The 42,157-nt window shown below is 42.0% G+C and carries 33 protein-coding genes, 1 tRNA gene, 1 other RNA gene and 2 pseudogenes (1 of these 37 cut by a window edge); 10 read left to right on the top strand and 27 right to left on the bottom strand.

Going from position 1 to position 42,157, the window contains the following annotated elements:
• Positions 1–995 (bottom strand): Rib/alpha-like domain-containing protein (locus ABID27_RS02270; RefSeq protein WP_354279922.1); only part of this gene is annotated, 995 nt, incomplete at its 3' end.
• Positions 996–1,240: 245 nt separating this feature from the next.
• On the opposite strand from ABID27_RS02270, the gene ABID27_RS02265 reads away from it, so the two are divergent.
• Positions 1,241–2,770 carry a helix-turn-helix domain-containing protein gene (locus ABID27_RS02265; RefSeq protein ID WP_354279920.1) on the top strand — a complete coding sequence of 510 codons (1,530 nt, stop codon included), beginning with the start codon at positions 1,241–1,243 and terminating at the stop codon, positions 2,768–2,770.
• Positions 2,771–3,248: 478 nt separating this feature from the next.
• Here ABID27_RS02265 and lepA read toward each other — a convergent pair whose 3' ends face one another.
• The 9 genes and pseudogenes from lepA to pcrA all read right to left on the bottom strand — a co-directional run bounded on the left by lepA (position 3,249) and on the right by pcrA (position 17,093).
• Positions 3,249–5,081, bottom strand: coding sequence for a translation elongation factor 4 (gene lepA / locus ABID27_RS02260; protein ID WP_354279918.1), 1,833 nt, complete (start codon positions 5,079–5,081; stop codon positions 3,249–3,251).
• 68 nt (positions 5,082–5,149) lie between these two features.
• Complete coding sequence (locus ABID27_RS02255; protein ID WP_354279916.1) at positions 5,150–5,380, bottom strand: hypothetical protein; 231 nt, start codon at positions 5,378–5,380, stop codon at positions 5,150–5,152.
• A 51-nt stretch (positions 5,381–5,431) separates the two neighbouring features.
• Entirely contained in the window at positions 5,432–5,650 is a 219-nt protein-coding gene (locus tag ABID27_RS02250; RefSeq protein WP_354279914.1) for a hypothetical protein, read from the bottom strand.
• A 27-nt stretch (positions 5,651–5,677) separates the two neighbouring features.
• On the bottom strand, positions 5,678–6,061 hold the full coding sequence (locus ABID27_RS02245; protein WP_354279912.1) for a hypothetical protein: 384 nt from the start codon (positions 6,059–6,061) through the stop codon (positions 5,678–5,680).
• 19 nt (positions 6,062–6,080) lie between these two features.
• Complete coding sequence (addA, locus tag ABID27_RS02240; RefSeq protein WP_354279910.1) at positions 6,081–9,671, bottom strand: helicase-exonuclease AddAB subunit AddA; 3,591 nt, start codon at positions 9,669–9,671, stop codon at positions 6,081–6,083.
• Complete coding sequence (gene rexB / locus ABID27_RS02235) at positions 9,668–12,907, bottom strand: ATP-dependent nuclease subunit B (RefSeq protein WP_354279908.1); 3,240 nt, start codon at positions 12,905–12,907, stop codon at positions 9,668–9,670. Before rexB ends, addA begins: the two co-directional genes overlap by 4 nt.
• A gap of 71 nt (positions 12,908–12,978) precedes the next feature.
• Positions 12,979–13,347, bottom strand: coding sequence for an OsmC family protein (locus ABID27_RS02230; RefSeq protein ID WP_354279906.1), 369 nt, complete (start codon positions 13,345–13,347; stop codon positions 12,979–12,981).
• Positions 13,348–13,434: 87 nt separating this feature from the next.
• Positions 13,435–14,721, bottom strand: a pseudogene (locus tag ABID27_RS02225) (O-acetylhomoserine aminocarboxypropyltransferase/cysteine synthase family protein).
• Between the two features lie 89 nt (positions 14,722–14,810).
• Positions 14,811–17,093: a DNA helicase PcrA gene (gene pcrA, locus ABID27_RS02220; RefSeq protein WP_253363167.1), complete on the bottom strand. Its 2,283-nt coding sequence runs from the start codon at positions 17,091–17,093 to the stop codon at positions 14,811–14,813.
• 117 nt (positions 17,094–17,210) lie between these two features.
• Between pcrA and ABID27_RS02215 the strand changes: the two genes are divergently transcribed.
• Positions 17,211–18,572 carry an Nramp family divalent metal transporter gene (locus tag ABID27_RS02215; protein ID WP_253363165.1) on the top strand — a complete coding sequence of 454 codons (1,362 nt, stop codon included), beginning with the start codon at positions 17,211–17,213 and terminating at the stop codon, positions 18,570–18,572.
• A 54-nt stretch (positions 18,573–18,626) separates the two neighbouring features.
• Here ABID27_RS02215 and pyk read toward each other — a convergent pair whose 3' ends face one another.
• The 3 genes from pyk to ABID27_RS02200 form a co-directional block, all read right to left on the bottom strand.
• The gene (pyk, locus tag ABID27_RS02210) at positions 18,627–20,132 is read right to left on the bottom strand and encodes a pyruvate kinase (protein ID WP_253363163.1); all 1,506 of its coding nucleotides are present in this window, start codon (positions 20,130–20,132) and stop codon (positions 18,627–18,629) included.
• A gap of 51 nt (positions 20,133–20,183) precedes the next feature.
• On the bottom strand, positions 20,184–21,203 hold the full coding sequence (gene pfkA / locus ABID27_RS02205) for a 6-phosphofructokinase (protein WP_253363161.1): 1,020 nt from the start codon (positions 21,201–21,203) through the stop codon (positions 20,184–20,186).
• A gap of 81 nt (positions 21,204–21,284) precedes the next feature.
• A complete protein-coding gene (locus tag ABID27_RS02200; RefSeq protein ID WP_253363159.1) occupies positions 21,285–24,383 on the bottom strand; it encodes a DNA polymerase III subunit alpha in 3,099 nt (1,032 codons plus the stop codon).
• A gap of 128 nt (positions 24,384–24,511) precedes the next feature.
• Between ABID27_RS02200 and ABID27_RS02195 the strand changes: the two genes are divergently transcribed.
• From ABID27_RS02195 to ABID27_RS02185, 3 genes are read left to right on the top strand one after another with little or no spacing between them, the layout of a single operon-like run.
• Positions 24,512–24,877 carry a GntR family transcriptional regulator gene (locus ABID27_RS02195; RefSeq protein WP_253363152.1) on the top strand — a complete coding sequence of 122 codons (366 nt, stop codon included), beginning with the start codon at positions 24,512–24,514 and terminating at the stop codon, positions 24,875–24,877.
• Between the two features lies 1 nt (position 24,878).
• Positions 24,879–25,586 (top strand): ABC transporter ATP-binding protein, encoded by a 708-nt coding sequence (locus ABID27_RS02190; RefSeq protein WP_354279902.1) that lies wholly within the window; start codon positions 24,879–24,881, stop codon positions 25,584–25,586.
• A gap of 18 nt (positions 25,587–25,604) precedes the next feature.
• Entirely contained in the window at positions 25,605–26,417 is an 813-nt protein-coding gene (locus tag ABID27_RS02185; protein WP_354279900.1) for a hypothetical protein, read from the top strand.
• 322 nt (positions 26,418–26,739) lie between these two features.
• Here the strand turns inward: ABID27_RS02185 and ABID27_RS02180 are convergent.
• A tRNA-Ser gene (locus ABID27_RS02180) sits at positions 26,740–26,827 on the bottom strand.
• Positions 26,827–27,174: a transfer-messenger RNA gene (ssrA, locus tag ABID27_RS02175) on the bottom strand. The genes ABID27_RS02180 and ssrA overlap by 1 nt, the downstream gene beginning before the upstream one ends.
• A gap of 107 nt (positions 27,175–27,281) precedes the next feature.
• On the opposite strand from ssrA, the gene ABID27_RS02170 reads away from it, so the two are divergent.
• Positions 27,282–27,875 carry a TVP38/TMEM64 family protein gene (locus ABID27_RS02170; protein WP_253363146.1) on the top strand — a complete coding sequence of 198 codons (594 nt, stop codon included), beginning with the start codon at positions 27,282–27,284 and terminating at the stop codon, positions 27,873–27,875.
• 26 nt (positions 27,876–27,901) lie between these two features.
• On the opposite strand, the gene ABID27_RS02165 is transcribed toward ABID27_RS02170, so the two are convergent.
• Genes ABID27_RS02165 through dnaG form a run of 3 tightly spaced genes read right to left on the bottom strand, consistent with a single transcriptional unit; the run spans position 27,902 to position 31,182 of the window.
• Positions 27,902–28,222 (bottom strand): metal-sulfur cluster assembly factor, encoded by a 321-nt coding sequence (locus ABID27_RS02165; protein WP_222348253.1) that lies wholly within the window; start codon positions 28,220–28,222, stop codon positions 27,902–27,904.
• A gap of 54 nt (positions 28,223–28,276) precedes the next feature.
• Positions 28,277–29,395 (bottom strand): RNA polymerase sigma factor RpoD, encoded by a 1,119-nt coding sequence (gene rpoD, locus ABID27_RS02160; RefSeq protein WP_354279897.1) that lies wholly within the window; start codon positions 29,393–29,395, stop codon positions 28,277–28,279.
• A 2-nt stretch (positions 29,396–29,397) separates the two neighbouring features.
• Positions 29,398–31,182: a DNA primase gene (gene dnaG, locus ABID27_RS02155; RefSeq protein WP_354279895.1), complete on the bottom strand. Its 1,785-nt coding sequence runs from the start codon at positions 31,180–31,182 to the stop codon at positions 29,398–29,400.
• A 157-nt stretch (positions 31,183–31,339) separates the two neighbouring features.
• Here dnaG and mscL point away from each other — a divergent pair, with 157 nt between their 5' ends.
• Positions 31,340–31,705 (top strand): large conductance mechanosensitive channel protein MscL, encoded by a 366-nt coding sequence (gene mscL, locus ABID27_RS02150; protein WP_354279893.1) that lies wholly within the window; start codon positions 31,340–31,342, stop codon positions 31,703–31,705.
• An 87-nt stretch (positions 31,706–31,792) separates the two neighbouring features.
• Here the strand turns inward: mscL and galE are convergent, their stop codons facing one another.
• The 5 genes from galE to ABID27_RS02125 form a co-directional block, all read right to left on the bottom strand.
• Positions 31,793–32,809, bottom strand: coding sequence for a UDP-glucose 4-epimerase GalE (gene galE / locus ABID27_RS02145; RefSeq protein ID WP_354279891.1), 1,017 nt, complete (start codon positions 32,807–32,809; stop codon positions 31,793–31,795).
• Between the two features lie 59 nt (positions 32,810–32,868).
• Positions 32,869–33,045: a 30S ribosomal protein S21 gene (gene rpsU, locus ABID27_RS02140; protein ID WP_000048054.1), complete on the bottom strand. Its 177-nt coding sequence runs from the start codon at positions 33,043–33,045 to the stop codon at positions 32,869–32,871.
• A 325-nt stretch (positions 33,046–33,370) separates the two neighbouring features.
• Positions 33,371–34,177 carry a Fic family protein gene (locus tag ABID27_RS02135; RefSeq protein ID WP_253363141.1) on the bottom strand — a complete coding sequence of 269 codons (807 nt, stop codon included), beginning with the start codon at positions 34,175–34,177 and terminating at the stop codon, positions 33,371–33,373.
• Between the two features lie 137 nt (positions 34,178–34,314).
• Complete coding sequence (locus ABID27_RS02130) at positions 34,315–34,974, bottom strand: TIGR01906 family membrane protein (RefSeq protein ID WP_354279889.1); 660 nt, start codon at positions 34,972–34,974, stop codon at positions 34,315–34,317.
• The gene (locus tag ABID27_RS02125) at positions 34,964–35,737 is read right to left on the bottom strand and encodes a TIGR01457 family HAD-type hydrolase (protein WP_253363138.1); all 774 of its coding nucleotides are present in this window, start codon (positions 35,735–35,737) and stop codon (positions 34,964–34,966) included. The genes ABID27_RS02130 and ABID27_RS02125 overlap by 11 nt, the downstream gene beginning before the upstream one ends.
• A 107-nt stretch (positions 35,738–35,844) precedes the next feature.
• Here ABID27_RS02125 and ABID27_RS02120 point away from each other — a divergent pair.
• The 3 genes and pseudogenes from ABID27_RS02120 (at position 35,845) to ABID27_RS02110 (ending at position 38,486) form a co-directional block, all read left to right on the top strand.
• A pseudogene (locus ABID27_RS02120) lies at positions 35,845–37,154 on the top strand (hypothetical protein).
• The gene (locus ABID27_RS02115) at positions 37,151–38,230 is read left to right on the top strand and encodes a polysaccharide lyase family 8 super-sandwich domain-containing protein (protein ID WP_354279887.1); all 1,080 of its coding nucleotides are present in this window, start codon (positions 37,151–37,153) and stop codon (positions 38,228–38,230) included. The pseudogene ABID27_RS02120 and the gene ABID27_RS02115 overlap by 4 nt, the downstream one beginning before the upstream one ends.
• A gap of 34 nt (positions 38,231–38,264) precedes the next feature.
• Complete coding sequence (locus ABID27_RS02110; RefSeq protein WP_354279951.1) at positions 38,265–38,486, top strand: polysaccharide lyase beta-sandwich domain-containing protein; 222 nt, start codon at positions 38,265–38,267, stop codon at positions 38,484–38,486.
• Positions 38,487–38,645: 159 nt separating this feature from the next.
• On the opposite strand, the gene ABID27_RS02105 is transcribed toward ABID27_RS02110, so the two are convergent.
• The 4 genes in view from ABID27_RS02105 to glgP are tightly spaced (at most 59 nt apart) and all read right to left on the bottom strand, a layout consistent with a single transcriptional unit that may run on beyond the window.
• Complete coding sequence (locus ABID27_RS02105; RefSeq protein WP_253363132.1) at positions 38,646–39,389, bottom strand: acyl-ACP thioesterase domain-containing protein; 744 nt, start codon at positions 39,387–39,389, stop codon at positions 38,646–38,648.
• Positions 39,390–39,403: 14 nt separating this feature from the next.
• Positions 39,404–40,537: a radical SAM family heme chaperone HemW gene (hemW, locus tag ABID27_RS02100; RefSeq protein WP_354279884.1), complete on the bottom strand. Its 1,134-nt coding sequence runs from the start codon at positions 40,535–40,537 to the stop codon at positions 39,404–39,406.
• A 59-nt stretch (positions 40,538–40,596) separates the two neighbouring features.
• Positions 40,597–40,812 (bottom strand): hypothetical protein, encoded by a 216-nt coding sequence (locus tag ABID27_RS02095; protein ID WP_253363128.1) that lies wholly within the window; start codon positions 40,810–40,812, stop codon positions 40,597–40,599.
• 18 nt (positions 40,813–40,830) lie between these two features.
• Positions 40,831–42,157, bottom strand: partial view of a glycogen/starch/alpha-glucan family phosphorylase gene (gene glgP / locus ABID27_RS02090; protein WP_354279882.1) — the 3' portion only. Its footprint extends 938 nt past the window's final position; 1,327 of the gene's 2,265 nt are visible here — the last part of the coding sequence; its start codon lies off the right edge, out of view; its stop codon occupies positions 40,831–40,833.

The raw sequence follows: 42,157 nt of genomic DNA, 5'->3' as shown, positions 1-42,157 counted from the left end.
GTAGTTGGGACCTTAGGTGTCACTTTAACTGGAACTTCCACAGTCTCTGTGTCACCGTTTGGATAAGTGATTATCACTTCAACGGCTGGTTTATCGCCGGCTGTATCAGTACTTGGAATCTCACCAATTGTTGTAATCTTACCGCCAGCTGGAACTGTAACTTTATCTGTCACATCTTTCTCAGTGATTGGAGTGCCTTGTGGAACGGTAATACCTTCTGTTGTTGGGGTTACGCGTGTAATCGTTACTGGAACTTCCACAGTCACTGGAGTCTTATCTTGACCTGTAACAGTAACTGGAATAGTAATCTTACGTGACTCTTCACCTGGTTGCCAATCATCTACTGTTGGTGTACCTGTTAAATGTCCATCACTGTCAACTGTTAAGCCATTAACTGGATTTGGAGTAACAATAGTGGTATTTGGGTCTTTCGGAACAACAGATACTGGCTGACCTGCAACTGGAGTCTTCTCTGGAACTGTATTTTCCTTAACCTCTGGTTGTGGAGTAGCTGGTTTTGGAGCAGGAGTGTTGGTGATAAGAATTGAAGGTGAAACAAAGTCAACTTGTCCATCTTGCTTTGTATATGGCTGTCCAGTATTATCATCAATGATTACAAAGTTCACCATCGCTGTACCTGTAGCCTTAGCACCAGTAATTTCAGAAAAATTATTTTCTGGAGTTCCGTATGTTGTCCCAACTTTTACATAATTTAGTTTAGCATGGTATCCAGACTCTACAATAAGCAATGAAGTAAAATCAAAATTAGCAATATTCGCTAAATCAACACTCTTAGCTGCAGCATCATTGAGTTCTGCTTTAGAACCTGGGATACGAGTACCCGCATACACAATCGTTGCCATTGGTGCAACAAATGATGGTAGAACTGCTCCTAAAAATGCTACTGCCAGCAGGACTGAGGAAACACCGGCTTTATACTTTCTGAAGCCAAAGCGTTGCTGTTGCTTTTCTCGATTTGAATGTTCTCTAAACATATCTTCTCCTTATAATTTTTTAGTCATATGTTAATAGACAGTCTCCACTATAATAACAGTAGAGTTTCACTTTTATTATATAGGAATGGGGTAATCTATTTTTTTCAACTTTCTTTTTATTTTAGGATACCTTTTGAGAAAACTACCAAATAATGGCTTTAAACGGCATGTGTGGCTTCCTACAAATTTGCTCAAAATTAGATATTTCGATATAATAAATCCAACCTCACAATAGGAAATTATATATGATTGAGAATTATATTGAAAAGAAAATAATCCAACAGGTCACTCTAATAAACCTTCTATTAGACTTTAGAGAGATTGATCTCAAGTCTCTATTAGAAATCGCTCATATCAGTGAAAAGGACTTTTTTGCCCTACTTCCACAACTCCAGCAGACCTTTCATGATTCACTAACTATCGTCTGCAATAACGATGAAGTTACACTAACTCTTATCAAGCAAGAGCAGAAGTCTTATTTTTTCCATCAAATTTTCCAGACTTCAACCTTTTTGCAACTTCTCTTCTTTTTGATTCAGGAAGAAGAGCTTCACTTACATGATTTTACAGACAAATATTTTATATCACTTGCAACTGCCTACCGCTTGAAAAATAAATGCATCAGTTATTTGACAAAGGTTGGGTTGAATTGTGATAAAAATACCATTATCGGACCAGAATACCGCATACGTTTTCTTTTAGCGACTCTCTACTATCGCTTCGGATTTTCTCTGTACGAATTCACTGAAAGTGATCATCGAATGGTTTTTGAGCTTATCCAGAATACCAACCCTTACCTTCCCGAAGTTGCTACATCGCTGATTCCTGAAGAACAACACTTTTTCTCTTATCTCATTTTTCTCTCTTGGAAACGACAGGATTATCCTGTCTCCATTCCCTACTCAGAAGAATTTGAAATTTTGAAATTTCATCCCGTATATCCCCCTTTACGTCAGGCTTTGAAAAAAAATTTAGCGGATAAGTTTGAAAATGAACTGACTGACGGGGATATCGACTATCTTTTTTTAGCTTACGGTATCACAGACAATCCTCTTTTCAAGGGAAAATGGCGACTCGAAGTTAGTTCTGAGTTTTTTGTACCATTTTTCGCCCATACCCGTCTCAACTATCTTCTACCTAAATTTGAAGCGATTTTTGGAAAAGAAGTTACAGCTAGTTTTGATTTTCAACTGTCTATCCTGTTCTGTATGAGACGTTTTCTTTGCGATATCCACGACCTCATCCCAGACCATTATCTCTTTGAATACATTGAAAATCTTTATCCAAAACGTTTGTTTCAGATTGTAGAGAAACTCATACGGGATTGGGGAAGTCACTATGTATCTACGAAACACATTGCCAAGCACCATATTGTCTTATTGACAATTCAACTGAGCGAAATTCTAAAAAATCGTCTCAAGCCTGTCCCCCTTGTCATTGTGGCCAATAATCAAGCCAATCTCAACATGATTGCTTCCTTTATTCGGCGCAATTTTACAACCTATACCACCAAAATCCAAACTGTCAATCTGCTTTCCGAAAAATTCATCCCTGAAAATCACACAGAAAAGGCGGTTTTATTAGCAGAACAGCAATACATTCCCTTTCTTAAAGAGATTTACGGTGAAGAACAGTATCAGTATGTCACTATTTCTATCAATTTCAATGATACTCATTACAAGGCTATTTATGAAAATATTCTCGCTATCCGTGAGCGGCAATACGAAGATTATTTGGATGAGCTTTATCACAAATTACACACAAAAAAAGAGTAAGAACTACAGATAAGCCTGAGTTCTTACTCTTTTTTCTATAATTTCATTGCTACTAAGAAAGGAGCTGGGCTCAAGTCCAACTCCTAATTTTATTTGAGCTAGAATTGCAACAAGACACAGTGGTTAGGAGAAAGTCTTGCTATTTTAATAGCATAGTTTTTCCCCTGCACAGTTGACGAGGTGCTTCAGCACCCGACAACCACTGCTGATTGGTATCTTTGTTCACTTTTCAAGCTTCAAAGATAGCCTATGTTGACACGAAAATTTCTCTTCATTTCCAGCCTTAAAAGGTTCACTGAACCTTTTAAGCTGTGCGGAGGTGGGTTAAACAGGTCCGGGGACCTGTTTAAGTTGGAAATAAAACTTGTGGAGCAAGTGTCAAAAAGGTCCAGTGGACGTTTTCTGCCTGAGCTTAAAAATAAGGGAGCGAAGGGAACTCTTTGTTGATTACTATGAGTTCTTTCCCACTCCCATCTTTCTATTTCTTTTCATCATCGTCCATTGAAAGTACTGACAAGAAGGCTTCTTGTGGGACTTCAACTGAACCGATAGCCTTCATCCGTTTCTTACCAGCTTTTTGTTTTTCAAGGAGTTTACGTTTACGCGAAACGTCACCACCATAACATTTAGCCAATACGTTTTTACGGAGGGCCTTGATGTCAGAACGAGCCACGATTTTTTGACCGATAGCTGCTTGAATCGGCACTTCGAATTGTTGGCGAGGGATGATTTTCTTGAGCTTGTCAACAATCAATTTTCCACGTTCATAGGCAAATTCTTTGTGAACGATAAAGCTGAGAGCATCGACCTTGTCGCCATTGAGGAGGATATCCATCTTCACCAATTGGCTGCGGCGGTATTCTGAAATTTCATAATCAAAACTTGCATAGCCACGTGTAGAAGACTTGAGTTTGTCAAAGAAGTCAAAAACAATCTCTGCCAGTGGGATTTGATAGATGACATTGACACGATTATCATCAATGTAATCCATGGTCACAAAGTCTCCACGCTTGCGCTGTGCCAAGTCCATGACTGCTCCGACATACTCTTGTGGAACCATGATTTGCGCCTTAACATAGGGCTCTTCGATGGATTCTACACGGGTTGGGTCTGGGAATTCAGACGGATTGGCTACTTCAATCATTTCCCCATCAGTCGTGTTGACATGGTAAACTACTGACGGTGCCGTCATGATGAGGTCAATGTTAAACTCACGTTCCAAACGCTCTTGGATCACATCCATGTGAAGTAGTCCCAAGAAGCCGCAACGGAAACCAAAGCCAAGAGCTTGTGAAGTTTCTGGCTCAAATTGAAGACTGGCATCGTTGAGCTGGAGTTTTTCAAGAGCTTCACGCAGGTCGTTGTATTTATTTGACTCAATCGGATAGATACCGGCAAAAACCATTGGATTCATCTGCTTGTAGCCATGGAGAGCTTCTGTTGCAGGATTGCTAGCAAGTGTCACGGTGTCCCCAACACGCGTATCTGCCACTGTCTTGATAGAGGCTGCAATATAGCCGACATCACCCGTTGCCAAAAAGTCTCGACCGACTGCTTTTGGTGTGAAAATCCCCACCTCAGTCACATCAAAGGTCTTACCATTGGACATCATTTGAATTTTGTCGCCCGGTTTAACCATACCATTGACAATGCGGACCTGCAAGATAACGCCGCGATAAGCATCGTAGACAGAGTCGAAAATCAAGGCTTGGAGCGGTGCTTCCACATCACCTGTCGGTGCAGGTACTTTCTCCACAATCTGCTCCAAGATTTCTTCAATCCCGATACCAGCTTTGGCAGAGGTCAGAACAGCTTCTGAAGCATCTAAGCCGATAACGTCTTCGATTTCATGACGGACACGTTCTGGATCCGCTGCTGGCAGGTCAATTTTATTGATAATTGGCAAGATTTCCAAGTCATTATCCAAGGCCAAGTAAACATTTGCCAGGGTTTGAGCTTCAATTCCTTGTGCCGCATCAACGACCAAAATAGCTCCTTCACAGGCGGCCAAAGAACGAGAAACTTCATAGGTAAAGTCCACGTGTCCAGGCGTGTCAATCAGGTGGAAAATGTAGGTTTCGCCGTCATTAGCCTTGTAATTAAGCTGAACAGCATTGAGCTTGATGGTGATACCACGCTCGCGCTCCAAATCCATAGAGTCCAAGAGCTGAGCCTGCATTTCACGGCTGGAAACTGTCTCGGTCTTCTCCAAAATACGGTCAGCAAGTGTGGATTTTCCGTGGTCAATATGAGCAATAATCGAGAAGTTACGAATCTTCTCCTGTCGTTTTTTCAATTCTTCTAAGTTCATAGTCATTCCTTTTAGGGTATTACTATTTATTATACCAAAAATGCCGAGATTTTGCTCAGCATTTTTTCTTATTCAGCTTCGTTTATGCTCTCTACCTGTTCTTTTTCAATTGGTGTGGCGAGGTAATTGACACAGGCAAGGTACTCTTGCTCAGTTCCCTCGGAGTAAGCTCTTGGAATCTTCTCCAAGTAATATTGAGTTTCATTATCATATCCCAAATAATGCGCCATTTGCAATAAACGACTATAGTAAGCTGTCTGACCTTCCATTGTCACAGGTTGAGGTTGACAATTTTTCATGGTTTGGTAAGTCTCTTCAAAAGAAACATTTGACGCATCTTGCTCAATTATCTAGGATTGCTTGAAAAATTCTGCATCAGTATTCATAACTTTCCTACTTTTTAGCTTATTGCTAAACCAGTCAGCTCCTGCAAGAACCCCTACAAAAAATACTATACCAATCAACTTAGATCCTGTCGTAGCTAAAATAATAACCGTAATAATAAATACTAAGATAATCAATCCCCATGTTCTCACCTGTGAGAAAAAAGAGACGCTATGATCTTTCATATCCAAACGGTCTGCGTATTGTACAGGTCAATTCATCTTATACTGAATAGCATTCTGGGCATGCAGAGATAGTTTTTTCCCAGCCTTGTCACGGAAACGAAGTTTATAAAAAACTCCAGTTTTCATGCGAATTTTGAGGATATTTTGAATAAGTCCGCGTTTTAACTTAAATCCTTGAATTTGACTTTTAGCGATAATCTTTACATCTGACACTTCTAAAGTGTCAAATGTATCCATTTTAATAAGCGCAAAATAGTCTGGATTTTCTACCAAAACAAATATCTCAATACTCCGACCAGATTGCTGGGTCGCAACCAAGTAAGTTTGCCAATCAAATTGAAAAGCGGGATTCTCTACATTTACCTGCTGGACAAGTTGTTCCACATGTTCTTCTCTTAATACGAATGCCATCCATTCTCCTTTTTCATATCTATAATTCTAATACCTGAATCTCTTCTTCACCGAGTAAAATCAGGTATTTGTCCACTTTTTCTACTTGGTAGGCTTGTTGTAGAGCTTCGGCGTACAACTGCATTTGGCCAGCGTAGCGTGTTTTCATCTGTTCCGCTTCCTGATAGTGGTCCGTTTTGTAGTCAAAGAGCACAATGCGGTCCTCGTAACGTATAAAGCCGTCAATAATCCCACGAAGAACATAGTCTTCTTTGGAAACTGGGTCTTTTTTGAGAAGAGCAAAAGTCGCTTCTCGACGCACCTTGTCCTTATGAAGGAGAATTTCCTGTCCAAGCGGACTAGCAAAGAATGCTAGCACTTTTTCCAAGGCAATTTTTTCCTTAACAGCAGGCTCTACTTGAACTTGTGCCAAGGCCTTCTGCAAAATAGGCATGGTCATGGGAGCAACTAAAGGAATTCGTTGCATGAGCTCGTGAACAGCTGAACCGATTTGCGCACCCGTTACAGTTGCTTTTTTAGAAAAATCAGGTAGGTCAAACTTAGGAGCGATAGTCGTCTTTTCCATGATGTCCAATCCATCGTCAGCCAAGACTGGTTCGTAGAATTTCTTGATTTGGCTAGGCGTGCGAAGACTTGGTAGCTGAATGGCACTTGCGTACTTCTCATTTAGCATTTCTACCGCTTCTAATTGGGCTAATGCTAGGCTGATATCTTCTGATTGGCGATTATCCTTCATGTCATCCGCAGCAATCTTTCCTTCAACTTTCAGCTGACCAATCTGTTCTGGTGTCAAATCTTGGTCGGTGATAAAGGTTTTCTTGAAATAAAGATTTTCTCCCTCAAAAGCTTTCGCAATTCCCAGTATCCAATCCTGAAAATTGGTCATGGACTCACGAGTTGATGCTAGGAGGACACCCGCATCTCGCTTGCCATCGTACTTGTCTGCCAGCTTTTCTTGACTACCTTTTCCGACCAGATAGAGCTTCTTCTCAGCCCGCGTCATAGCGACATAGAGGAGGCGCATTTGCTCAGAAAGGTTGGCAATTTTAAGTTCTCGCTGATTGAGTTGATAGGGCAGGGTATTCATGGACACGCGCACATGAGGGAGCGGCGTCTCGAATTGATCCTTCATATCAGCCAGATACTTGATACCAATCCCATTTTCACGGCTCAAGATAACCGAACCCTTGCTTTCCATGGCGTTGAAATTCTTATCCATATTGAGCAAAAAGACATACTTGAACTCCAGTCCTTTGGACTTGTGAACCGTCATGAGCTGCACGGCATCTTGTGGCAAGGCCACTTCCACATCTGCCAAGTCGTTATCGCTGGCCAAAAGCTTGTCAATCATAGAAATAAAACGCGCCAAGCCCTTAAAACCGGTTTTTTCAAAATTATTGGCTCGTAGTCCCAGTGCATAGAGATTAGCCTGACGTTTGGCACCATTTGGCAAGGCACCGACATAATCATAGTAAAATTTCTCATTGAAAATCTTCCAAATCAAGTCATGAATGGAGCCTATCTTTGCAAAGCGGCGCCAGTCATGTAAGTCGGCTTCAAAGAGGCTAATCTTTTGATGAAGCGCAGCAAAAATGAGTTCTTGACTTGCTCCTTTTCTTTCTAAGGCAAGTCGCATCTTTTCATAGAGATTGCCTTTTTCAGCTTGTAATGCCAACCGAGCCAACTCGTCCTCGTTAAAGTGAAACATGGGAGATTTGAGCAGGGCAACGAGGGCATAGTCATTGAGAGGATTGTTGATGGTGCGCAGAGTGTCCAGCATGATCATGACTTCGACAGACTTGAGATAATTGGCCTCGCCTCCGTCAGATACGATGGGAATGCCGTGTTTTTCAAAGGTGGTTAAAATGGCATCGTTGCGTGTTCGGGATGGAACCAAGAGAGTAATATCAGAGAAAGCAACATTTTTTTCATTGACCAGATGAATGATTTCCTTGGCAACCAACTCCACTTCACCGGAAGTGATTTCCTGCTCAGCAGCATTTTCATCCACATCAGTGTCGTAAACGAGGTACTCCATTTCATTTTCAGGGAGGACAATCTTCTGACTAGGACTACCTGCTACTAGCGTATGTGTCTGGTCGTACTTGATTTGACCGACTTGTCGGTCCATGAGACGAGTAAAGATGGCATTGGTCGCATCTAAGACTTCTGACTGGCTACGGAAATTTTCCTTGAGCAAAATCAACTTCCCGGCTGCTGGATTGCTCTGATAAAGTTCAAATTTTGACTGGAAAATCTGTGGGTCAGCCTGACGAAAACGGTAGATGGACTGCTTGATATCTCCCACCATAAATCGATTCTTTCCGTTAGAAAGCAGGTCCAGCATGCGTTCCTGACTATGGTTATTGTCTTGGTATTCATCCACCATGACTTCATGGTAGCGGTCTTGGTAGGTCCTGCGAATGTCTTCATTTTCCTCCAAAATCTGAATAGCAAAATGGCTGACATCCGAGAATTCAAATGCAGATTCCTGTATTTTTCGTTGCAAGTATTGGTCTGAAAAGTCTAGAACAAAATTCTGCAAAAGTTTTAAGAGCGGAAGAGCCTGACCTTGATAGGCCAAAATGGTCTCCAAGTGCTGCAAATCCGCCAATCGAGCTTTGACCTGCTTAAAGACTGGGTATTTTACCTTGGCGACCGTCACATCGGCTCCCGATGGCAAAAGCGCACTCAAGTCTGTCATCAATTTTCCAAAGTCCTTGTCCTCGCCAAAGGCAACTGGTAGGTCACGCAGACCTGTAAAGATAGTTTGGTGCTTGGTATAAGTCGCGGTCGGTGTACCTTTTGCTGTGACTTGCTTGTAGTCTGGCGAGTCTGTTAAGTCCTGTAAGTCATTCGCTGCCTGCTCCATAGCATCAAATAATCCCTGCATGATAGCATCTGGCAAACTCTCTAGGTTGGTAAAGGTTTCATGTCCACGAAGTAATTTTTCTTGGATCCATTCCTTGGGATTGCTGGTGGATTGGCTAAAGGCATGTACTTGATAAACAACGGCTCGAAAGGCCTTGGAATCTTTGCTGTTTCCAGAGAAATTTTCAACCAGTGCTTGGAAAGTTCGACCATCTTGCCCCGCCATATAGTCTTCAAACAAATCCGCATAGACTTCATTTTTCAGCAAATCCTGTTCATTCTTATCCTGCAAAATCCGAAAATTCGGTGCCACACCAATGGTATAGCCATAACTAGTGAGCAGCTTCTGGGTAAAGGCATCCATGGTCCCAATATCTGCTGTTTCCAGGTCGAGCAGCTGGGCAGACAGATGCTGACGCAGTTGTGGATCAGTCGTTTGGGCGATGGCTTGATGTAACTTCTTCTCAATCCGTTCCTTGAGCTCACCTGCCGCCTTAACGGTAAAGGTCGAGATAAAGAGGTGCTTAATAGCAATTCCGCGCTTGATTTTATCCAAAATCCGCTCCACCACGACAAAGGTTTTTCCTGAACCAGCAGAAGCCGATACGAGGACATTGCTGCCATTTGTATAGATGGCTTCGATTTGCTCCGGTGTTCGCTTTTGTGCGGCTTGAGAAGCTAATTCCGCCTCTTGTAATTGGATGATTTCTTCCGGACTTAAAAATGCTTCAAATGTCATGCCTGACCTCCTTTCTCGTCCATTCTGGCAAACCAGTCTTCGCGTTTACCACCTTTTACCAGCTGACGGGCAAATGGCAAGTGAAGATTGGCCTCAAAGCCAGTTATGGCTTTCAGCTGATCTCCTGCGACGGACTTCCCGTCTTCCGTATAAGGGTTAATGACAAAATTCCCTGATAAAATCTTTTCTGCAGCCTGCTTGTAGAGACCTTCATTGTGAGCGAGTAGGGTCGCCATCTCCGATTCGGTAAAGGTTGTATTCTTGGTTTTGTAGTAAAACTGATTGAGTCGGTTGGTCTCTTCTTCTAAGAATAATCCACGATAAACCAAAGACTTGTAAGCCTCCATAAGCACGCTATCCGCACCTTTTGTATCCTTGAGGGAGACAATCGGATCCAGCATATGCAAATACATCGCGCCAAATATTTTTTCCGTCTGACTGTATTCAGGGTGCTGCTTGATCGCTGCAATATAGGTCATGAGCTGAGGACTAAGACCATTGTAAAAGTCAGCTAATTTGAACTCTTTCTTGCTGGATTTATAGTCTACGACCCCCAGAGCACCGTCCGATCGAATAGCATCCAAGCGGTCAATTTTCCCACGAATGTTAAGAGCTCTGCCATTTTCCAAGGTCAAAAGATTGGAATTCTCTGCTCCAAAAACAGCTTCATCCTCCAAGACATCAATGATGGAGTCATCACGAAGAACTAGAGATGTCGCACGCGCAATGTCCAAGAGCCTCTGCTCCGAAAATTGAGACTCAGCATCCTGCTGATAGAGGGCAAAAAACTCCACTTCCTGACGTGTTTCTTGAATGGCATCACTCAACTTTTCATCAAAATCCGACCGTTCATCTGTCATCACCCGCTCAAAAATTCGATGCAAGAAATTCCCATGACTACGCGCATCTGGATGAATACTTTCTTGCTCTTCAAGTCCCAATACATACCGCAAGAAATAAAGGTATTCATTCTGATAAAAGGTCGTCAAACTGGATGCAGACAATTGCAGCACTTCTCCAGCTGGATAGAGTTTGTCCAAGGTTTCTTGAGCTAATTGCACCGTTTGTAAGTCCGATGACACCGCAGGGATATGAATATTTTCCGTCTCCAATTTTTTCCGCAGATAACGCACAGCAACTGCCCAAAATGTAGCTTCTTCCTTGGTCCACTCCGCCTGAAAATCAGCCCGATTAGCTTCTATCACGCGAGACAAAAGCCCTTTGTAGTGACCTATATCCTGCGCTAACAAGGTCTTTTCTCGACCTTTTCCCAAGCGCTCCACTCCCATCTCATCCAACAGTTTCAGATAGGGAGACAAGCCATCTTCTGCTTCATTGAAAATCTGCGGACTGGACAAAACCAACTGATCCGTCGCTGAATGAATGAGCGACAACATGGTAAAATGATTTTTCTTAGTATTCTCACGGGAAGCCAGTTCAAAATGCCCGGTTTCAGCCGATTTATCATTGATGAGCTGCTTTTCTTCCTCAGTCAAGAGACTGGTATTCTTGGTCATTTTAGGGAAATTTGACTTGCTGAGTCCGATGGCGTAAATCTTTTTAGCTGTATGCGGTGCAATCAAATCATAGGATTTCACATTAACAACGTCCACCGTTGCTGGTACCACACGATACTGACTAGCCAGCATTCCTGTGCGCAAGAGTGCCAAAAACTCCGCCAAGGTCAATTTTTCGTGCCCAAAGATAGTCTTTGTCAGCTCTAAAATATGACAAAAAGCCTTCCAGACCTGCTCTTCTTTTTCCAGAGCCATCTCGTCCAGACCAGCCGTCACTGCCTGCATATTCTCCGCTAGCTGTATTTGATTTAAAAAGTTTGTAAATTTTTGCAGGAGGCTATGACCGGATTGGGCCTGCGCCTTAAACAACTCCTGCAGGGGAGTCATAATGGTCTGGCGCATCTGATTGAGACGCTCCAAGTCATACTTCTGATGCGTATTGGCTGTAAAATCCTTTGCAAACTTGGCCTGCCCTTTGACATCTGCGAAGAGGAGATACTGCTCCAATTTATCCAAGGCATCTTGGCGGAAACTGCCATACAAGCCTGACTTGAGCAGATTGAGCACATCTTCTAATCGAAAATTATAATGCTTGATACGCTCCAAAGACTCCACAAAATGCACCAAGGGATGATGGCTCATCTCCTCAGCCTTCCCTAGATAAAAGGGAATCTCATACTTATCAAAAACCTTGCCTATCTGCAATTGGTAAGCTTCCACATCGCCCAAAAGTACGAGAATATCCTTATAACGATAGCCCGTCTGCAAGTCATGACGAATGGCTCGCGCCACCTGTTCGACCTCTTCTTTTTGATTGGTCACATCCCAGATTTGCAAAACAGATAGCTCATTTTGGCTCATCTCCACACGTTGGTCCGAAAAACTAGACTGATATTCCAAGTTTTTGGCAATCTTGTCCACACTCTTCAAGCCCGATTCATCAGCTAAAAATTCAGGTTTGACTTGAAAAAGCTGGGAAAGGTGCCGTAAAAACTCGACCGGTGCCTGGTAGACATTTCCTTCTATATAGGACGATTGGTAGGACCGTTTGCTGGCATATACCCCGATCACAATCTCTTCAACTCTGGTTGCTAGACTAGAAACCAAGACTTCTTCTTCTGCCGAAAAACGGGTAAAGCCGTCAATGACCAAAGCAACATTTGCCAACTCCGCATCTAATTGTCCAGACTGAACCAAACGCGTGAAAAAGGCTAACTTACTTTCTTGGGCATAATTTTCTTTCCCGAGTGCCACTGAAAAATCCGAAAAAATACGGGTCAAATCCTGACTCTTTTCAGCCGAATCAATCCATTCCAAATCCGAAATCGTTAAATTTGCCGACTGCATTTCCTTGTACAAGGCGAGTAGCTGACCGATGAACTCCAGATCTGTTTTTAACTTGCCATAGACCTTCAAGTCCGTTTCGCCAAATTGAGACAAGACACGGTACATGAGCATGGTCAAGCCAATATCGTCCAGATTATCTGCCTGCTTGCTCTCATTTAAGACAAAATAACGCGCCATTTGCCCAAAACGTGTCACCATGATATCAAAAGAAGCCTGACCATCCAAATGCCCAAGCACCTTTCGCTCCATTTCAAAAGATAGTGAATTGGGCGCAATATAAAATACACGCCTACCCGCCCGTGCAAATTCCTGCGCCTGCTGACTTAATCGAACCGTCAAATCTTGACTCATCTCGCTATATACTAGTTTCATGCTCTCACCCTTTCTCGTCCTTCTATTATATCAAAAGAAAAAGGGATGGACACGCATCCACCCTCTTCCGATTATAAATAGGTTATTTCTAGCTGAATAGCCACATCTGTCCGCAGTAGTTTTTTCACCCGACATTGCTGATTGACATAGTCCAACAATTCTTTTTCTTGCTCATCCGTCAAGGGATCTGGAAGCGTCATTTTGAGCTGAAAAGTATCATTAGCATAGCAGCTCTCCACTTGAATCGGCATCTGCACAATTCCATGTTTCCGCTTGAAATACCCTTGAGCACACATGGTGATGCAGGAAGCCAAGGCAATATTCAGAAGGCTCATCGGTGTTTCACCATTTTCAACAGCTCCAAAAAGTTCTACAGGACTCCCGTAGCCCTCTGACACAGCATGATAAAGTTTGTCTCCTTTAATCTTCGTTTGGTACATAAGGTCCTCCCACTGTTTGACAGTCATTAAAACGTTTGACTTTATTCTACCAAAGTTTCTCCTTTTTTTCTGTCAAATTGTTTGGGACTATCCTTCCAGACTGTCCAAGGCTTGTTTCAAATCTGCGATTAAGTCATTGGCATTTTCAAGACCGATAGACAGACGGATTTGATTGTTCGTAACACCGCAAGCCAGCAAGTCCGCCTCAGGTAATTGTGCATGTGTTGTGGTTGCCGGATGGACAACTAAGGATTTGGCGTCAGCTACATTGGCAAGATTTGAGAAAATTTCCAACTGATTGATGACTTGGCAGGCTTCTGCAGCCTCTCCCTTCACATGGAAGGTAAAGATTGAGCCTGCACCTTTTGGAAAATATTTTTGGGGGAGCTCATAGTAAGGATTCGTTGGCAAACTTGGATAATTAACCACTTCTACTTGCGGGTGTTCTTCTAAAAAAGCAACAATTTTCTGAGTGTTTTCCAAGTGACGATCCACTCGCAAGGATAAGATTTCAAGACCTTGAAGCAATAAAAAGGCATTAAATGGTGATAGGCAAGCCCCCATATCACGTAATAGTTGGGTCCGAACTGCTGTCACAAATGCAGCCGGATCAATATCTCGCGTGTAACTCAGATTATGTTAGGTTGTGTCTTCTTCAACAAACTGCGAAAATTTGCCACTAGCTTCCCAGTCAAATCGACCACTATCCACGATGACACCACCGATTGATGTCCCATGACCGCCAATAAATTTGGTCGCAGAATGAACAGAAATATCAACACCATGGTCAAACACCTGAATCAAGCAGGGCGTGCCAAATGTATTATCCGCTACCAGAGGAATCTGATGCCCATGCGCAATTTCTGCCACCTTTTCCAAGTCAGGAATGTTAATCAGAGGATTTCCCAAGGTTTCAACCCAGACCAGCTTAGTCTTATCCGTGATGGCAGCTTCCACCTCATCGAGTTGGTCAATATCAACAAATGTTGCAGTAATCCCATAGCGTGGGAGGGTTTCTTTTAGAAAGTTAAAAGTACCACCATAAAGTGTCGTCGCTGCTACCACATGGTCTCCCGCATGCGTCAACGCTAAAATAGTATAGGTGATTGCAGCCATGCCAGATGCTGTCGCAAGGGCACCCACACCACCTTCCAAGGCAACTACCCGCTCCTCGAAGACAGAAACAGTAGAATTGCCGATTCGTGAATAAATATTAGCTGGCTTTCTCAAGGCAAAAATATCCTCTGCATCCTGTGCACTGTCAAATACATAGGACGTTGTTTGATAAATCGGAACAGCACGTGACTTGGTATCCTAATCAATCTGTTGACCCGCGTGTAATTGTAAGGTTTCAAAACTCCATTTTTCGCTCATTGTTGGACCTCTTTATCTAAAATTTTTTCTTATATTCTACTCCTAAATATACAAGTTTTCCAATACTTATTAGATAAAAAAGCTATAGCTTAATCTTTTTTGGTAATCGGCGCAATGGACGCCAATACTTTTTTGAGTCCCATTTCTGGGAAATTGATTTTCAACTCTTGTCCTGAACCTGATCCAGAAACTTCCAGAACCGTTCCCTGACCCCATTTTTTATGGATAGCAATGTCTCCTACTGACCAATCCGTTGATGGAGCAGCGCCAGCATTTTTTCCGAAAGGCAGACTGCCACCGATAGAAGTTTGGCGAGGCTGAGCAGCGGCTTTTCTGCTTTGCAAGGCCTGTGACAGGCTCATCCCTTGGCCAAATTGACCTGATTTGCCATTGACATAAGAGGCCTTGAAGCTAGTATTAGCAGGGCGCGCCAAGCCTTGATAATCCAGCAAATCACTTGAAATCTCACGAATAAAGCGACTCGGTTGATTGTAATTAGTCCGACCGAACAGCAGACGAGAATTGGCATTTGTCAGGAAAAGCGTTTGTTCCGCACGCGTAATGCCCACATAAGCCAGACGCCGTTCTTCTTCAAGCTCGGCTTCCTCTTCGGCAGCTCGACTGAGCGGAAAGACATTTTCCTCCATCCCAATCAAGAAAACAACTGGAAATTCCAACCCCTTTGCTGCGTGCAAGGTCATCAAGGTCACCTCAGCCGCCTCTACTTCACCATCATCCGTATCCGTAATCAAAGCCAAATCATTGAGGAATAGGCTCAGCTTGTCTAAACCAGTTTCTCCCTCAAGCTCTACATCTTTTTCGTCAAAGTTTTTGGTAACAGATAGAAACTCCTGGATGTTTTCAATCCGTGCATTTGCCTCAATGGTCGCCTGCACAGCCAAGGCATTCAAATAACCCGTTTGATTCAATACCTGTTCGACCAATTCTGTGATGGTCAACTGGTCCAATTTCTCACGAAGGCCTAAAATAATATTGGCCAAATCCCAAACAGCTTGAGCGGCCTTGCCCTTGATAGGAGACAACATGATTTGCGAACAGGCATCCAAGAGAGACATTTCCTGCAAATTGGCAAAATCGCGAATCTTGTCAACCGTACCTGGTCCGACACCACGCTTGGGCTCATTGACGATCCGCTCAAATGAAATATTGTCAGCTGGATTTGCAATGATATTCAGATAAGAAATGACATCTCGAATTTCCTTACGGCTATAGAACTTGGTTCCACCCACCATGGTGTAAGGAATGTTGGACTTGAGCAAGGCTTCCTCAATCGTACGAGACTGGGCATTGGTCCGATAGAGAACCGCAAAGTCCTTGTAATTGTATTGACCTTGGGCCATTATCGCAATTTGTTGTGCAACAAATACTGCCTCAGACTGCTCATCATTGGCACGGTGGTAAACAATCTGCTCACCTTCGTTGTTCTGCGTCCATAATTTCTTAGGACGTCGATTTTTATTGCGCTCGATGACGTCATTAGCTGCCTGCAAAATCGTTTTGGTTGAACGGTAATTTTCCTCCAAAAGTACCACTTTTGCATCTGGATAATCCTTCTCAAAGTCGAGGATATTTTGCATATCTGCACCACGCCATCCATAGATAGACTGGTCCGCATCCCCCACTACACAGATATTTTTAAAGCGAGAAGCCAAAAGCTTGACCAACTGGTATTGGGCATGGTTGGTATCTTGGTACTCATCTACGTGGATATATTGGTAACGTTGTTGGTAATAGGTCAAGACCTGCGGATTTTGGTCAAAAAGACGAAGGGTCAGCATAATTAAGTCATCAAAATCCACCGCTTCAGACTGGCGTAACTCTTTCTGGTAGGCCTTATAGCACTTGGCTACAATCTGAGTATACATGTCCCCAGCCTGGCTCTCGTAGGCCACTTCATCCAGCAAGTCATTTTTTGCATTCGAAATAGTTCCTAGAATTGACCGTTCGCTCCACTTTTTGGGATCAAGATTGAGATTTTTCAAAATCCGTTTCATCAGTGTGCGCTGCTCACCTGGATCAACGATAGTAAAATTGCGATTGTAACCAATATGGTCTGCATCACGACGCAAAATCCGAACACACATAGAGTGAAAGGTTGCAATCAAGCTATCTTGAGTAGCGGGATTTAAGGCCATTGCCCGCTCTCTCATTTCTCGCGCAGCTTTATTGGTAAAGGTAATGGCCAAAATATTCCATGGATTGACCATTTTTTCATCAATCAGATAAGCAATGCGGTGCGTCAGGACACGGGTTTTACCAGAACCAGCCCCCGCCATAATCAACAATGGTCCTTCCGTTGTTTGAACCGCCTCTGCTTGACGGTCATTCATTCCTTGTAATAATGGATTCATTTTCTCATACTTTCTAATCAATTATCTTTTTATTATAACAAAAAACAAGCGACAAGTTCAACAAGCAATCTCATAATCTAATACAATTTCAAACAGACTTTGTGCTATAATACTCCTATGAAGTTAGAACAAGAAACATACCAACAAAATAAGCAGTCCCTTGGTAAATTAAATCAAAGTATAACGCCACCTGAAAGTGCAGGCTTCTTCTCCACACTAAGGGTATTTTTAGGACCTGGTGCCCTTGTCGCTGTCGGCTACATGGATCCAGGAAATTGGATTACCAGTGTTATCGGAGGAGCGAGTTACCGTTATAGTCTTCTTTTTGTTGTACTACTCTCATCTTTAATGGCTATGCAGCTACAACAAATGGCTGGTAAGCTTGGAATCGTTACACAACAAGACTTGGCCCAAATTACAGCTACCAACCTTGCAAAACCTTTTCGCTACATTCTATTCATTATCATAGAACTTGCGCTTATGGCGACAGATTTGGCAGAAGTTATCGGCTCAGGAATTGCACTTCATCTTCTATTTGGGTGGCCACTCACTTTTTCGATTTGCATTACAATCTTAGATGTCTTTTTACTACTTCTGTTACTAAAATTTGGTGTTCAAAAAATCGAAGCACTGGTTACGACGCTCATATTTACTATCCTAATAATTTTTCTTTATTTAGTCATTTTATCCAAACCTGACTTTCAAAGTCTATTTAGAGGTTACTTTCCTTCAGCTTCGTTAATTGAGTCACATCCTAACACAGAAAATACACCTTTAACTCTTGCGCTAGGTATCATTGGTGCCACTGTTATGCCCCACAATCTCTATCTCCACTCAGCTCTATCTCAGACTCGTAAAGTGGATACCACTAGTACGATTTCGCTTCAAAAAAGTATTCGTTTTATGACCTGGGATTCCAATATACAACTGACATTAGCCTTTATTGTTAACTCTCTGTTGCTAATTTTAGGTGCATCATTGTTTTACGGTCATTCTAGTCAAGTCAGTGCTTTTTCACAAATGTACAACGCCTTGTCTAATAATCGCATCGTAGGCACCATTGCTAGCTCATTTCTTTCTACTCTGTTCGCACTGGCACTATTAGCTAGTGGGCAAAATTCGACAATTACGGGAACTCTAACTGGACAAGTCGTTATGGAAGGCTTCCTCCATTTAAGACTTCCTCAATGGCTAATTCGATTGATAACTCGAGGTCTAGCCCTCCTGCCTGTCCTTATTCTTTCTATTCTTTTTGGTAGCCAAGAAAAAATTCTAGACCAATTGATTGTCTATTCACAAGTTTTTCTATCTGTTGCATTACCTTTTTCGATTTTTCCCTTGATCTATTTCACTTCTAGAAAAAAATATATGGGGGTATTTGTAAATGCAAAATGGAACACCTACCTCGCCTATACAATTGCCAGTCTGCTATCCATCTTAAATATTAAATTAATTATCAATCTATTTATAAATGGATAATTCTAAAATAAAAATAAGATTCACCTACAGGCGAATCTTATTTTTATTTTAGAATTAAGCAATTGTACGAACACGCATTGTGTTTGTAGAACCTGATTGACCAACTGGTACACCAGCAACGATAACGATGTTGTCACCTGATTCAACAAGACCTGATTCAAGCGCAGCTTTCTCAGCCAATTCGAACATGTCATCTGTTGAAGCTGGTTTGTCAGTTACGACTGGAATAACACCCCAGTTAAGCATCAATGATTTTTGAATATTTTCTGTAAATGTTACAGCCAAGATGTCTGCATCTGGACGGTATTTAGAAATTTGGCGAGCTGAGAAACCAGTTTCAGTTACAGTTACAACCAATTTAATGTCCATTGAGTTACATGCATCTTTAACAGCTGATGCGATAACTTCTGTTTTAGAAGTACGGTCAAATGTTGATGAGTCCAAACGACCATATTCACCAAGAAGAGTTTGTGCGTTCATAGCAATAGTTGCCATTGTGCGAACTGACTCAAGTGGGTATTTACCGTTTGCTGATTCACCTGAAAGCATTGTTGCATCAGTACCGTCGATAACAGCGTTGAATACGTCAGATACTTCTGAACGAGTTGCACGTGGTTTGTCAGTCATTGTTTCAAGCATGTTTGTTGCTGTGATAACTGCTTTACCAGCCGCATTTACTTTAGTGATGATTTGTTTTTGGTAAACTGGAACCATTTCGAATGGTACTTCAATACCCATGTCACCACGAGCGATCATGATACCGTCTGAAGCCTCGATGATTTCGTCCAAGTTATCGATACCTTGTTGGTTTTCGATTTTTGAGAAGAGACGAACGTGACCGTTACCAGTTTCTTCACAAATAGCACGAACAGCTTCTACGTCTTTTGCTGAACGTACAAATGAGATAGCGATATAGTTCAAGCCGTTTTCAAGACCGAAACGGATATCCGCATCATCACGTTCTGCAAGTGATGGGAAAGGAATTTTAGTGTAAGGGATGTTTACACCTTTTTGTTTTGCAATAACGCCATCATTTTCAACAGCACATACAAATTCACGTTTTTCATCGTCTTTAGAAATAACACGAAGACCTAATTTACCATCGTCAACAAGTACTTGTTTCCCAACTTCAACGTCATCGTAGACATCCAAGCTACCAGCAACGTTAAGGGCAATCACTTCACGAGTTGATTTGATACCTTGTTTTGTAGCAACGCGGATTGTTTCACCAGTTACGTAGCTATATTCTTTCGCTTCGCCTTCAAACAATTCAGTACGGATTTCTGGACCTTTTGTATCCAAAAGGAAACCTACTTTTTTACCAGCGATTTCTTCAGCTTTACGAACAGTTGCCATACGTGCACCTTGCTCTTCATGGTCACCATGTGAGAAGTTGAAACGGAAAACATTTGCACCAGCTTTGATCAATTCAGCAATGGTTGCAGCTGATGTTTCAACATCAAGAGGCTCACCCCAGTAACCATCTTCACCGAATTTTTTACCACCACGTGTTTCAACGGCTGGTCCAAGTGTTGCAACGATTTTTACGCGTTTATTCATTTTTGAAAAACTCCTATTTTTATTGATATTTGAAACGATTAACTCGTTAGATTAAAGACGGTGTTGTAATTGACGGTTGAGTTCTGCCAATTTTAAGTCAGCCTTGTGTGGGTTGTTCACGATGATGCTTCCATCTTCAGCAAGTGTGAAGAGTGCGCCTTCTTCAGCAGTACCAAGGATTGGGCTTTCAACAACTTGTTCGTTACGAATACCAACTGCCAAACCACCCCTACCTTCTTTAAGCAATTCTACAGCGCGAGCGCCAAGACGTGCTGCAAGAAGACGGTCGTGAACTGTTGGATTACCACCACGCAAGATGTGGCTTGGGTTAACTGCACGAACCTCAGTTTTGTTTCCAGCTGCTTTCATGCCTTCAACAAACTTCTCAGCTGACATAACACCTTCTGCCAAGATAATGATATGATGACCTTTTTTCAATACATCGTAAGTGTAGTTAACTTTTTCAACTACTTCTTCAAATGTAAACTCTTCTTCAGGAATGATGATTTGGTCTGCACCAATCGCCATACCAGCCCAAAGAGCGATATCACCTGCATTACGTCCCATCAACTCAATGACGAATGTACGACCATGACTGAATGCTGTGTCACGGATTTTGTCAATGGCATCAATGGCAGTTGAAACAGCAGTGTCAAAACCGATTGTATAATCCGTACCAACGATATCGTTGTCGATTGTACCAGGTATACCAACTGCTGGGAAGCCATGTTCTGTCAAGCGCATTGCACCATGGTAAGAACCGTCTCCACCGATAACTACAACACCTTCGATGCCGTGTTTTTTCAACTGTTCGATACCTTTCATTTGCCCTTCAAGAGTGGCAAATTCTGGGTAACGTGCTGAACACAAGAATGTTCCACCACGGCTCAAAATGTTCCCTACAGAAGCTGAATCCATTGGGAAGATTTCGTCGTTTACCATACCAGCATAACCATGTCTGATACCATAAACTTCCATTCCTTCATAAATTGCTTTACGAACAACTGCACGAACGGCAGCGTTCATACCAGGTGCGTCACCGCCACTAGTCAAAACAGCAATACGTTTCATTTCGCTTATGCTCCTTTTTTCCTTTTTAACTGTCTCATTATACCACATTTCCTGCGGGTTTGCTCGTGTTTTTATTGTATTTTAACGAAAAACCGTTTTCATAGAAAATTCTTTTAAATCTATTTCCAGCTGGCTTGATTTTGATACACCATACTGGGCGACTTGGATAGTTTCATTACTTTCTTGATAATGAAGCACCACCGGAATAGAGCCACTATGTTCCTCTAAAACCCCCGCTATTTCCTGGTCAAATTCATGATTTTGTAATAAAATCCAAAACTTTTCATCAGAGGCAAGTTCTAGCTGGTCCAGCACCATCTGCAGATGACCGTCACGTTCCTGCATCCGCCCTATTAAATAAACAATTTTCCCTTCTTCCAGTAGATTATGATACTGTTTGAAGGATTCCGGGAACAAGGTTACATCCAAACGTTGCTTGGTGTCCGATACTTGCAAAAAGGCCATCTGCTCCCCTTTTTTCGTACGGATGACGCGTACTCCCAAAATCTGCACTAAAACAGTCGCTCGTTGCTGCTCCGTCAAGTCTGCCAACTCGGTCAATGAACGCGAACTGCTTTGACGGATTTTGACAAGAGGATGTGGGCTGATCCCGACACCAATGACAGCCTGTTCCATCTCAAATTTTTCACTGTCTGTGTAGTCTTCTGTCTCAGTCCAAGAATAGGTTTCCTCAGAGAAAAAGGAACCAAAGGCCTCCACAAAGACAAACAAATTATCCAAATTCACCACAATTTTCTTACGATTTTTTTCAAAATCATCAAACAAACCAAGCTGAATCAACGGTGTCAGCAGGTCTTTTTTCTGATACTTAACCGGCAAACGAAGCATAAAATCTTCGACACTCTTGAAGGGACGATTTTCCAAAATCCAAAACGAAAGTTCTCTAGGCATCCCTTTGATATTTTTCAAGCCCATGTAAATCTGGCGCTCGGAAAACTTATCATTAAATGGAATATTGTTAATAGTCAATCGAGCCACTTTAAATTCAAATTGCAGGGCATCATTGATATAATCGCTGCTAGAATAATTGAGCATCACATCAAAAAAGACATCTGGGTAATGCACCTTGAAGTAAGCCAACTGAAAAGCCAGTGCCGAGTAAGCATAGGCATGACTACGGTTAAATCCATAACCTGCAAACTTAGCCATCATAGCAAAAATCTCTTCAGCCTTATCCCTAGAATGACCCAAAGCTTGCGCACCGCTTAAAAATGCTTCCTTCATGGACTGCATCTCAGCCGCATTTTTCTTGGACATGGCCCGCCGCAACAAATCGGCTTTCCCGAGTGTAAATCCAGCATAGCGCTGAGCAATCTGCATGACCTGCTCTTGATAAAGCATGATTCCGTAGGTCGGCGTCAAGATGTCGGCAATGGAGTCATCTAGCAAGTCCACTGCTTCTTCCCCTTGCTTTCGCTTGACAAAATTATCCGAGTAATCACTGGCTCCAGGTCGATTGAGACTGGTCGTTGCTACGACATCCTCGAACCGCGTCGGACGCACTCGTTTCAAGAGACGAATAGCCCCCGGCTGCTCAAATTGGAAAATTCCCTTTGTCTGACCTACCGCAAAGAGCGCTAAAGTCTCCTTGTCCTCCAAGTCAATCTTCTCAACCGCAATGTCCTGACCATACTTATCAAGCACTGCTTCTTTCATCTTCTGAGCAAAGGTCAGATTGCGCAGACCAAGAAAATCCATCTTCAGAAGACCATTGGCTTCAACACCGTGGGCATCATACTGGGTGACCAGCATGTCCTCTCCGAATTTCAATGGAATTGTATCCGTCAAATCCTCATCACTCATAACGACACCGGCCGCATGAATAGAAGTCTGACGAGGATGCCCCTCAATCTGCTGGGCAATGGCAAAAGCTTTCTGGTACTCCATCTTGCTATTGATAATTTGACGAAAAGACGCATTTCGCTCGTAAGCCGTCGCCAACGTATCTCGAAAAGAAATTTTCTTGGTGATATTGGTCAACTCATACTCAGGAATCCCAAAGCGCTTGAGAACATCACGAATCGCTTGCTTGGCCCCAAATGTCGAATAGGTCACGATTTGTGCCGTATGCATGGTCCCATAACGCTCGCGCACATAGCGGATAAACTCTCCACGGTAAATATCTGGAATATCAATATCAATATCCGGCATACTAAAGCGTTCTTTATTGAGGAAACGCTCAAAAAGTAGGTTGTGCTTAACGGGATCAATACCTGTAATACCCAAGCTGTAAGCCACCAGACTACCAACCGCAGAACCACGACCCATCCCCATGTAATACCCCTGACTGCGACCAAATCGCAGTAAATCCCAGACAATAAGGAAATAATCGTCAAATCTCATTTCATGAATAATGGATAATTCTTGCTCCAACCGTTCTTGGTAGGCAGCTCCTTCCAAATTTCTGTTTGATAAACCTTTTTGAGCTCGTTCGCGTAACTCCTCCACAGCGGGGCGTTCACAATTAAAACGAGGCAATTTCAAATTTTTGTCCAAATCATAAGAAATTGTCTGAATCAATCTTGCTAGATTGTCCAAGGCTTGCGGAAAGTTTGCAAACTGCTGACGAAATTCATCTGGCGCTAACAAAAATTGACGACTGGGTAGATCCGTTACCTGATTGAGGGTACTATTGTCCCGAATCGCGCGCAGAACCTGCAGCGGCTCTACCTCCTTCTCCTCAAAATAGCGTACGGTATAAAGAGGAAGAATGGGTCGTGAAAACTCTTGTTGTGGGGTATCTGGATAGACCCCGATGACAAAATCACAATCCAGTTCCAGCGTTTCAATCCCAGAAAAATAGGGAACGACCACCAATACTCCGGGCAAAAATTCTTGAAAATCTTCCCAAGTTTTCTTGCCCATCATCTTACTGGTCGATAACTTGAGCAGATTCCGGTAGCCCTGACTATCACGCGCAAGCAATTGCATACGAATCGGCTGGTCCTTGACCAGCACTTCCATTTCGCAACCAATAACCGGCTGAATCTCCGCTGCTTGACAAGCCTCCATAAACTGATAAGCTCCATAAAGATTGTCCACGTCCATCATCCCCAAATGGGAATAACCCAATTCCTTGGCTCGCGTGACGTATTTTTCGATGGTTACCATGCTATCCATAAAAGTATAGACAGTTTTGGTATCTAATTGTGCTAGCATGGCAAGCCTCCTTCATATCTGTTGTTCATTAGTTCTATTATACAAAAAAATAGCATTTAATACTTGCATTTAAAATAGAAAAATTGTATTATCTTTATAGAACAAGGATACAGAAAGGGGAGTTTATCATGGCATGGAAATTTGACAACAAAATCCCAATTTACATCCAAATCACAAATGCTATCAAGCTACAAATTGTGACCAATCAGCTAAAAACAGGGGATAAATTACCAACTGTTCGCGATTTGGCTGAAACAGCCGGCGTCAATCCCAATACCGTTCAACGCGCCCTATCGGACTTGGAGACGGAAGGCTTAGTCTACGCCCAACGTACGACTGGACGATTTGTGACAGACAATATTGACTTAATCAAACAAACACGAATTGAGTTGGCCCAACAGGAATTAGCCAACTTCACAAACAATATGCTGAGTCTTGGATTCGCAAAAGAAGAATTATCTGAGCTCATCGCCAATTATGTAAAAGGAGAATAATATGGAAAAGCAAATCACGCTTGTTGAATTCCAACAAGTATCCAAATCATACGGTGGGCTCCTTGCCCTTAACAATGTCAACCTAAAACTATCCGCTGGAAAAATCATCGGACTGCTGGGACCGAACGGTTCTGGGAAGACGACTTTGATTAAATTATTAAACGGCCTTTTACAACCAGAATATGGTCAAATCTTAATCAACGGACGTTACCCTTCACCTGAAACCAAAGCCATGGTGTCCTATCTACCTGATACGACCTATTTAGATGAAAATATGAAGGTAGTGGAAGCCGTCGAATTATTTGCAGATTTCTATGCTGATTTTGACCAAAAACGCGCCCTTCATCTCTTGGAAGACCTCAATATCGACTTGAACAGTCGTATGAAACACTTGTCAAAAGGGAACAAGGAAAAAGTACAATTGATTTTAGCCATGAGCCGTCAGGCTCAACTCTATATCTTAGATGAGCCAATTGGCGGAGTGGACCCTGCGGCGCGGGACTACATCTTGCGGACCATTATCAACAATTACTCTCCCACTTCTTCAGTCATCATCTCTACTCACTTAATTTCTGATGTAGAACAAATATTAGACGAAGTGATTTTCCTTCAATATGGCAGCATCATTCGTCAAGGAAATGTCGATGACATTCGCATCGAAAGCGGTGAATCCATCGACGAACTATTCCGTCGCGACTTTAAGTTCTAGTTAGAAAGAGGAGATATTATGTTTGAAAAATTATTAAAATATGAATTTAAATCCCTAGGAAAATGGTACCTCGGCTTATATGGCATTATTTCGCTCTTATCCGTCATACTCGGTGTTTGGATTCAAACCATTATTAGACGTTCTGAAAATCATATTGCAACCTTCAACGACAACAATTGGAATGTGGAAGGAATCCTATTTGTACTTGCCTGTGTTGCTTTCGGGCTGCTCATAGGCGGACTCTTCATTTCGACTTTCTTCCTAATCGTGACACGATTCCAGAAAAGCGTCTACGGCCGCCAAGGCTACCTTACCATGACACTTCCAGTGACAGGGCATCAAATCATCCTCAGCAAACTCCTTGCTTCTATCATCTGGTATATATTGGCCGGACTGATGTTACTAGTATCCGGACTCCTCATTACGAGTATTGCACTGATGCCAGTCTACGATGAACTAGACTTCGCTCATATGTTTAGCGAATTATCTAAGATAACAAGCTGGGGGCTCCTATTCCAAATTGCAATACAATATTTCACTGAAATGATCATGGGAATCCTGCTTGCCTACTTTGCCATTTCTCTCGGTCAACTGTTTAAAGACCACCGCATTGTCTTAGCCATTGTCTTTTATATCGGTATCTATTTCGTCATTGGAACGGTGCAGACAATTCACTTCGCCACAAGTGCCTATGTTGCTTCAATGTCAAACATGGAGAGTTTCTATCCATTCCAGCCAGACTGGTTTACCTTCGTCTTTAATATCCTCTTAGCAATTGGATTCTACTTTGGTACCCACTATATCATGACCAAACGTTTAAATATCCAGTAGGAGTCGCTATGAAAAAAAATAAAACAGATACTCAACCAGCGATTAGATGCTTCCATCCAAAAAATTCAAGTATCACCTGTTCGGACTTGTCCCTACGCCCTGGTACACACTCTCTACGCAGCCGTGGTGATAGTCTAACTTACAAATAAAGAAAATCTCTTTCTCAGCTTTCTCATTATCCTTGCTAGCTCTGTACTTTTTCTACATTGCCTCTGGATTATCCTAGTAAGTAGACGATACATTGCTAGCAAGACAGACGAACGATTTGGAACCACGCAAAAAAAAACAGATTGGACTAACATCCAACCTGTTTTTTCTAAGACGGAAGACATGGGATTCGAACCCACGCACGCTATCACACGCCTACCGCGTTTCCAACACGGCCTCTTAAGCCTCTTGAGTAATCTTCCAATGGAGCCGGTGGGAGTCGAACCCACGTCCAAACACCTGCTAACTTATTCGTCTACAACCATAGGTTATGTGTTGCTTTAACAAGACCTCGACACATAACTCAAGCCCAAATCTTGCGAGTCAGTAAATCTCTTTTAGAATAGTCTGACAATATCCTAACGTAGCTTGTTAATTTAAGACTGATAGATAGACACAAGCAATCTATCATCAGTCACGCAGGCAGGTGTTTAGGCTGCTAATGCGTAAGAATTTGTATTTTTTGCAGTTATATTTAACTGGCATTTTTACATCTGCCGATGAGTTGCAGAACAAGCCTCATAATGCCTGTCGAATCCGTAACGACCCCGCGTTACGTCATATGCTAAACATTATAGCAGATTTTCACAAAAATGGCAAAATTATTTTATTCTTACATCTAAACTTTTTCAAAATACTTTATGGTACAATAGAAACATGTATAAACTATCTCAAAAAATCATACAAGTTCTCAGTATTTTAGCTCTGATTGGCAGCTTTGCACTGGTCATTTGGCTCTACAAACTGGGTATTCTCAACAATCAAAATGTTCTGACCGAGTTTATCAAAAAACAAGGAGCACTAGGTAGTCTGAGTTATATTGGTATTCAGATTATTCAAGTCGTTTTCCCTATTATTCCTGGTGGTGTGACCACTGTCGTCGGCTTCCTTCTATTTGGATTCTGGTGGGGCCTAGTTGTCAACTACATCGGTATCAATATCGGCAGCATCATTCTCTTTTGGCTAGCCCATCGTTATGGTAAAAAGTTCTGCCTGCTTTTCATGAAAGAAGAAACTTTCACCAAATACGAACGTAAAATTGACGACAAGAAAGGCTATGAAATTTTCTTTATCCTTTGCATGCTCTCCCCTATTTCTCCCGCTGATATTTTAGTCATGATTACTGGATTAACAAGTATGAGTTACCGCCGTTTCATCACCATTATCTTGCTTTGCCGTCCCTTATCCATTATCGCCTATAGCTACATTTGGATTTATGGAAGCCAGTGGTTACAACAATTATTGCATTAAAAAACAAGCCTTAACGGCTTGTTTTTTTAACGAATCCCCAATGCGATACGCGCATAGCGGCTCATTTTATTGACTGTCCAAGCTGGTGACCAGACCAAACGGACATCCACTTCTTTGACTTCTGGAACAGATTGCAAAACATCATGAATCTGATCCGTAATCAAGTCAGCCAAAGGGCAGCCCATAGTTGTCAAGGTCATATCAATCTCTGTCTTACCTTCATCAAAACGAATTTCATAAATCAGACCAAGATTGATAATATCGATTCCCAATTCAGGGTCGATTACTTCTTCTAGCGCAACGAAAATGCGCTCTTTAATGTCATTTACTTGTTCTTCTGTGTACATTTTCGCTCTTTCTGTTTTACGTATGTGCTACATTGCAACTAATACGGCTCTTTCCTAGTCTTCCATAAAGTCACGGAGCGGTTTGCTACGGCTTGGGTGGCGTAATTTGCGGAGAGCTTTGGCTTCGATTTGGCGGATACGTTCACGGGTAACGTTAAAGACTTTACCCACATCTTCCAAGGTACGCATTTTTCCATCGTCAAGACCGAAACGAAGACGGAGTACATTTTCCTCACGGTCAGTAAGGGTATCAAGCACTTCATCCAATTGCTCACGCAAAACAACACGAGTTGTGTAATCTACTGGATTTTCAATCACTTCATCTTCGATGAAGTCGCCAAGATGGCTATCATCTTCTTCACCGATAGGCGTTTCAAGAGAAACTGGCTCTTGGGCAATCTTCAAGATTTCACGAACCTTGTCCGGTGTCATATCCATCCGCTCAGCAATTTGCTCTGGAGTTGGATCTTGTCCCAATTCTTGAAGCAAGTTACGTTGCTCACGCACCAATTTGTTGATGGTTTCAACCATGTGAACAGGGATACGAATGGTACGAGCTTGGTCGGCAATGGCGCGGGTGATGGCTTGGCGAATCCACCAAGTCGCATAAGTTGAGAACTTGAACCCTTTTGAATAGTCAAATTTATCAACGGCTTTCATCAAGCCCATATTTCCTTCTTGAATCAAATCAAGGAACTGCATGCCACGACCAACATAGCGTTTTGCAATCGAAACAACCAAACGCAGGTTAGCTTCTGCCAAACGTTGCTTGGCTTCCACATCGCCTGCTTCAACTAAAAGGGCCAATTCTTGCTCTTCTTCGTTGGTCAAGAGTGGTACAACCCCAATTTCTTTGAGGTACATACGAACTGGGTCGTTGACTTTAGCGGAGTTGCTTCCCAACAATTCCTCGTCTGACAACTCAGTTTCTTCTTCTACTTGCATGACGCGCGAACTTGGATTACCATCCTTGTCCACGATTGAAATCCCTGCATCTTGGATCCGTTGCAAGAGATCATCAATCCCGTCAGCATCTAATGTAAATGGAATAATCAGCTTTTCATTGATATCATCATCAACGGCTGTTCCTTCTTTTTTGTGGTTACGGATATAGTCCGCAATTTGTACATCAAAAGTGGTTACTTCTGTTTTTTTGTCTTTTGCTGTTGCCATAATTACTCCATTTTTCTTTTTTGTGCAATGAGTTGTGCTAATTCATCTAAAGCAGCATCGTCATTTCCAACATGACTTTGCTCACGGATAAAACGTGAACGCTGTCGATTGTCTCTCTTTAACCATTCGCGATCGCGAGCCAATTCTAAGTCATCCATTTCCTGATTTCCAACTTCGCTAGGTAATTTTTCCTCCAAAATACGGTACCAGGCTGTCTGCACAGTATCGGATTGCTGATTTAAATCGAAGGAAGAAATTTCTCCTGCGTTCTTGAGCAGACCGTACAAAACCTGCAATTCAGGTGTGTAAAACTCAAAATCTTCACGGACACGGTATTCATTGAGCAGGTAGGGATGTTGCAATAAGCGGTAAAAAATATGATTTTCCGTCCGAACCAAACTCGAAATCTTGGCCTGTCTTGGTAACTCCTGTACCTGCTGCACACGAGGCTGTTCCTGCTGTTCAACCGTCTGCACTCGTTTGGAGATACGGACATTGTTGACAGCCATTTCAACCTGTTGGTAATCAAAGTCAGGCAGGAGGTCAGCTAATTTATAGATATAGGAATTTTGAGCGGTAATCGAGCTCGTTCCTGCAATAATCGGTGCCATCTTATCCACGAATTCAATCTGCATCTGCAAATTATCTGGATTTTCCGGTCGAAGATACTGCATCAAAAACTCAACATCGCTGACACGAGACTTGGTCAAGACTTGCTCGAGAGCTTCCTCCGAATGACGCTGGATAAATTCATCCGGATCCATCCCGTCTGGAAGCGAGACGATTTCGACCTCAAAGTCTTTTAATTCTTCCAAGGCCTTGGCCGTTGCAACCTGCCCAGCTCTATCTCCATCATAGGTCAAGATGACCTTTTTGCAGTGCTTCCGCAAATGCGTGACATGCTCAGATGTTAATGCTGTTCCCATCGAAGCCACAGCATTTTCAATCCCTGCCCGATAGGCGGCGATAACATCCATGAAGCCTTCCATCAGATAGACTTCACGCTGTTTTTTGATGACCGACTTGGCCTTATCCAAATGGTAGAGCTCATAACTCTTATTAAAAATGGCCGTTCCACGACTATTTTTATACTTGGCTACCTGCATATTGGCTACATCTTCTGGCGTCCATTTACGGCCAGAGAAAGCCATGACACGTCCATACTCATCCGATAAGGGGAAGATAATTCTTCCTTGGAAGGCATCATAAATCAGATTATTGTCTGCTGTATTGAAGAGCCCTGAGTTGAGCAAATCCGCTTCCTCAAACTTTTTAGAAAGAGCTTGATAGAGGATATTTTGCTGACTCGGCGCCAAACCCAACTGGAAATACTGAATGGTCTCATCTGTCAAACCACGCTGATGGAGATAAGCACGCGCTTCCACCCCCATTTTGGTCGTCATCAAGAGAGCATGATAAAACTTCGTCGCTTCCGTATGGATGTCATAGAGCATTTGGTGTGGATGCTGTTTTTGCGGCTGAACGTGCGTTTTCGGAGCAATATCCAGCTGAAAACCCGCCTTGTCTGCGATCAGCTGAACGCTATCTGTAAAAGAAAGCCCTTGCGTTTCCTCGACAAACTTGAAAACATCACCTGACTTCCCACAACCAAAACAGTGGTAAAACTGCTTGTCCTCTACGACATTGAAGGACGGTGTCTTCTCACCATGAAAAGGACAAAGCCCTAGATAATTGCGTCCTGCCTTTGTCAGGGCAACGGATTCACCGATGATATCAACAATATTGACCGAAGCTTTTATCTCATTGATAAGTTCTTTTGAAATCATCTTCCCCTCCCTGATAGACAGTCTATGCACAACATACCATTTTTATATTCTATAACATTTTTCATGAATTGTAAAATTTTCAAGATTGATTACTTGCAAAAAATGAAAATTGATATATAATAGACTAAAATATTTATTTAGGAGGCATATTTAGGATATGTTAAAAGATTTAAAAGCTTTCTTGTTTAAAGGAAACGTACTTGACCTTGCTGTTGCTGTAATCATCGGTGCTGCATTTGGTGCTATCATCACTTCACTCGTTGGTGACATCATCACTCCGCTCATCTTGACTCCAGCTTTGAAAGCTGCAAACGTAGAAGACATCGCTAAACTTGGTTGGAACGGTGTTATGTACGGTAAATTCTTGAGCGCTGTCATCAACTTCTTGGTTGTAGGTACTTCACTCTTCTTTATCGTAAAAGCTGCTGAAAAAGCAATGCCTAAAAAAGTTGAAGAGCCAGCTCCAGTTGGTCCAACTCAAGAAGAATTGCTTACTGAAATCCGCGATTTGTTGAAAAAATAATCCATCTCAAACAGACTTCGGTCTGTTTTTTTATTCCCAAAATCTAAAAAAATAAAGAACCTAGGACTTTCGTCCCAGGTTTTACTATTATCCTTGGTAACCGTTTGGATTGTGCGATTGCCAATTCCAGCTATCACGACACATGTCTTCAATTGATTTTTCAGTCTTCCAATCAAGCTCAGCCAAGGCTTTGTCTGCATTGGCATAAAAGGCTGGCAAATCACCTGCACGGCGTGGTGCAATCTGATAAGGAACTTCTACACCGGTTACTGCTACAAATGTATTGACCAACTCAAGAACACTAGTTCCTTTTCCAGAACCTAGATTGTAAGTGTAAACTTGTTTGGCTTGGTCCAATTTTTCAAGTGCCTTAACATGTCCTTTAGCCAAGTCTACAACATGGATATAGTCACGAACACATGTACCATCAGCTGTGTCGTAGTCTCCACCAAAAATATTGAGAAATTCACGTTTTCCGACAGCCACTTGAGAAATAAAAGGCATCAAGTTATTGGGAATACCAGATGGGTCTTCACCAATCAAACCAGATTCATGTGCTCCGATTGGGTTGAAATAACGAAGCAATGAGATAGACCAGTCTTTATTCGATACATACAGGTCACGCAGAATTTGCTCACACATGACCTTTGTCTGACCATAAGGGCTTGTCGGTACACCAACGGGCATGCTTTCAAGATAGGGAGAGGGATTGAACCCACCATAAACCGTTGCACTAGATGAAAAGACGATTTTCTTTACACCGAATTCTCCCATGACTTCTACAAGAGATAGGATAGACATGAGGTTATTGCGGTAGTACATGGTTGGTTTTTGAACAGACTCTCCTACCGCTTTGTGGGCTGCAAAATGGATAGCTGCTTCAATCGTTTCCTTTTCAAAAACAGAACGAAGGGCATCCTTGTCTGCAACATCTAATTGATAAAAAGTAGGACGTTTTCCTGTGATAGTCTCGATACGATCGACAACCTTCTCACTCGCGTTTGAAAGATCATCAACGATCACAACGTCTTTTCCAAGCTCCAATAGCTCGACAACAGTGTGGCTTCCGATATAACCTACACCACCAGTGACCAAAATACTCATGCCATTCTCCTTTGTATTAGTGACAAAAAAACAGCCTTACAGCTGTTTTTTATATTCTATTAGAATTTTTTACGCTTACGAGCTGCTTCTGATTTGCGTTTACGTTTTACAGATGGTTTTTCGTAGAATTCACGTTTGCGTGTTTCTTGAAGCGTACCAGCTTTGGTAACCGCACGTTTGAAACGGCGAAGAGCATCATCAAGTGATTCATTCTTGCGTACTACAGTTTTTGACATATTTTTCACTCCCCTCAATTTCAAAGTCCTTAATAGTGTACTACAACTTCATTTAAAAGTCAATCGTTTTGTTAAAAAAGTATGTGGTAAATTTTTGAGAGTGAAAATCCCTACGAATAGCAACTATTTCTACGAAAAAAGACCGTGCCTGAATATACGTATTTTTGCACTTTGTAGTCCATATATTTTCCATGATACTTTTCCTTGTCTTATTTTACGGAATAACACGGTAAGTATTAACTAGTTTTTAAGCAAACAAAAGACCTTTTCTTCTTCGGAAAAGGCCATTATATTTATAACCCTAGCTCATCATCTTTTTCAAGGACTACTTTTCCTGTTTAGGAAGAACCTCTTGATACATTTTTACCAAAGAAAGTTCATTTCTTCCCTCTAGGAGCAGATTGTCAAAGAATTTTTTTAGATATTCTGGATGTTGCTTCAGCTTTTTGGCATTATCTAACACCAGGGAATCTCTAAAATATCTAGCATGTTGCTGGAAGGGAGTGTTATCTACTTCAAATCCCATGTAGCGCAGATATTTAATCATAAAGACTGTAACAGTTCGAGTATTGCCTTCTCGAAATGGATGAATCTGCCAAATACCTGACATGAACTCTTTTAGGTGTTGCACAATTTCTTCATAAGATTTTCCCTGGTAGTTGAATTTTTTTTCTTGGTCAAAGTCATAATTCAAACTAGCTTCAATCGTTCTATAATCATCATAGATAACTGTATCACCTTCTAAAATTGCCTCTTTCTTTGTGATATTGTTGTGACGGTATTCTCCTATCGGATAGTCGGGATTCAGAATCCCTTGGAATAATTCTTCGTGTATCATCTTCAAGGTACTTGGAGCAAACTTAAAAGCATGACTAGACAACAGTTCTACGATACGCAAGGCAACAATATCTGCTTCCTTGGTACTATCATCTATCTCATCATGATATTTGGTGATTTGCTCATAGATTTGTTGGTATTCTATTTTCCCTTCAATCTGTTCCTTCGCAAGTTCAAGCATGTAAGGAGAAGGTTCCAGATTATCTACTTTCTGAAGTCCGAACCCCGTTGCCCAATAATCTACTTTGGTTTGGTAGGAGAGACTAGGATTGTCAATTTCATAGGTTGATTCCATTTACTACTCCTTTTTGTAGCTTTTGAAAAATTCATTGATGAAAGCTGAAGCTGAACGATAGCCTTTTTCTTTCACAAGCCACCCAATTTTCTCTCTAACATAATTATATTTATGTTCGTCATTATATTGATATTGTATCAGAAATTGTTTGAAATGTCATATCCAGCTGGTTGGAAAACTCTAGACACATACGTAAAAAAAATCATTATTCCACAGAAAGCTTCGTAAAGAACAAAAAATAGTAAGAAACAATGCAGGAAAAATTCTTCAGGTAGGATGTAAATAACCGGGTCTGTATTTGGGTCAAATAGCCAAGTTTGGTCGCCGACAAAGAGAATTTTGTGGAAGAGGATAAAGAATTGGTCAAAGCCAACTAAGAGTCCAATAAGAGCCACTAGAACAGGTACCAAGGCTGCCCAAATAAATACTTTTTGGAATAGACTACCAAAGCCCTTGCGAATCACTTCTTTCCAAAAGAAATAAAGAGCTGGAAGGCTACAGAGAAACAATCCCTGCGCTAGGTGAAAGAGCCACTTAACCTGTGTAAAATGATGCAGTCCTGCATCAGAAGATGAAAAACTTGGCATGGAAAGAACATGCTGCAAAGGATTTGTCAAATACTGCATCAGGATATTAAAATTATAAGAAATATCTGCTGCTTTCATATAGACGATATTTTCCAGCCCTAACCATTTTATTTCCAAGGGATATGCCAACCAAGCGCCGTAAATCGTCGCCAAAATAGCCAATGTCAGGAGATTAAGAACCACTCCTGCTGCTTGCAATTTAATTTTCATAAACCGTCCATTCATCCAAAGAATCCAGCACATGAGTCGGTGCAATCGGTAAATCTGCTACCTCTTCTTTTTTGGTAAATCCTGTCAAGACTAAGATAGTAGGAAAGCCATTGTCAATCCCTGCTCGAATATCTGTCAGGTAATTGTCTCCGACCATGACTGTCTGCGACCGTTCTGTTCCTAGATGAGCCAAGGCTTTATCCATGATAATTGCCTCTGGTTTTCCCATGATGACTGGCTTCACACGGGTTGCGGCTTCTAAGAGTGCAAGCAAGGAACCTGCACCTGGTAGCAAGCCTCGTTCTGTCGGAATATTGAGGTCTGGATTGGTCCCGATAAAGGTTGCTCCTTTTTCAATGGCTAAAGTTGCTGTCGCAAATTTTTCGTAGTCCACTTGCCAATCCAGCCCAACGACTACATAGGCAGGATTTTCCGTATCAAGAACATAGCCCGCTTCTGTAATGGCTGATTTCAAACCAGATTCACCAATGACATAGACTGTTTTTTCCTTACCCAAGTCATTCATATAGTCAATGGTTGCATGTGTCGCTGTATAAATAGTATCGAGCGGTGTTTTCACATCAAATCGACTAGCCAGCATTTCCTGAATCTGCTCAGGAGAGCGCGTTGTATTGTTGGTCACGAAAAGATAAGGAAGCCCCGCTTCCTGCAAACGCGCTACAAAGCGTTCACCAGATGGAATCCGCTCCGTTCCCTTGTAAATCGTTCCATCTAAATCAATCAAATAGCCTTGATAGGTCATGTGTGCTCCTTCATTTTCAAAACATTTCAATACTTGTTATTATACAATATCTTAGCTCAGCATGGTAGTAAAACCTCAAAAAGAAAACACCAGACGATTCTAGAAACATGTTTAATCTATACACTCACATAAAAACAAATTATTTCCGTTTTAGTATTATAATAAATTATATTTATGAAGTTTATTATATTTTAAAGAAGATTATCATGCCCTCAAAAAGAACGCAGATCCATTTTAGATATCTTTTGTTTTCAACCGTGCTTTTAGGTCTATGGAGCAGTCAAACAGTCGCTTTTGCAAATGAAAATGTCACTACCAAGTCGGCAACCATTACCACAACATCAGAATCCACCACACAGACATCAACGGTTTCAGAACCTTCTTCTCAGCTTGAAAAAAATCTTACTATTCCTCTGGACAAAAAATACCTTTTCCCAGTTGAGGACTATACCTACACCATCTCAAATCCTAAGATTGCAACGATTTCAGGAAGAATTCTCATTCCTAACGAAAAAGGAACTGCCTCTATCACCGTTAAAGATGCCACGGGAAGGCTGATTGATAGGCTGTCTCTGACAATATCAGACACTTCAGCGGATACCTATACTCGCTTGCTATCCGAGTGGAGCGATATTCTGACGGGCAATAAAGCCTATGACACGACTGATTCGCACATGACAGAGCTTTTCAAGAGGCTAGAAAACAAAACCAAAGAATCTCTCGCAAAAGACCAATCAGGATTTCTCAGCGATATTTCACATATCACGAAACAATCGTCCAATATGACTAGCGTCTATCAGAATGTCGAAGATCTGGCCAAACAAATCACGAATGAAAAGTCTGCTTTTTACCGGGATAATAGAGCCATCCGACGCATCAAAGAAAGTCTTGAATGGCTCTATCAGAACATCTACAATCCTGATAAAACCATTGAAAATGGAAACTGGTGGGACTACGAAATCGGAACACCACGCGCCCTTGTCAACACCCTCGCTATGCTGCAGGATTATTTCAGCCAAAAGGAGATTAACCGGTACGTCACGGCTGTTGAAAAATTCGGACATAATTGGAAAAAAACTTTTGATGCACTTGGTGGCAACCTTGTCGATATGGGGCGTGTTAAACTCATCGCTGGGTTACTGACCAGGAAATCACTGCAACAACTGCCGCCATGTCACGCTTGTTCCAATTCGTCACAAGTGGCGAAAGATTCTACAAGGATGGCTCCTACATTGATCACACAAACCTTGCCTACACTGGTGCCTATGGAAATGTTTTAATTGATGGGTTATCACAACTTCTGCCAATCATTCAACAAACCGAAAATCCATTATCAAATGAAGAACTAGACTCAATTTATCATTGGATTGACAAGTCATTTTTCCCTTTGATTATCAACGGGAGTTTGTTGACATGAGTCGTGGTCGTTCCATTAGCCGCTCTACTGGAAAATCCCATGCAGCTACTATTGAGGCTTTACGGGGGATTTTACGAATTGCTCATCTCTCAAACGACCCTCGAAATACTAAACTACTTAGTCAGCTAAAAAGCATTTTACAGGCAGACAAAGTCTACAGCCCTTACGGTAACTTCAAGTCCTATGCCGATATTCGATTGATGAAGACATTGCTCGAGGATCAGAACATCTCTGCTCTTCCTGTCACTTCTTGGCTGAGCACTTTTAATAATATGGATAAGCTGACCTACTACAATGCTGAAAAATCCTTTGGATTTGCCTTGTCTCTCTTTTCAAGTCGAACACAAAACTACGAAGCAATGAATAAGGAAAATGTCAGAGGTTGGTATACCAGCGACGGCATGTTCTACCTCTCCAACGCTGACCAAAATCATTATAGTGAAAACTACTGGCCAACCGTTGACCCTTATAAACTGGCTGGAACAATCGAAACAGATGAAACACGTTTGGATGCGACCACTAAAAACAAAGCATCTAGTGGTATGGGAAAACTGCCTTCTGATTTTGTCGGTTCATTAAAATTGGATGACAAACACGCGCTAGCCGCTATGGACTTTAGTAACTGGAAAAAGGAACTTAGCCTGCGAAAAGGATGGTTTATTCTCACTAATCGTATTGTCTTTCTCGGAGCAGCTATCTCAAACACATCTGGGCATACCGCCTCGACCACCATTGACCAACGAAAAGAGGACAGCAAGCACCCTTACACCGTCTATATCAATGGTCAAAAAGTAAATCTATCAGACAAGCTCGAAACGATTTCCGGCGTGCAGACCATCTTCCTCGAGTCAGATCAAGCCGATAGAAATATCGCTTATCACTTCACCAAGCCAACCGACCTGAATATTGGAAAGATTAGTCGCTCCGGCGCTTGGTCTGATATCAACAAAAACACCAATCAACCGACAACCAAATTCTCAAATCAATTTATCACCATCAGTCAGACCCATACGAATGATAAGGATAGCTACGCCTATACCTTGTTCCCAAATATCACTAAGCAAGAAGCAGATTAGCTGACAAGTTTTGCTTCTCTTGAAATTTTAGAAAATAGCAAAGCGAACCCAGCTTGTCTTTGACCGAGAAAGTCAGCCTTGGTACATCATCAAATACACGACTAACAAAACAACCATTGATGGACAAGTTGCCCTTGATAAAGCTGGATTATATATCATGACAAAGGATACCACAGCCCACACGATTCACTACTACAATCCCACAACACCTCAAAATGAGAGTGTAACCTCGACACAATCCCTCAAATCACACTAAAACCAGCATTGCTAGAAAATCCAATACCTCTTTAAGGGCTTAGTTCTGTATAAAATAGGCTAAGCCTTTTTGAGCAAACTTCTACTATTCAAGCAGCAACTAACTCATCTATTTCAAAACACTAAAAAACAAGAACTGTATCCGTTCTTGTTTCACTCATTACTCGGCTTCCTCGTCCACTTTTCTCCACTCAACCTGTGCTTGGGCGCGTAGTTCACCATCTGCGACAATGGCATGCTGGCTAGTTAAGTTGTCCAAGCGGTGCTGCGAATCAATCATGCCGCCTGGTGCTACTTCCTTAATGTACTTCAGCTGCAAGCGTTTTGGGACATGATGCAGTAAAAAATCATAATCCATCACATCAAACATCCACTCGAGATACTTACTGTTATTAACGTGACCATTCATATCAATGTCAAAATACCGAATGCGGTATACTTGCGAAATCAGGTCATCTAGAGCTGGTAATTTCGGTGCACGTTGTACTTTTTTTACCATCTCAGATTCAAATGGTGCCACCAAATCTGCTGGGACTGGGCTGAGTTTTCGGCTATCCAACTCCAGTAGCACAAAATAGCAGAGAATATCCATGATTTGATTGCCATCCGCATCATAGATATAGAATTTCCGATAACAGAAAAACTTATTGTGCGATACAGCTTCTGTTGCGATGGTAACCGTTTCTCCATAATGAGGCAAGCGGTCAATGGTCATTTCATAGTCTGTGACAATCCAGACCAGGCCATATTCTTCAAAAATGTAGCGGTCACTGCGTCCTAAACTGATAGCTTGTCGACCAGAAATTTCCAAGCAACGTAAAATCAAAAGTGATAATTTGACGTCTCTTTTCACATCGACGATGTCAAAGGGAATGGTGTATTGTTCTTGATAAGTTAAGCCCATGTACTCTCCTTCTGCTAATCTAAGATAAAGCGTTCTGCGACGGTATCTCCCAAGAAAAGTCCTTTCTTAGTCATCCGAACCTGATCTCCCTCTACTTGCAAGAGTCCTTCTTGGATCAAGTCTGTTAAAATACTGCCGTAGCGTTCCTCAAAATTCACTGCAAACTTGTCTTGAAAACGCTGGATTGAAATGCCTGATTTCTTCCGTAAACCCAGAAACATCTCCTCTTCCATCTGCTCGTTTTTCGATAAGATTTCCTCATGCAGTCGGGCATGTCCTTTTTCTGTAACCGACTTGAGATAATGCTGGATTGGCCCACGATTGCGATAACGCATGCCGTTCAGATAGCCCGATGCCCCTGCTCCTAGACCGTAATATTCAGCATTGTCCCAGTACATGAGATTGTGGCGGCTTTCAAATCCCGGCTTGGTAAAATTGGAAATCTCGTAATGTTCAAATCCATTTTTCTCCAATTCCTGCAAGATATATTCAAACATATCGGACTCGACATCTTCATTGGGCAGATGCAGGTTGCCACGGCGCTGACGATTCATGAAGACGGTATGATTTTCCAAAATCAGACTGTAGAGGCTCATATGGGGAATATCCAATGCCAAGGCCTTAGCGACATTATCCTCTACCTGTTCCATTGTCTGACCCGGTAAGGCGTAAATCAAGTCAATCGAAATATTGTGAAAATCAGCTTTTTTCAGCTCTGCAATCGTCTCGTAAATCTGAGCTTGATTGTGACTGCGGCCAATTTTTTTCAGCATACGATCGTCAAATGTCTGCACGCCCAGAGAAACGCGGTTGCATTTTGAATTTTTCAGCACAGCAATTTTCTCAGCTGTCAAATCTCCTGGGTTGGCCTCGATTGTGAATTCTTCGATTTCTGACAAGTCCAAGATTTTTTCTAGATGCGTCAGTAAATACTCTAGCTGTTCAGCCGACAAGGCCGACGGCGTTCCGCCACCGATATAGAGGGTTTTCAGCGCTGGTAGATCGTAGTATTTCACTTCTTCCATGAGCATTTTCAGATAGTCATCGACTGGCTGATTTTTGATAAAAACCTTGGAAAAGTCACAGTAATAACAAATCTGCGTGCAGAATGGAATATGGATATAAGCAGATGTGGGTCTTTTTTGCATAAGGATAGTATAGCACATTTCAGAGTAAATGGAAAAAGGCTGGCACGCGCCAGCCTTGATTAGGAATTGTATCCTAAGAATAGGAAAAATAAGACAAAATAGGTCAGAAATAGCCAAGTAACTAGGTAAAGGAATGCAAGCGATATTTTCAAACTTTTTCTAGTCTGGATACGAGCAATTCCCCTTAGCAATCCATAACCAAGAAAGCCTGAAATCACCAGATACATCAGAAATTCAATAATCCTGATAACTATTTCTGGTACTACTGTTACCATAACTACCTCCTTCGTATTTTATCGCTCCAAGTGCCAAATCTCATCATTATACTGCTGAATCGTGCGGTCACTAGAGAAGAAACTTGCCTTGGCAATATTAACAATCACCTTGTCCAACCAAGCATCACGGTCTTGGTAGTCAGCCAGCATTTTTTCCTTGGTCGCAATATACTCTTCCAAGTCAAGTAAGGTCATAAAATGATCCTGATATTTGAGATTGTCTTGCAAACGCCAGAGACGCTCATCAATCCCGCCTGCCTGACGAACGGCATCGCTGGTAATGAAATCAACCAGCGGACGAACCGTCTCTCGCTCATAGAAATCATGCGGGTGATAACTACCATGTGCATAGTGGTCAATGATGGACTGGCTATCTTGGCCGAAAATATAAATATTTTCATCACCAACCAGATCATGAATTTCTACATTGGCGCCGTCATCCGTTCCAATTGTTAAAGCCCCGTTGAGCATGAATTTCATATTTCCCGTGCCTGATGCTTCTTTTGACGCCAGAGAAATTTGCTCTGAAATATCTGCTGCGGGAATGATAAAGGAAGCCTCTGTCACATTGTAGTTTTCAATCATAACCACTTGCAAGTGAGGGCTGACTTCTGGGTCGTGCTGGATGAGCTGGGACAGAACCAAAATCAAGTGAATGATATCCTGAGCTGCTGTGTAAGCTGGCGCAGCTTTTCCTCCGAAGAAAACAGTCAAGGGACGCTCTGGAATTTGTCCACTCTTAATGACCAAGTATTTGTGAATGACATAGAGTACATTCATCTGCTGACGCTTGTATTCGTGGAGACGTTTGATTTGCACATCAAAAATAGAATCTGGATTCACATGCACACCTTGGCGTTTTTCCAGATGGCGTTGCAATTTCCGTTTGTTGTGAATCTTGATAGCCTCCAATTTTTCCTTGACATCGGCTCTATCTTTGAAGGCAAGCAGATTCTCCAACTGGCTAGCATCCTGATGGTAGTCCTGCCCGATCAATTCTTCAATATAGTGCGCCAAGCTCGGATTGGCATGCATGAGCCAACGGCGGAAAGTAATCCCGTTTGTCTTGTTATTGAATTTTTCGGGATAGAGGTCATAAAAGGCCTTTAATTCGGATGATTTTAGGATTTCTGTGTGCAAGGCCGCTACGCCATTGATGGAAAATCCGTAGTGGATATCCATGCGGGCCATGTGCACACGACCCGATTCATCAATGATATTGACCGATGGATCATCTTGGATGAGTTTTGCACGTCGATCCAATTCTTCGATAAACGGCACCAAGTGTGGCACCACACGATTGAGAAACTCAAGCGGCCATTTTTCCAGGGCTTCTGACAAGATA

The sequence above is a fragment of the Streptococcus gallinaceus genome (assembly GCF_040545695.1).
In the GTDB taxonomy this organism is placed as follows: domain Bacteria; phylum Bacillota; class Bacilli; order Lactobacillales; family Streptococcaceae; genus Streptococcus; species Streptococcus gallinaceus.
This window is presented reverse-complemented; position numbering and strand designations above follow the sequence as displayed.

Excerpts from the sequence above, each read along its gene's own strand:
- mscL (WP_354279893.1), top strand. The coding sequence starts at position 31,340 with ATGTTAAAAGATTTAAAAGCTTTCTTGTTTAAAGGAAACGTACTTGAC.
- ABID27_RS02165 (WP_222348253.1), bottom strand. The coding sequence starts at position 28,222 with ATGTACACAGAAGAACAAGTAAATGACATTAAAGAGCGCATTTTCGTT.
- lepA (WP_354279918.1), bottom strand. The coding sequence starts at position 5,081 with ATGAACTTAGAAGAATTGAAAAAACGACAGGAGAAGATTCGTAACTTC.
- ABID27_RS02130 (WP_354279889.1), bottom strand. The coding sequence starts at position 34,974 with ATGAAAATTAAATTGCAAGCAGCAGGAGTGGTTCTTAATCTCCTGACA.
- ABID27_RS02170 (WP_253363146.1), top strand. The coding sequence starts at position 27,282 with ATGTATAAACTATCTCAAAAAATCATACAAGTTCTCAGTATTTTAGCT.
- ABID27_RS02250 (WP_354279914.1), bottom strand. The coding sequence starts at position 5,650 with ATGAAAGATCATAGCGTCTCTTTTTTCTCACAGGTGAGAACATGGGGA.
- ABID27_RS02195 (WP_253363152.1), top strand. The coding sequence starts at position 24,512 with ATGGCATGGAAATTTGACAACAAAATCCCAATTTACATCCAAATCACA.
- ABID27_RS02095 (WP_253363128.1), bottom strand. The coding sequence starts at position 40,812 with ATGGTAACAGTAGTACCAGAAATAGTTATCAGGATTATTGAATTTCTG.
- ABID27_RS02255 (WP_354279916.1), bottom strand. The coding sequence starts at position 5,380 with ATGAAAAATTGTCAACCTCAACCTGTGACAATGGAAGGTCAGACAGCT.
- ABID27_RS02185 (WP_354279900.1), top strand. The coding sequence starts at position 25,605 with ATGTTTGAAAAATTATTAAAATATGAATTTAAATCCCTAGGAAAATGG.
- ABID27_RS02125 (WP_253363138.1), bottom strand. The coding sequence starts at position 35,737 with ATGACCTATCAAGGCTATTTGATTGATTTAGATGGAACGATTTACAAG.
- ABID27_RS02200 (WP_253363159.1), bottom strand. The coding sequence starts at position 24,383 with ATGCTAGCACAATTAGATACCAAAACTGTCTATACTTTTATGGATAGC.
- ABID27_RS02115 (WP_354279887.1), top strand. The coding sequence starts at position 37,151 with ATGAGTCGTGGTCGTTCCATTAGCCGCTCTACTGGAAAATCCCATGCA.
- pfkA (WP_253363161.1), bottom strand. The coding sequence starts at position 21,203 with ATGAAACGTATTGCTGTTTTGACTAGTGGCGGTGACGCACCTGGTATG.
- ABID27_RS02245 (WP_354279912.1), bottom strand. The coding sequence starts at position 6,061 with ATGGCATTCGTATTAAGAGAAGAACATGTGGAACAACTTGTCCAGCAG.
- ABID27_RS02230 (WP_354279906.1), bottom strand. The coding sequence starts at position 13,347 with ATGTACCAAACGAAGATTAAAGGAGACAAACTTTATCATGCTGTGTCA.
- ABID27_RS02105 (WP_253363132.1), bottom strand. The coding sequence starts at position 39,389 with ATGGGCTTAACTTATCAAGAACAATACACCATTCCCTTTGACATCGTC.
- dnaG (WP_354279895.1), bottom strand. The coding sequence starts at position 31,182 with ATGATTTCAAAAGAACTTATCAATGAGATAAAAGCTTCGGTCAATATT.
- pcrA (WP_253363167.1), bottom strand. The coding sequence starts at position 17,093 with ATGAATCCATTATTACAAGGAATGAATGACCGTCAAGCAGAGGCGGTT.
- rpsU (WP_000048054.1), bottom strand. The coding sequence starts at position 33,045 with ATGTCAAAAACTGTAGTACGCAAGAATGAATCACTTGATGATGCTCTT.
- rexB (WP_354279908.1), bottom strand. The coding sequence starts at position 12,907 with ATGAAACTAGTATATAGCGAGATGAGTCAAGATTTGACGGTTCGATTA.
- ABID27_RS02190 (WP_354279902.1), top strand. The coding sequence starts at position 24,879 with ATGGAAAAGCAAATCACGCTTGTTGAATTCCAACAAGTATCCAAATCA.
- pyk (WP_253363163.1), bottom strand. The coding sequence starts at position 20,132 with ATGAATAAACGCGTAAAAATCGTTGCAACACTTGGACCAGCCGTTGAA.
- galE (WP_354279891.1), bottom strand. The coding sequence starts at position 32,809 with ATGAGTATTTTGGTCACTGGTGGTGTAGGTTATATCGGAAGCCACACT.
- ABID27_RS02265 (WP_354279920.1), top strand. The coding sequence starts at position 1,241 with ATGATTGAGAATTATATTGAAAAGAAAATAATCCAACAGGTCACTCTA.
- addA (WP_354279910.1), bottom strand. The coding sequence starts at position 9,671 with ATGACATTTGAAGCATTTTTAAGTCCGGAAGAAATCATCCAATTACAA.
- hemW (WP_354279884.1), bottom strand. The coding sequence starts at position 40,537 with ATGCAAAAAAGACCCACATCTGCTTATATCCATATTCCATTCTGCACG.
- rpoD (WP_354279897.1), bottom strand. The coding sequence starts at position 29,395 with ATGGCAACAGCAAAAGACAAAAAAACAGAAGTAACCACTTTTGATGTA.
- ABID27_RS02135 (WP_253363141.1), bottom strand. The coding sequence starts at position 34,177 with ATGGAATCAACCTATGAAATTGACAATCCTAGTCTCTCCTACCAAACC.
- ABID27_RS02215 (WP_253363165.1), top strand. The coding sequence starts at position 17,211 with ATGAAGTTAGAACAAGAAACATACCAACAAAATAAGCAGTCCCTTGGT.